The sequence below is a fragment of the Burkholderia seminalis genome, from assembly GCF_001718535.1.
GTDB lineage: Bacteria > Pseudomonadota > Gammaproteobacteria > Burkholderiales > Burkholderiaceae > Burkholderia > Burkholderia seminalis.
Map to the genome: position 1 here is coordinate 739,764 of NZ_CP013398.1, position 57,671 is coordinate 797,434.

Consider the following 57,671-nt stretch of genomic DNA (forward strand, 5'->3'; position numbering starts at 1 on the left):
GCGAGCCGGATGCCGGACAGCACGAGCTCCGGCGCGTCGTGCTGGGCGTCGCGCCAGCGCAGCGTGCCACCGCGCAGCACGATCGCTTCCTGCTTCAGCAGCCACGTGCCGAACGTGTCGCTGCCGCCGTGGGTGGTTGCCACGCCGACGCCCGCGACGCTCAGCGAACCGTCGGCCGCGCGCGCGACGACGAGGTCGGGCTGGTCGACGATCAGGCTCGACAGCGCGGGCGACAGCCGCAGCAGCGACATCCACGACAGCGCGGCCGTCGCGTGCGGCACCGACAGCGCGACCTTGCCGTCGCGGCCGCGGATCGTCAGGTTCGTGAGTTCGACGCCCGGCTGCATGCCGGACCAGTTCGGGGAAAGCCTGCCGATCGAAAGCTGCGCGTGGAGCTTGTCGGACACCGCGCGCTCGATGCGCGGGCGGAATTCGTCGATGCGGGGCAGCAGGACGTAGCGCAGCCCGAGGAAGGCGCCGGACGCGACGAAGTAGGTGCCGATCCCGACTGCCAGCGTCACCCTGAACACGCGACGCAGGACCGGATGATCGTGCTTCGGAGGTCCCGCTTCGGGCGCAGCTACGGCGGATTCCTGACGGTCGGACATGCGGCGGACGGGCGGCGATATGGTAGTTTTGCAGACTGACGTTGAAATGTATCACACGGGTTCGTGCCGGCGGCCGTTGCGGCAGCGCGGCACGGGCTTTCCGGCGCGCGGTGCCGCGGCGGACGCGCGAGCGTCCCGCGAGGCCGCGCCGAGTTCACGAGGCCGGCCGGCAGCGGGGCGCGCACACGCCGGCCCGCGCCGGCCGGCCGTTCCGCCAGGCCCGCTTCTCGATGACCGACGCTTCCGCCCTGATCAGCACGTCCTATTCCCGCTACCTTGCCCGCGCGGCCGCCGCACGGCCCGCGCTCGCCGAGCAGGTTGCCGCGTGGGCGGTCGCGCCGCTCGGCCGCGTGCAACTCGATGCACGCCTCACCGAATTGCTCGCGACGCCGGCCGGCACGGCCGCGCCGACCGAGGAGCAACTGAAGCGCGCGCTGCGGCAACTGCGCGCCGAGGCGTTCGGCGCGGTCGCGGAGCGCGACCTGCGAGGGCTGGCCGACGTCGCCGAGGTGACGGGCGCGATGACCGATCTCGCCGAAGTGGCCGTGCAGCGCTCGCTCGCGCTGCTGTCGGCCGAACTCGAGGTGCTGTACGGCGAGCCGCGCGGCGCCGACGGCCAGCGCGTCGTGCTCGGCGTGGTCGGGATGGGCAAGCTGGGCGGCCGCGAGCTGAACGTGTCGTCGGACATCGACCTGATCTTCGTCTACGAGGACGACGGCGAGACGACGGGCGGCACGCGTTCGCCGCTGTCCACGCAGGAATACTTCACGCGGCTCGGCCGGCGCCTGATCGGCGTGCTGTCCGAGGTCACGGCCGACGGCTACGTGTTTCGCGTCGACATGCGGCTGCGCCCGAACGGCGATTCGGGGCCGCTCGTGTGCAGCCTCGGGATGCTCGAGGAATATTTCTACGTGCAGGGGCGCGAGTGGGAGCGCTACGCATGGATCAAGGGGCGGCTCGTGTCGGAAGGCGCCAGCGACGCGGCGCAGCGGCTCGCCGCGCAGCTCGAGTCGCTCGTCAAGCCGTTCGTGTACCGCCGTTATCTGGATTTCGGCGTGATCGGCGCGATCCGTTCGCTGCACCAGCAGATCCGGCAGGAAGCCGCGCGCCGCGCGTCGATGCGGCCCGACAAGGCCGACGACGTCAAGCTCGGGCGCGGCGGGATCCGCGAGATCGAGTTCAGCGCGCAGGTGTTCCAGCTGATCCGCGGCGGCCAGGATGCGGAATTCCGCGTGCGGCCGACGCTCGCGGTGCTGCGTCATGCGCAGGCGCGCGGGCTGATCGGCGAGGACGTGCGCGCCCGCCTGACCGATGCTTACAATTTCCTGCGCACGCTCGAGCACCGGCTGCAGTACCGCAACGACGCGCAGACGCATGCGATGCCGGTCGAGTCCGACGAACGCGCGGCGCTGGCCGCCTCGCTCGGCTTTGCCGACTACGCGGCGCTGATGACGGTGCTGGACGAGCACCGGAACTTCGTCGAGGCGCAGTTCGACCAGATCTTCGCGGACAAGGTGAAGGGCGGCGGCCCTTGCGCGGCGGGTGACGACACGGCCGCCGCATGGATCTGGAGCGGCGCGCTGGGCGACGACGGCGAGGACGACGCGCTGGTCGCGCGCCTCGACGGCCTCGGCTTCGCCGATCCGGCCGCCGTGCTCGCGCGGCTGCGTGCGATCTGGCAATCGACGCGCTACATGGGCCTGCCCGAAAAGAGCCGGCAGCGCTTCGACCGCGTCGCGCAGCGGGCGCTCGACGCCGCGCCGACGATCGATGCCGCGCGGCGCGACGACACGATCGTGCGCCTGTTCGACCTGCTCGAGACGGTCAGCCGGCGCGGCGTTTATCTTGCGCTGCTGACCGAATATCCGGCCGCGCTCGATCGCGTGCTGTCGGTGCTCGGCGCGACGCGCTGGGGCGGCGGCTACCTGATCCGCCACCCGCAATTGCTGGATGAACTGCTCGACGACGAGGTGATCGCGAGCCCGTTCGACTGGCCCGCGTTCAAGGACGCGCTGCGCGCGCGCCTCGCGGCGGCCGACGGCCCCGAGCAGCAGATGGACCTGCTGCGCCATGCGCAGCACGCCGAGGTGTTCCGGATCCTGCTGATCGACCTGGCCGGGCAACTGTCGGTCGAGCATGTGAGCGACCGGCTGTCCGAGCTGGCCGACGCGGTGCTCGACGTGACGATCGAAGTCGTCTGGTCGCAGCTCGCGAAACGCCATCGCGACGTGCCGAAGTTCGCGGTGATCGCGTACGGCAAGCTGGGCGGCAAGGAACTCGGCTACGCGTCCGATCTCGACCTGATCTTCCTGTACGACGACCCCGACGAGCGCTCGGCGGACGTCTACACGACCTTCACGCGGCGCCTGATCACGTGGCTCACGACCGCGACCGGTGCCGGCGCGCTGTTCGACATCGACCTGCGCCTGCGGCCGAACGGCGAGGCCGGGCTGCTCGTCACCGATCTCGATGCGTTCCGCCGCTACCAGCTGCGCGAGGGCGACGCCGCGAACACGGCATGGGTGTGGGAGCACCAGGCGCTGACGCGTGCCCGCTACAGCGCGGGCGATGCGCGGATCGGCGAGGACTTCGAGGCGATCCGCCAGCAGGTGCTGACCACGCCGCGCGACGGCGGCGTGCTCGCGAAGGAGATCGTCGACATGCGCGAGAAGGTATTTGCCGGCCATCCGAACCAGACCGAGCTGTTCGATCTGAAGCACGATCGCGGCGGGATGGTCGACATCGAGTTCATCGTCCAGTACTGGGTGCTGCTACACGCGTCGAGCGACGCCGAGCTGATCCGCAATACCGGCAACATCGCGCTGCTGCGCGAGGTCGCGCGCTTCGGGCTGATGGGCGAGGACGAGGCCGAGCGCGTCGGCGCCGCGTACCGCAAGTACCGGAAGCTGCAGCACAAGCTGCGGCTCGACGGGATGGAGAAGGCGCGCGTCGATCCGGCCGTGGTGGCGGACGAGCGGGCGGCCGTGACGGCGCTGTGGGCGCGCGTGTTCGGTGCGGTTGAAACGGGCGTTTGAACGAAGGCAGGGCGGGCGCGGTTTCGACGCGCGTAGTACCGTCCGCCGCGTATCGCGAGCGCGCCGGGCTGGAGCGGCGCAGGCCGACGGCCGTGTCAGGCCGCCAGCATTTCCTTCGCGTGCTTGCGCGTCGTGGCCGTGATCTCGAGCCCGCCGAGCATCCGCGCGACTTCCTCGATCCGGCTGGCGCGGTCGAGCGCGACGACCGTCGACACGGTGCCGCCGCGATCGTCGGCGCCCTTCGCGACCTGGAAGTGATGGTCGCCGCGCGCGGCGACCTGCGGCAGGTGCGTCACGCACAGCACCTGGCGGTCGCGCCCGAGCTGGTGCAGCAGACGGCCGACCACTTCGGCGACGCCGCCGCCGATCCCCGTGTCGACTTCGTCGAAGATCAGCGTCGGCGTCGGGCTCGCCGCGCTGGCGATGACCGCGAGCGCGAGGCTGATGCGCGCGAGCTCGCCGCCCGACGCGACCTTCGCGAGCGGCCGCAGCGGCACGCCGGGGTGCCCGGCGACGCGGAATTCGACCTGTTCGAGCCCGTGCGGGCCGCCGTCGGCGAGCGGCACGAGCGCGACTTCGAAGCTGCCGCCCGCCATCGACAACTCCTGCATGCCGGCCGTGACGGCCGTGCCGAGCGCCTTCGCGGCCTGCGCGCGCGCCTTGGACAGGTGCCGCGCGTCGGCGAGATAGGCTTCGCGCGCCTTCGCCTGGGCGGCCTCGAGCGCGCCGAGATCGGCTGCCGCGTCGAGCGCGGCGAGCTGCGCGCGGCGCGCCGCATGTTCCTCGTGCAGCGTGTCGGGCGGCAGCCGGAACTTGCGGGCGGTCGAGTGCAGCGCATCGAGACGCGTCTCGACCTGCGCGAGCCGCTCGGGATCGAGATCGACGCGCTGCGCGTAGTGCGACAGCGAATAGACGGCTTCCTGCAGCTGGATCTCGGCCGGTTCGAGCGACGCGAGCGCGTCGCCGAGCGCGGTGTCGTAGTCGGCCAGGCTGCGCAGTTTCGACACGATCGCGCCGAGCTGCGCGAGCATCGCGTCGTCGGATTCGGACAGCGCGTTGAGCGCGCCGCGCACACCCTCGATCAGGTTCGCCGAATGCGACAGCCGCTTGTGCTCGTTGCTGACTTCGTCCCATTCGCCGGGCTGCGGCGCGAGCTTGTCGAGTTCGGCGAGCTGCCACGCGAGCTTTTCGCGTTCGAGCTGCAGTTCGCGCTCGTGCGCCTTCGCGGCGTCGATCGCCTGTGTCGCGTCCCGCCACACGCGCCATGCGCGCGCGACGTTCGCCGCATCGGCGACGAGCCCCGCGTGCGTGTCGAACAGCTCGCGCTGCGCGTCGGGCCGCATCAGCAGCTGATGCGCATGCTGGCCGTGGATGTCGACGAGCATTTCGCCGAGTTCGCGCAGCTGCGCGAGCGTCGCGCTGGTGCCGTTGATGAACGCGCGCGACCGGCCGTTCGCGTCGATCACGCGGCGCAGCATCACGGTGTCCTCGGTGTCGAACGCGTGTTCGTCGAGCCAGCGCGCGACGCGGTCGTGCGGCGTGAATTCGGCCGTGATGTCGGCGCGGCCGCAGCCGGTGCGCACGACGCTCGCGTCGGCGCGTTCGCCGAGCGCGAGGGCAAGGGCGTCGATCAGGATCGATTTCCCGGCGCCGGTCTCGCCGGAAAAGACGGAAAAGCCGCTGTCGAATTCGAGATCGAGCGCGGCGACGATGACGAAGTCGCGGATCGAGAGGTGACGGAGCATGGTGTCGGGCGGAGCGGCGTCAGGACGCCTTGTCGTCTTCGTTCGAGGCGTGTTCGTTCCAGTGCAGCTTCTTGCGCAGCGTCGCGTAGTAGCTGTAGCCGATCGGGTGCAGGAACGGCACCGTGTGCTTCGAGCGGCGCACCTCGATCGTGTCGTTCAGCTCGAGCGACGTGAACGACTGCATGTCGAAGTTCACGTTGACGTCGCGCCCGCCGACGATCTGGATCGCGATTTTCGAGTCGTCGGGCAGCACGATCGGCCGGTTCGACAGCGCGTGCGGCGCGATCGGCACGAGCACGACGCCGGCCAGCTGCGGATGCAGAATCGGGCCGGCCGACGACAGCGCGTAGGCGGTCGAGCCGGTCGGCGTCGCGACGATCAGGCCGTCGGAACGCTGGTTGTACATGTACCGGCCGTCGACCGACGCGCGCAGCTCGACCATCCCGGAGAAGCCGCTGCGGTTCACGACGACGTCGTTGAACGCGATCGCGTGGTAGATCGGTTCGCCGTCGCGCATGATCCGCGCCTCGAGCAGCGCGCGCTCCTCGCGCTCGAACTTGCCGGACAGCAGCACCGGGACGAGCGCGTGCATGTCGGCGGCCGCGATGTCCGTGATGAAGCCGAGCCGCCCGTGGTTGATCCCGATCAGCGGTGTCCGGTACGGCGCCAGCTGGCGGCCGATGCCGAGCATCGTGCCGTCGCCGCCGAGCACGACCGCCACGTCCGCACGCGCCCCGATTTCGGCCGGGGTGAGCGCCGGGTAGCCGGTGATGCCGATCTCGCGCGCGGTGTCACCTTCGAACACGACCTCGAAGCCGAGCTTCGCGATGCTGGCGGCCAGCGTGGCGAGCGGTTCGGCGATGCCGGGCGTGTTGCTCCGGCCGACGAGCGCGACAGTATTGAACTGATTACCGGTTTTCATGCCGGCATTACACCATAGCTCGTTGACGAAAAGAACCGGCTGTGCGCCGACGGGGCCGGATCGGGCCGGCCCGCGCAATGGTGGCCGACGCCACTCGCCGCGGTCGCGCGGTTGCGCTAAAATTTTCCACCATGCTAGATCCTCGCGCACGAACCCTCCTGAAAACCCTGATCGAACGGTATATCGCCGACGGTCAGCCAGTCGGATCGCGCACGTTGTCCCGTTACTCCGGGCTCGAGCTGAGCCCGGCTACGATCCGCAACGTGATGTCCGACCTGGAGGAGCTCGGCCTCGTGTCGAGCCCGCACACGTCGGCCGGCCGCGTGCCGACGCCGCGCGGCTATCGGCTGTTCGTCGACACGATGCTGACGGTCGAGGCGCCGATCGACGCCGAGGCCGTCGCGCGGCAGGTGCAGCACACGCTGCAGGCCGGCGAGCCGCAGCAGCGGGTGGTCGCCGCCGCCGCGAGCGTGCTGTCGAACCTGTCGCAGTTCGCGGGTGTCGTGCTGACGCCGCGCCGCAGCCACGTGTTCAAGCAGATCGAGTTCATGCGCCTGTCCGACAAGCGCATCCTGCTGATCATCGTCACGCCCGAGGGCGACGTGCAGAACCGCATGCTCGCGACGCCGCGCGACTATTCGCCGTCGCAGCTGACCGAGGCGTCCAACTACATCAACGCGCATTTCGCCGGCCTGTCGTTCGACGAGGTGCGCCGCCGCCTGCGCGACGAGATCGACCAGCTGCGCGGCGACATGACCACGCTGATGCACGCGGCCGTGACGGCCAGTACCGAGGTGCCCGACACCGAGGACACCGTGCTGATTTCCGGCGAGCGCAACCTGCTCGAAGTGGCGGATCTGTCGTCCGACATGGCGCGGCTGCGCAAGCTGTTCGACGTGTTCGACCAAAAGACGGGCCTCCTGCAACTGCTCGACGTGTCGAGCCACGCCCAGGGCGTGCAGATCTTCATCGGCGGCGAATCGACGCTCGTGCCGATCGAGGAAATGAGCGTCGTCACCGCGCCTTACGAGGTGAACGGGAAGATCGTCGGCACGCTCGGCGTGATCGGCCCGACCCGGATGGCGTACAACCGCGTGATACCGATCGTCGACATCACCGCGCGCCTGCTGTCGCTCACGCTGAGCCAGCAATAGCCTGCAATCGGCAGCCTGATCCCGCCCCGTCATCATGTCGTCATGCCGCCCGCGCCGACAGTCGGCCGAACGGCAAGGGGCGGCCCGCTATAATTGAGAGCCGTCCGGTCCCGTGCCCCGAGCACGTTCTTGCCCATGCGTTTCGATCTTGAGCCGCCTTCGAGCATCGCTGCTGCCCATCGCATCGGGGTGCTGCTGATCAATCTCGGCACGCCCGACGCACCCACGCCGCGCGCCGTGCGGCGCTACCTGGCCGAATTCCTGTCGGATCCGCGCGTCGTCGAGATTCCGCAGGCCGTCTGGCAGGTGCTGCTGCGCACGCTGATCCTGCCGCTGCGCGGCCGCGCCTCCGCGAAGAAGTACGCGGCCGTCTGGATGCCCGAAGGCTCGCCGCTGCGCGTGTACACGGAGCGCCAGACCGACAGCGTGCGGCACCTGCTCGCGTCGAACGGTTATCACGTGATGGTCGACTACGCGATGCGCTACGGCAGCCCGAACATTTCGCACGCGCTTGCGCAGTTCAAGCGCGCGGGCGTCGAGCGCGTGCTGCTGATGCCGATGTATCCGCAATATTCGGCGTCGACCACGGCCACCGCGTTCGATGCCGCCTTCGACGCGCTCGCGCGCATGCGCAACCAGCCGGAAGTCCGCACGGTGCGGCACTACGCCGACCATCCGGCCTATATCCACGCGCTGGCCGAGCAGGTGCGCCAGTACTGGGCACAGCACGGCCGGCCCGACTTCGCGGCCGGCGACAAGCTCGTGCTGAGTTTCCACGGCGTGCCGAAGCGCACGCTCGACCTCGGCGACCCGTATCACGACCAGTGCCAGCAGACGGGCGCGTTGCTGATGGCCGCGCTCGGGCTGTCGACGACCGAGTGCCGCGTCACGTTCCAGTCGCGTTTCGGCAAGGCCGAATGGCTGCAGCCGTACACGGCGCCGACGCTGCGCGAGTTCGGCGAGGCCGGCGTGCGGCGGGCCGACGTGTTCTGTCCCGGTTTCACGGCCGATTGCTTGGAGACGATCGAGGAGATCGGCATGGAAGTGCGCGACGAGTTCCTCGCCGGCGGCGGCAAGACGTTCCACCGCATTCCGTGCCTGAACGGCGCGCACGCGTGGATCGGTGCGCTCGGCGAGATCGTCGCCGAGAATCTGCAGGGCTGGCCGGTCAAGGCCGCGCAGCCCGAGACGGTGAACTGAGATGAAACGACTCTCACGCCCGCCTGGTTCGCCGCCGCCCGACGGGGCGGCGAGCCTCCCTGGGGCGGCCCGGCGGAGGCCGACATGAATTACAGGATTTCCACGGATCCGGGCGCGAAGCTGCGCATCGACAAATGGCTATGGGCGGCCCGCTTCTTCAAGACGCGCTCGCTTGCGACCGATGCGGTCGACAAGGGGCACGTGAAGATCGGCGGCGCGGCGGTCAAGCCGGCGAAGGACGTGCGGGTCGGCGACGAGGTCGAGATTGCGATCGACGGCATCGTCTGGCACATTGCCGTGCTGGGCGTGTGCGACGTGCGCGGGCCGGCGAGCGTCGCGCAGACGCTTTACCAGGAAACGGAAGCGGGGCGGGCCGCGCGGCTCGCCGAACTGGAGCGGCGCCGCACGTATCGCGAGCCGGCGGCCGAACTGCACGGCCGGCCGACGAAGCGCGACCGGCGCATCATCGACAGATTTTCTGGTGGGAGCTGAACATCTGGTCGAAGGTCGCCCGCGCGCTGCCGTATTCGGTCGTGCGGTCGGTGACGGCTCCCGACAGGCAGATGGTGGTGGTGCCGGCAATGAGTACCAGCGCGACCACCGATATCGCAAAGGTCAGTTTCACGGTACTCCCCTCGAACACAAGGGTGAAAACGGCGCCAGGTGGTGTAAGGCGTCGGTCAGCTAGGGTAAACACGCTTTTCCGACGCTTGAGTGGAGTGTAGTGCAGCCGGCCTGTGCGGAGCTAGTCCTTGCCCGGTAAGCGTTGTTACAGGCCGTTTCGCCCGATCTGGCGGACTATGCGGCGCATGCACCGGCGAAACGCGCGGTTGTTTCGCGGCATTGGAGAATGCCGGCGAATAACCCTCTTGAAATCGCAGTTTCCGCCCTTATCTGCACCAGCAATGTGCGGTACCGCCGGTTATACGATCCGGCGATTGCCGATTTGGCTTCAACCTCTAATCGACTTTCAGCGACATGGAAAACACGCAAGAGAACCCGGCACCCCAATCGGCCGAAGACAACGGCAGCGAGAAGCAGGCGGCGCAAGGCGCCGCGCCCGCCGCCGAAGCCGCCGACGCGGCGCTCGCGGAGGCTCAAGCCAAGGTCGCCGAGTTGCAGGAAAGCTTCCTGCGGGCGAAGGCCGAGACCGAGAACGTCCGCCGCCGCGCGCAGGACGACGTGTCGAAGGCGCACAAGTTCGCGATCGAGAGCTTCGCGGAACACCTGCTGCCCGTGCTGGACAGCCTGGAAGCGGCCGTCAGCGACACCTCCGGCGACATCGCGAAGGTGCGGGAAGGCGTCGAGCTGACGCTGCGCCAGCTGACGAGCGCGCTCGAGAAGGGCCGCGTCGTCGCCATCAACCCGGTCGGCGAGAAGTTCGATCCGCACCAGCACCAGGCGATTTCGATGGTGCCGGCCGAGCAGGAGCCGAACACCGTCGTCACCGTGCTGCAAAAGGGCTATACGATCGCCGACCGCGTGCTGCGCCCGGCGCTCGTCACCGTCGCCCAGCCGAAGTAAGGCCGCCGCCATGGTGCCCGCCGGCGTCGATCCGGCCGCGTTCGACGCGTTCGACATGCAGGTGCTCGACGCCGGTTCGTTCGACGCGGCGCTCGACGGCGCGGGCGACGCGCTGGCGGTGGTGTTCTTCTGGGGCGTCGACTGCTTCAACTGCGAGATCGCGAAGAAGGCGATGCTCGCCCAGCCCGACGCGATCCGCGCGCTGGATCTGAAGTGGTTCCATTGCAACGTATACGAACACCATCAGCTGGGGCGCCGCTTCGGGCTGCACGGCGTGCCGACGTGGTTCTTTTTCCACCGCGGCAAGCGGCTGGGCCGCGCGACGGGCTGGCATGGCCTCGCGCAGTTCCAGGCGGCCGTGTCGGCGGCGCGCGCGAAGGTCGCGGCGGCGGGCGATGGCCCGCACGATCCGGCTACCGGCGGCGATTGAAAAAATTTAATATCCGCATCGCTCGTCGGGTCTTGAAAACGAACCGGACGGACGCATTTCGGGAACAGAGTTGAATTCTGGCGCGCGAAACCGCCCCAAAACGCGGGTTTTCGCGCAGCAAACAGGCATTTCTGGAGATTAGGAAAAATGGGAAAGATCATCGGTATTGACCTCGGCACCACGAACTCGTGCGTCGCCATCATGGAAGGCAACCAGGTCAAGGTCATCGAGAACTCGGAAGGCACGCGCACCACGCCGTCGATCATCGCGTACATGGACGACAACGAAGTCCTCGTCGGCGCGCCGGCCAAGCGTCAGTCGGTGACCAACCCGAAGAACACGCTGTTCGCGGTGAAGCGCCTGATCGGCCGCCGCTTCGAAGAGAAGGAAGTCCAGAAGGACATCGGCCTGATGCCGTACTCGATCATCAAGGCCGACAACGGCGATGCATGGGTCGAAGCACACGGCGAAAAGCTCGCGCCGCCGCAGGTTTCGGCGGAAGTGCTGCGCAAGATGAAGAAGACGGCCGAAGACTACCTCGGCGAGCCGGTCACGGAAGCCGTGATCACGGTGCCGGCGTACTTCAACGACAGCCAGCGCCAGGCGACCAAGGACGCTGGCCGCATCGCGGGCCTCGAGGTCAAGCGGATCATCAACGAGCCGACCGCGGCCGCGCTCGCGTTCGGCCTCGACAAGGCCGAGAAGGGCGACCGCAAGATCGCCGTGTATGACCTCGGCGGCGGCACGTTCGACGTGTCGATCATCGAGATCGCGGACGTCGACGGCGAAATGCAGTTCGAAGTGCTGTCGACCAACGGCGACACGTTCCTCGGCGGCGAAGACTTCGACCAGCGCATCATCGATTACATCATCGGCGAGTTCAAGAAGGAGCAGGGCGTCGACCTGTCGAAGGACGTGCTCGCGCTGCAGCGCCTGAAGGAAGCCGCCGAAAAGGCGAAGATCGAGCTGTCGTCGAGCCAGCAGACCGAAATCAACCTGCCGTACATCACGGCGGACGCGTCGGGCCCGAAGCACTTGAACCTGAAGATCACCCGCGCGAAGCTGGAAGCGCTGGTGGAAGACCTCGTCGAGCGCACGATCGAACCGTGCCGCATCGCGATCAAGGACGCAGGCGTCAAGGTGTCGGACATCGATGACGTGATCCTGGTCGGTGGCCAGACGCGCATGCCGAAGGTCATGGAGAAGGTGAAGGAGTTCTTCGGCAAGGATCCGCGCCGTGACGTGAACCCGGACGAAGCCGTCGCAGTCGGCGCGGCGATCCAGGGCCAGGTCCTGTCGGGCGACCGCAAGGACGTGCTGCTGCTCGACGTGACCCCGCTGTCGCTCGGTATCGAGACGCTCGGCGGCGTGATGACGAAGATGATCAGCAAGAACACGACGATCCCGACGAAGCACGCACAGGTGTACTCGACGGCCGACGACAACCAGGGCGCCGTGACGATCAAGGTGTTCCAGGGCGAACGCGAAATGGCAGCGGGCAACAAGCTGCTCGGCGAGTTCAACCTTGAAGGCATTCCGCCCGCACCGCGCGGCGTGCCGCAGATCGAAGTGACCTTCGACATCGACGCGAACGGCATCCTGCACGTCGGCGCGAAGGACAAGGCGACCGGCAAGGAAAACAAGATCACGATCAAGGCGAACTCGGGCCTGTCCGAAGCCGAAATCGACCAGATGATCAAGGACGCGGAAGCGAACGCGGCGGAAGACCACAAGCTGCGCGAGCTGGCTGATTCGCGCAACCAGGGCGACGCGCTGGTCCACAGCACCAAGAAGGCGCTGACCGAGTACGGCGACAAGCTGGACGCGGGCGAGAAGGAAGCGATCGAAGCGTCGCTGAAGTCCCTCGAGGAAGTGCTGAAGGACACGTCGGCCGACAAGGCGGCGATCGACGCGAAGGTCGAGGAGCTTGGCAAGGTGTCGCAGAAGCTCGGCGAGAAGATGTACGCCGACATGCAGGCCCAGCAGGCAGGTGCGGCTGGCGCGGCCGGTGCGGCGGAAGGCGCGGCCCACGCGGGCGGCGCCCAGCAGGCCGCCGACGATGTCGTCGACGCCGAGTTCAAGGAAGTGAAGAAGGACTAAGCCGGGTTGCAATGGCACCGCACGCCGCGCGCGAAACCGCGCGCGGCGCGACTGACCAGCGGCTGAAAAGCGGTCTGTCTTTCCTTCCGGATGGCCGGATCGACTCCACGCCTGGCGGGCCTCGCGGCCCTCCGGGCACATTTGTTTTTTGGCGGGTGCTGCGCGAGCCGTCCGCGGACGGCGCAGCGCCAGACGAGTCGAGAGACTTTACTGCAGGCGAAAGGAGCCGCCGTGTGCGCGATGCGTGGCGGCACAGTGAATCGATATGGCGAAACGGGATTACTACGAGGTTCTGGGCGTCGCGAAGAATGCGAGCGACGACGAAATCAAGAAGGCATATCGCAAGCTTGCGATGAAGTATCACCCTGACCGCAATCCGGACAGCAAGGATGCGGAAGAGCATTTCAAGGAGGTGAAGGAAGCCTATGAAATGCTGTCGGATGGCCAGAAGCGGGCCGCGTACGACCAGTACGGCCACGCGGGCGTCGATCCGAACATGGGCGGTGCGGGCGCACAGGGCTTCGGCGGCTTCGCGGATGCATTCGGCGACATCTTCGGCGACATCTTCGGCCAGGCCGCGGGCGGCGCCGCACGCGGCGGCCGCGGCGGCCCGCAGGTGTACCGCGGCGCCGACCTGCGCTACAGCATGGAAATCACGCTCGAGCAGGCCGCGCACGGCTACGACACGCAGATCCGCGTGCCGAGCTGGGTGTCGTGCGAGGTGTGCCACGGGTCGGGCGCGAAGCCCGGCACGAAGCCGGAAACCTGCCCGACCTGTCATGGCCAGGGCACGGTGCGCATGTCGCAGGGCTTCTTCAGCATCCAGCAGACCTGCCCGAAGTGCCATGGCACGGGCACCTACATCCCCGAGCCGTGCGTGCACTGCCACGGGTCGGGCAAGGTGAAGGAAACCAAGACGCTCGAAGTGAAGATCCCGGCCGGGATCGACGACGGGATGCGGATCCGCTCGGCCGGCAACGGCGAGCCGGGCATCAACGGCGGGCCGCCGGGCGACCTGTACGTCGAGATCCACATCAAGCCGCATGCGGTGTTCGAGCGCGACGGCGACGATCTCCATTGCCAGATGCCGATCCCGTTCACGACCGCCGCGCTCGGCGGCGAGATCGAGGTGCCGACGCTGGCCGGCCGTGCGTCGTTCCCGGTGCCGGAAGGCACGCAGTCGGGCAAGACGTTCCGCCTGCGCGGCAAGGGCATCAAGGGGCTGCGTTCGAGCATCGCGGGCGATTTGTACGTGCACGTGCAGGTCGAGACGCCCGTGAAGCTGACCGACACCCAGCGCGATCTGCTCAAGCAGTTCGAGAAGTCGCTGGCCGAGGGCGGTGCGCGTCACAGCCCGCAGAGCAAGAGCTGGTTCGACCGTGTGAAGAGCTTCTTCGAGTAACGGCATGACTGAAGGCAACGAGAGCGCGTCGTTCGCGCTCTTGGACGATTGCGACTCGACCGCGTCCGCGCGGTCGAGTCGTTTGTATTCGGGATTCGTGCGCGAACGCGTGTGCACGGATCCGGCGCGGCTCGACGACATCGATGCGGCGGTCGCGCAGGACCTGCGCGACGGGCTGCACGCGGTCGTCGTCGGCGATTATGAATTCGGACGCAACCTGCAACGGGCGCAGCCGGGCCAGGCCCCGCTGCGCTTTTTGCTGTATGCGCGCTGCGAGCGCCTGTCGCGCGACGAGGTCGACGCATGGCTCGCGCGGCAGGACGGCGGCGGCGCGCCGTCGATCGCGGGCGTTGCGCATGTCGCGAAGAGCGTGTCGCGCGACGCGTTCGATGCAGCGATCGCCGCGGTGCACGACGCGCTGCGCGCGGGCGACTCCTACCAGGTCAACTACACGTACCGGCTCGATTTCGACGTGTTCGGCACGCCGCTCGCACTGTACCGGCGGCTGCGCGCGCGTCAGCCCGTGCGGTACGGCGCGCTGATCGCGCTGCCCGGCGGCGCGTGGGTCGTGTCGTGCTCGCCCGAGCTGTTCGTCGAGAAGCACGGCGACGTGCTGCGCGCGCGGCCGATGAAGGGCACCGCGCCGCGTTCGGCCGATCCGCGCGACGATGCGGCGGCCGCCGCGTTCCTCGCGAGCGATCCGAAGAACCGTGCGGAAAACGTGATGATCGTCGACCTGCTGCGCAACGACGTGTCGCGGATCGCGCGCACCGGCACCGTCAAGGTGCCGGCGCTGTTCTCCGTCGAACCGTATGCGTCGGTGTGGCAGATGACGTCGACGGTCGAGGCCGGCTGGCGCGACGGCACGACGTTCGCGCAGATGCTGCGCGCGCTGTTTCCGTGCGGGTCGATCACGGGCGCGCCGAAGTACAAGACGATGCAGTTGATCGATGCGATCGAGTCGACGCCGCGCGGGCTTTATACGGGCGCGATCGGTTGGCTCGACGCACCGGGTGACCGCGCGGCCGGCTGCGGCGATTTCTGCCTGTCGGTCGCGATCCGGACGCTGACGCTCGACGGAGCCGAGACCGGTGTCGACCCATCCGGTGCGGCAACGCGGCATCATGGCACGATGGGGGTCGGCGCGGGCATCGTGCTCGACAGCGTCGCGGCCGACGAATATGCGGAGTGCGAATTGAAAGCGCGATTCCTGACGGATGCCGATCCCGGTTTCCAGTTGTTCGAAACGACCGCGGCCACGCGTGCGGACGGCATCCGGCATCTCGATCGACACCTCGCGCGGCTGCAGCGCAGCGCGGATGCGTTCGGCTTCCGCTTCGACGCCGACGCGTTGCGTCGCGAGATCGACGCGCGCTGCGCGGCGCTCGACGGCGACGGCGCGTACCGGATGAAGCTCGCGCTGGCGAAGGACGGCATGATCGAGATCGTCGCGGCGCCGCTGAAGCCGCTGCCGGCGGGGCCGGTCGGCGTACTGCTGGCGTCCGCGCACGGTTTCGCGCCGACCCGCGCGAGCGACGCGCTGCTGCTGCACAAGACCACGCGCCGTGCCGAATACGACCGCGCGTGGCAGGCGGCCGAGTCGCTCGGCGGTTTCGACATGCTGTTCGTCAACGAACGCGGCGAGGTGACGGAGGGCGGCCGCTCGAACCTGTTCGTGAAGCTCGACGGCCAGTGGGTGACGCCGCCGCTGGCGTGCGGCGTGCTGCCGGGCGTGATGCGCGGCGTGCTGCTCGACGACCGGGCGTTCGGCGCGGTGGAGCGCGTCGTGACCCGCGACGATCTTGCGCGTGCGCAAGGGTTGCTGCTGACCAATGCATTGCGCGGTGCGCTCGACGCGGTGTTGACGTGACGATGTGACGGAGCGGGCCTCGCGCTCGCGCCGGCCACCGGACTTTCAGCGCACCAACGAAAAGCGCGGCACCCCGCAAAGGGCGCCGCGCTTTTTCACATCCGGCCGATGACGCGTCAGAACGAGTGCTCGGGGCCGGGGAACGACCGATCCTTCACCGCGCTCACATAGGCTTCGACAGCCGCCTGAATGCTCGGCTGGCCCTGCATGAAATCCTTCACGAAACGCGGCCGCTTGCCGGGGAATACACCGAGCATGTCGTGCAGCACGAGCACCTGCCCCGAGCAGTCGACGCCCGCGCCGATGCCGATCGTCGGAATCTTCAGCATGTGCGTGACTTCGGACGCGACGAGCGTTGGCACGGCTTCGAGCACGACGAGCTGCGCGCCCGCGTCCTCGACCGCGCGCGCATCGCGCAGCAGTTGCGCGGCGCCGGCTTCGGTCTTGCCCTGCACCTTGAAGCCGCCGAACGCATGCACCGATTGCGGCGTGAGGCCGACGTGCGCGCACACCGGCACCGAGCGCTCGACGAGGAAGCGGATCGTATCGGCGAGCCATTCGCCGCCTTCGAGCTTGACCATCTGCGCGCCGGCGCGCATCAGCTTGACCGAGTTCGCGAACGCCTCGGCCGGCGTGCCGTACGTGCCGAACGGCAGATCGGCGACGACGAGCGCGCGCGGTTGCGCGCGAGCAACGCAGGCCGTGTGGTACGCGATGTCGTCGAGCGACACGGGCAGCGTGGTCGTATGGCCCTGCAGCACGTTGCCGAGCGAATCGCCGATCAGCAGCACGTCGGTGCCGGCGCGATCGAGCAGCGCGGAAAAGCTCGCGTCGTAGCAGGTGAGCATCGCGATCTTCTCGCCGGCGTCGCGCATTGCCTGCAGCTTGGGCACCGTCACGGCAGGCCGGCTCGATTCCTGGAGATAGGTCATGGGAAATCCGGGTCGATAAGTGAGGAACGACAGGCGGGACGCGTCAGCGCGTCGTCTCGCCCTTGACGAAGAACTCCTTGCGGCCGCGCATCGTCTCGATGCGCTCGATCAGCAGGGCGAGATCTTCGGGGGAATCCAGCGGGTTCAGGTGTTCCGCGGCGACCGTCAGCACCGGCGTGCGGTCGTAGTGGTAGAAGAATTCGTTGTACGCGTCGACGAGCGAGCGCAGGTACGCATCGCTGATCTGCAGCTCCATCGGCAGCCCGCGCTTCTGGATGCGCGAGAACAGCACTTCGGGGCTTGCCTGCAGATAGACGACGAGGTCGGGCGACGGCGCCTGCGGCACGTCGACGTGCGTCGCGACCGCACGATACAGCTGCCATTCGTCTTCCGGCAGGTTCAGCCGCGCGAAGATGTCGTTCTTCTGCGGCATGAAATCGGCGATGACGGGGCGGCCCGTGTCGAGCGCGCCGATCAGCTCGCGCGCCTGTTGCGCGCGCTGCAGCGCGAACGACAGCTGCACGGGCAGCGCGTAGCGCGCGGTGTCGCGGTAAAAACGTTCGAGAAACGGGTTGTCCTGCGGGCGTTCGAGCAGCGTCTGCATCGACCAGCGCTCGGCGAGCAGGCGCGCGAGCGTCGTCTTGCCGACGCCGATCGGGCCTTCGATCACGAGATAACGGTGCGGGGCGCGCAGGTCGGGTGCGGTGACGGTCAGCGGAGTGGAGTTCATCGGCAGCGGGTCTTGTCGGCGTCTTCGCCGGCAGCGAGCGCCTTCTGCATCGGGCACTGGCAGGTTTGCACCTTCTCGACGCGCTGGTCTGCCACGGCTGCGAGGAAGGCATCGGCACGGCCGCGCGCGGGAATGTCGAGCGCCGGTTCGATCTCGACGAGCGGCACGAGCGCGAACGCACGGTCGGTGAGGCGCGGGTGCGGGACGATCAGGTCGGGTTCGTCGATCGAATCGGCGCCGAACAGCAGGATGTCGAGGTCGAGCGTGCGCGGCGCGTTGCGATACGGGCGCTCGCGCCCGAAGTGATGTTCGATCTTCTGGCAAAGCGCGAGCAGTTCGCGCGCCGACAGCGTCGTATCGAGCTTGACGACGCAGTTGTAGTAGTCGTCGCCGCCCGCTTCGAAGGGCGCCGTGCGATACAGGCTCGATTTGCCGAGGATCGAGATGGTGCGCTGCTGCGCGAGGCACACCACCGCGTCCTTCAGGGTCTGGCGCGCATCGCCGAGATTCGCCCCCAGTCCGATATATGCAACCGTCATGGCATCACTTCCTACGTCGTTCGCCGGCGAGCGCGTCAGTCGTCGGACCCGCCCGAGGTATCCGGCACCTGCTCGGCCGCACCTTCATCCGGCTTGCGGTTTCGCACACCGCCGCGGCGGCGCCGCTTGCGGGGCGATTTTTCCTTCGAGCCGCCCTGCGTGAGCAAGGCCTCGCGAGCGGCCGCGTCGCCTTCGATGAAATCCGTCCACCACTGTCCGACTTCCGCATCGAGCTCGCCGGATTCGCAGCGTAACAGGAGGAAATCATACCCCGCTCTAAACCTTTGGTGTTCCAGCAGCCGCATCGCGCTGCGGCCCGAGCGCTTCTCGAGGCGCAGCTGCAGGCCCCAGATTTCGCGCATGTCGGCCGAATAGCGCTTGTGGATCGCCAGTTTCTCGGTCTGCATGTCGAGCACGTCGTCCATCGCGCGATGGAGCGCCGGCACCGGAATTTCGCCGTCGGCCGTGTATTGCTCGAAGCGCTGGCGCATGTCGTGCCACAGCAGCGTCGCGAACAGGAAGCCCGGCGACACCGGCTTGCCGGCGCGCACGCGGGCGTCGGTGTTGTTCAGCGCGAGCGTGATGAATTTCTCGCCCTGCGGCTGTTCGAGCACGACGTCGAGGAGCGGCAGCAGCCCGTGGTGCAGGCCTTCCTTGCGCAGCCGCGTCAGGCACGCGAGCGCGTGGCCCGACAGCAGCAGCTTCAGCATCTCGTCGAACAGGCGCGCGGCCGGCACGTTGTTGATCAGGTCGGCGAGCGCGTGGATCGGCTCGCGCGTATGCGGCTCGATCTCGAAGCCGAGCTTCGCCGCGAAGCGTACGACGCGCAGCATCCGCACCGGATCCTCGCGGAAGCGCGTGGCCGGATCGCCGATCATCCGCAACAGGCGGGCGCGCATGTCGGCCATCCCGTCGTGGTAGTCGAGCACCGTCTGCGTCGACGGGTCGTAGTACATCGCGTTGATCGTGAAGTCGCGGCGCGCGGCGTCTTCGTGCTGCTCGCCCCACACGTTGTCGCGCAGCACGCGGCCGCTGGCGTCGACCGCATGCGTGCGGCGATCGAGTTCGTCGCGCTTCAGGCGCTTCGGCGGCTCGGCGGTGGCGGCCTCGGGCGGCGCGTCGACCAGCGCGCGGAACGTCGACACCTCGATCAGTTCCTGGCCGAACTGCACGTGGACGATCTGGAAGCGGCGGCCGATCAGGCGCGCGCGGCGGAACAGGCGCTGGACTTCGGTCGGCGTCGCGTCGGTCGCGACGTCGAAGTCCTTCGGCGCGATGCCGAGCAGCAGGTCGCGTACCGCGCCGCCGACGATGAACGCACGAAAGCCCGCCTGCTGCAGCGTGTCGGTCACGCGCACGGCGTTCCTCGAGATCAGCGCTGGATTGATGCCGTGCACGCTGGCCGGCACGACGGTCGGCTCATGGTTGCTGCGCGGCTTTTTCGTGCCGGCGCCGCGGGCGCCCTTCGGCGCGCGCGGGGCAGCAGGGGCCGCTTCGTCGGCCGGGGCCGCTGCGGGAGACGTTTGCCCGGTTTCGTCCTGACCGAGCAGCTTGCGGATGAATTTTTTGATCACGACGTTCAGAAAAGATCGAGGATACGCCAGCCGCGGGTGCTTGCATGCGCACGCAGCGTGTCGTCAGGGTTGGTCGCGATCGGGTCGGTGACTTTCTCGAGCAGCGGGATGTCGTTGTGCGAGTCGCTGTAGAAATAGCTGTGCGCGAAGTCGTCCCAGTGCTTGCCGAGCGATGCGAGCCATGCTTCGGTCCGCACGATCTTGCCTTCGCGGTAGCTCGGCGTGCCGGTCGGCCGGCCCGTGTAAGGCGAGTCGGGATGCCCGTCGGTCGTCTCGACCTCGCACGCGATCAGCGTATCGACGCCGAACGCGGTCGCGATCGGGCGCGTGATGAACTCGTTGGTCGCGGTCACCACGCAGCACAGGTCGCCCGCGTCGAGGTGCTTGCGCACCAGTTCGAGCGCGGCGGGCGTCATCGCGGGCCGGATCACCTCGTGCATGTACTGCTCGTGCCATTGCGCGAGCTGCGCGCGCGAATACTTCGCGAGCGGCGTGAGCATCGCCGTGAGGTACGCGTGGATGTCGAGCTTGCCGGCCTTGTAGTCGGCGAAGAACTGATCGTTCTGCCGCGAGAAGCTTTCCGCGTCGACGATGCCGAGCTTCACCATGAAGCGGCCCCATTCGTGGTCGCTATCGGTGGGGATCAGCGTGTGATCGAGGTCAAAGAGTGCCAGATTAGTCATGGAAGCGCATTTTACTCGAAGCGGTTCGGGCCCGTGCCCGGTGGTGTGATGTCGTCGCCGGGACGCGCGAGCATCCGGCGCAGCAGCGGCAGCGTGACCGCGCGTTTTTGCTCGAGCGAGAAGCGGTCGAGCGCGTCGAGCAGCGCCATCAGGCTCGGCATGTCGCGGCGGAAATGGGTCAGCAGGTAGGCGGCGATGTCGTCGGTGAGCGCGATCCCGCGCTCTTTCGCGGCGAGCTTGAGCACCGCGATCTTGCCGGCGTCGGACGGCGGCGACAGGTGGAACACGAGCCCCCAGCCGAGGCGCGTGCGGAGATCCTCGCGCACGTCGAGCGCGAGCGGCGCCGCGGGGCCCGCCGCGACGAACGCGCTCGACGGGTGCGCGCGCACTTCGTTGAACAGATTGAACAGCGCGACCTGCTGCGCGTCGCTCATCCGGTCGCAGTCGTCGATCGCGTAGATGCCGATGCGCGGGTCGAACGTGAACGCGCCGAGCGGGCTCTGCGGCGTCAGGTAGCGCGCATAGCCGTACGACGCATCGCTCACGAGCGCCTGCAGCAGGTGGGTGCGGCCGCTGCCGGGCTCGCCCCAGATATAGAACGACCGGTCCGGCACGGGGCCCGCCGCGAGCGCGAGGTCGAGCTTCTGCAGGCGCGAGATGAGCTCGTCGTTCTCCTCGTTCATGATGAAGTTGTCGAACGTGGCGGGCGGCGGCGTGCCGAGATCGAGCGTCAGTTGACGGGACACAACAGTCACAATGCAGGTCGGTTGAAAATACGCGCGCCGTACGCCGGGCGCGCCCGGGGGCTTGCGGATCCGTGGGCTTCACGCGCGGCCGCACGCACGGCGCCGCGCGGGTTTCGGCGCGGACGGCTCGGCGATGAAAACGGGGACGTGTTGACCAAGATGCAATCCCTGACGATTCGGTGCTGGGAATTCCGGCCAACGGGCCGGCTTCGGGTAAAATCGCATTTTACCGACCTTCTCGCATTCCCCCATGAATCCTCCGAAATCCGCTCCCGACGCTCAGGGTCTGTCCTATCGTGACGCAGGTGTCGACATCGACGCAGGCGACGCGCTCATCGACAAGATCAAGCCTTTTGCGAAGAAAACCCTGCGCGACGGCGTGCTCGGCGGCATCGGCGGGTTCGGCGCGCTGTTCGAAGTGCCGAAGAAGTACCAGGAGCCCGTGCTCGTGTCGGGCACCGACGGCGTGGGCACCAAGCTCAAGCTGGCGTTTCATCTGAACAAACACGACACGGTCGGCCAGGATCTGGTCGCGATGAGCGTGAACGACATCCTCGTGCAGGGCGCCGAGCCGCTGTTCTTCCTCGACTACTTCGCGTGCGGCAAGCTCGACGTCGACACGGCCGCCACGGTCGTCAAGGGCATCGCGCAGGGCTGCGAACTGTCGGGCTGCGCGCTGATCGGCGGTGAAACGGCCGAAATGCCGGGCATGTACCCGGACGGCGAATACGACCTGGCCGGCTTCGCGGTCGGCGCGGTCGAGAAGAGCAAGATCATCGACGGCAGCACGATCGCCGAAGGCGACGTGGTGCTGGGCCTCGCGTCGAGCGGCATCCATTCGAACGGTTTCTCGCTCGTGCGCAAGATCATCGAGCGCGCGAACCCCGACCTGTCGGCCGATTTCCACGGCCGCTCGCTCGCCGACGCGCTGATGGCCCCCACGCGCATCTACGTGAAGCCGCTGCTCGCGCTGATGCAGAAGCTGCCGGTGAAGGGCATGGCGCACATCACGGGCGGCGGCCTCGTCGAGAACATCCCACGCGTGCTGCGCGAAGGCCTCACCGCCGAGCTCGACCAGAACGCCTGGCCGCTGCCGCCGCTGTTCAAGTGGCTGCAGGAGCACGGCGGTGTCGCCGATGCGGAAATGCACCGCGTGTTCAACTGCGGCATCGGCATGGCCGTGATCGTCTCGGCGGCCGATGCCGACGCGGCGATCGCCGACCTGACCGCCGCCGGCGAACAGGTGTGGAAGATCGGCACCGTGCGTGCGACCCGCGAAGGCGAGGCGCAGACGGTCGTGGTCTGACGCGCCGCCAGCAGCAGATGCCGCAAGGAAAGCCGCCCGGAGTCGATCCGGGCGGCTTTTTTTTCGGGCGCCGCGCGGCATGCGGACGCGCGCCGATGAAGGAGGGACGACGATGACCGAAGACGAACATGCGATCCGCGCGCTTGTGGAAAACTGGTTCGTGTCGAGCCGGCGCGGCGATCTGGCCACCGTGCTCGACCTGATCGCCGACGACGCGATCTTCATGGTGGCCGGCAAGCCGCCGTTCGACAAGGCGGCGTTCGCGGCTGCGTCGCGCGACGCGAACGCGGGCGCCGAGCACGCGCCGACGATCGACGGCCGTTACCGGATCGACGAACTGCGCGTGATCGGCGACTGGGCGTACATGCGCAATTTCATCGAGATTGACGCGACGCCGCCGGGCGGCGACACGATTCGCCGCTCGGGCCCTACGCTGACGATCTTCCGCAAGACCGACGGCCGCTGGCAGCTCGTGCGCGACGCGAATCTCGTGACGCTCGTGCGTTGAGCGCGGCGGCGCCGCCGACGCTCAAGCGGACGGCCGCGGCGCGTTCGCCGGACGCGCGCCGGCCAGCAAGGGCGGCACCAGCAGGTAGAGCAGCGCGGCGGCGGCCCACACCAGCCCCGGCCACGTTGCGCGCGTCGCCGCATAGGTCGCGGTGACGACCAGCGGCCCCGCGACGCCGATCAGGCTCGCCACGCTCGCGAGCGTACCCTGCAGTTCGCCCTGGCGTGCATCGTCGACCTGCCGCGCGAGCATCGCCTGCAACGCCGGCAGCGTCATGCCGCCCGCCGCGAACAGCGGCAGCAGCGCGAACGGCACCCACGCGGCGGTCGCGAACGCAATCGCCACGAGCCCGAGCGCGTCGCCCGCGAGGCCCAGTGCGAGCGCGCGGCGCTCGCCGAGCCGCGCGATCAGCGGCCCGATCGCGAACGCCTGCGCAAGCGCGTGGCACGCGCCGTAGCCGGCGAGCGACAGCCCCGCGACCGGCGTCGACCAGCCGAAATGTTCCTGGCCGTACAGGATCCACAACGTCGCGGGCGCTTGCGACACGAGCGCCACGATCACGTAGATGCCGACCAGCGGCGCAAGCGCGGGCGCGCCGCTCAGCCGGCGCAGGCTCGCGAACGAGTTGAGCGCGCCGGCCGCCTGGCCTTCGCGGGCCGAACGCGGCCGCGATTCCGGCAGCGCGCGCCAGACCAGCGCGAGGTTGAGCGCATTGAGTAGCGCGGCCGCGACGAACGGCGCGCGCAGATGCAGCGCGCCGAGCAGCCCGCCGATCAACGGGCCTGCGATGAAGCCGATGCCCATCATCGCGCCGAGCTGGCCGAAGCGCCGGGCGCGGTCGGGTTCGGCCGTCACGTCGGTCACGTAGGCGGTCGCGACCGCGACGTTCGCGCCGGTGATGCCCGCGATCAGCCGCCCGACGTAAAGCCAGGCGAGCGTCGGCGCGAGCGCCATCAGCAGATAGTCGAGCGCGGCACCCGCGAGCGACGCGAGCAGCACCGGGCGGCGGCCAAAACGGTCGCTCAGCGCGCCGAGCAGCGGCGCGCACAGGAACTGCGCGAACGCGTACAGCGCGAGCAGGATCCCGTAGTGGGTGTCGATGCCGCCCGCGCCGGCGAGCGCGCGCAGCAGCCCGGGCAGGATCGGCATCACGATTCCGACGCCGATCGCGTCGAGCAGGACCGTGGCCAGGATGGCAATCAGGGATGGATTCAAGAGGGTCACTCTATCGGTGATAGAGTGGTGATTATTCCATGGTTTCCCTATCGGTGATAGAGATGAAGGACACAGGGGCGCGACTGACGCGCGACACGGTATTGCGCGCGGCGCTCGACTTGCTGGACGAAGTGGGGATCGATGGACTGTCGACGCGGCGGCTCGCCGAGCGGCTTGGCGTGCAGTCGCCGACGCTGTACTGGCATTTCAGGAACAAGGCCGAACTGCTCGACGCGATGGCGGAGGCGATCATGCTCGAGCGCCACGACGCGTCGCTGCCGCGGCCGGGCGTCGTGTGGGATGTGTGGCTCGCGGAGAATGCGCGCAGTTTCCGCCGCGCGCTGCTGGCTTACCGCGACGGTGCGCGCCTGCATGCCGGGACGCGGCCGCGCGCGCTGCATTTCAGCTCGATCGAACGCAAGGTCGCGCTGCTCGGCGAAGCGGGTTTCGCGCCAGAGGAGGCGGTCGACGTGATGTATGCGCTGGGCCGCTTCGTGGTCGGATGGGTGCTGGAGGAGCAGGCGAAACCGGACGGCGACGCCGAGGCGCCGCTGCCGGATGCGGCCGAGTATCCGCTGCTCGCGAAGGGATGGGCCGCGCTGCGCCAACGCAGCGGCGACGAGGCGTTCGAGCGCGGCATCGCGTGGCTCGTCGACGGCGCCCGTGCGCGGCTCGCGGCGCGCCGGGCCGGCTGACACGTTCAGTTGCCCGGCGTGCCGCCGTCGAGGACGCGTTCGAGCGCGTCGAGCGCGCGGGCCGTCGAATCCGGCGCGATGCAGTCGACGACGATCCGCTCCGGCATCGCGCGCAGCCACGTGATCTGGCGCTTGCAGAGCTGGCGCGTCGCGAAAATGCCCTTGTCGCGCATCGTCCGGTAGTCGGTATCGCCGTCGAGGAATTCCCACGCCTGCCGGTAGCCGACGCAGCGCATCGACGGCAGGTCGGGATGGAGATCGTCGCGGCGGCGCAACCGTTCGACTTCGTCGATGAAGCCCGCCTCGAGCATCGCGTCGAAGCGCTGCGCGATCCGTGCGTGCAGCACCGCGCGATCCGACGGTTCGAGCGCGACCGGCACGAAGCGGTACGCGGCCGCCGCATCGTCCGTGCGGCGCGGCGCGGCGAGCAGCGCCGACATCGGCTGCCCGCTCAGCATGAAGATTTCGAGCGCACGCTGGATCCGCTGCGAATCGTTCGGCGCGAGCCGCGCGGCCGTGTCGGGATCGACCTGCGCAAGCCGCGCATGCAGCGCGGGCCAGCCGTCGCGTGCGGCGTCGGCGTCGAGCCGGGTGCGCACGTCCGGATCGGCGCCGGGCAGGTCGTTGAGCCCCTGCGTCAGCGCCTTGTAGTACAGCATCGTGCCGCCCGCGAGCAGCGGCGTGCGGCCGCGCGCGACGATCTCGCCGATCAGGCGCAGCGTGTCCGCGCGGAATTCCGCGGCCGAATACGCGTCGGCCGGGTCGATGATGTCGATCAGGTGGTGCGGCACGCTCGCGCGTTCTTCGCGCGACGGTTTCGCGGTGCCGATGTCCATGTCGCGGTAGACGAGCGCCGAATCGACGCTGACGATCTCGATCGGGCGACGCGCGGCGAGCGCCAGCGCCGCGGCCGTCTTGCCCGAGGCGGTAGGGCCGAGCAGGCAGGCGATCGTCGTTGGAGCGTGGTGCAGCGAAGCGCTCATTGGCCGCGCATGAAGAGACGGTCGAGATCGTTCAGCGTGAGCTGATACCAGGTCGGCCGGCCGTGATTGCACTGGTCCGCGCGCTCGGTCGCCTCCATCTGGCGCAGCAGCGCGTTCATCTCGTCGAGCGTCAGCCGCCGGTTCGCGCGCACCGCGTGATGGCATGCGAGCGTGCCGAGCAGCTCGTGCTGCCGCTCGGTGAGCACGCGCGAGCCGCCGAACGCGTGCAGGTCGGCGAGCACCGCGCGGGCGAGCGACTGCAGGTCGGCGTCCTTCAGCAGCGCCGGCACCGCGCGGATCGCGAGCGTCGTCGGCGACAGCACCGCGAGATCGAAGCCGAGCGATTCGAGCGTGTCGCGTTCTTCCTCGACCGTGCCGATCTCGACCGGCGTGGCCGTCATCGAGATCGGCAGCAGCAGCGACTGCACGGCGACCGTGCGGTCGGCGAGCGCGTTCTTGAACTGTTCGTACAGGATCCGCTCGTGCGCCGCGTGCATGTCGACGATCACGAGGCCGTATGCGTTCTGCGCGAGCACGTAGATGCCGTGGATCTGGCCGAGCGCGAAGCCGAGCGGCTGCTCGTCGTGCGGGGTGGCGGCGATCGGCGAGGCGGTGAAGCCGGGCAAGGGCGCGACGGGTGCGCCGGCCGAATCGCGTGCGAGGGGCGTCGTGCCGTCCGGCGTGCCGGCGCCGGTGTCCTTGCGGCCGAACAGCGCGTCGTAGAGCGCCAGCGGCTGCGCGACGGGCAGCGTGCCCTGCGTCATGCGCGCCTGGCGCATCCAGGTGTTGCCTGACGACGAGGACGACGGCGACGAGAAGCCACCGCCGCCGCCGCCCGTCGCGTGGCCCTGGTTCTGCCCGAGCGGCGTGTCCAGGAACGAAGACGGCCCGCGCGGCGCGGGCTCGAGATGCGCGGCATGGCCGCCCGCCGTGGTTTCCGGCGACGCGCCCGCATGGCGCGCGAGCGCCCGCTGGACCGCATGGAACACGTACTGGTGGATCGAGCGCGAATCGCGGAAGCGCACCTCGATCTTCGACGGATGCACGTTTACGTCGACGGCTTCGGGCGGCAGGTCGAGGAACAGCACGTACGACGGGTAGCGGTCGCCGTGCAGCACGTCCTCGTAGGCCGCGCGCACCGCATGCGTCAGCAGCTTGTCGCGCACGAAGCGGCCGTTGACGAAGAAATACTGCTGGTCGGCGCGCCCGCGGCTGGCGGTCGGCAGCCCGGCGCAACCGTAGACGGCGAGCGGGCCGGCCTGCTCGTCGAGCGGCAGGTGCGCGGTCGCGAAACCGTCGCCGAGGATCTTCGCGACGCGCTGCGCGGGCTCGGTCGCATTCCAGTGCTCGACGGCCTTGCCGTTGTGCAGCACCGAGATCGCGACGTCCGGCCGCGCGAGTGCCGCGCGGCGGATCATTTCCAGGCAGTGGCCGAATTCGGTCTGCTCGCTCTTAAGGAACTTGCGCCGCGCCGGCGTGTTGAAGTACAGCTCGCGCACCTCGATCGTCGTGCCGGTCGAGCCGGCGGCAGGCGACAGCACGCCCGTCTGCGCGTCGATCTTCATCGCGTGCGCGGCATCGGCCGTCCGGCTCGTGATCGACATCTCGGCCACCGATGCGATCGACGCGAGCGCTTCGCCGCGAAAACCCAGCGTCGCGACGGCTTCGAGCTCCTCGAGCGAGCGGATCTTGCTGGTCGCGTGGCGCATCAGCGCGAGCGCCAGCTCGTCGGGCGGGATCCCGCAGCCGTCGTCGGTGATCGAGATGCGCTTCACGCCGCCTTCTTCCAGCACGATGCGCAGCGACGTCGCGCCGGCGTCCATCGCGTTCTCGAGCAGCTCCTTGACGACCGACGCCGGGCGTTCGACGACCTCGCCGGCGGCGATCTGGCTGATCAGCTGGTCGGGCAGGGGCTGGATCGCGCGCAGCGGGCGCGGAGCGGGGGCGGGCGCGGCGCCCGCGGCCGTTTCGGTGATATCGGACATGGCCGAATTATAGCGAGGCTGCGCCCGCGTGCCGGGGCGGCGATCCGTTACGTTTTTTCACGGAGCCTTAAGGTAGTTTCGGTATCATGGCTCCACTGCGCGCGCCGCCCTGGCTGGCGGGCGCCTCTGCCATGTCTGGTCTCTTCCGGCCGCTCCGGCCCTCTCGCCTTCGAGGAATCGCATTTGGATACGCTGCTTCATTTCGTCAATCTTGTCCTGCATATCGACGCTTTCCTCGGCGATTTCATCCGGCAGTACGGCGCGTGGGTCTATCTCGTGCTGTTCCTGATCGTGTTCTGCGAGACGGGGCTCGTCGTGTTCCCGTTCCTGCCTGGCGATTCGCTGCTGTTCATCGGCGGTGCGTTCGCGGCGACGGGCGAAATGAACGTCGGCCTGTTGATCGTGCTGCTGCTCGTCGCGGCGATTTCCGGCAACACCGTAAACTACCTGATCGGCCGCTGGGTCGGCCCGAAGGTGTTCAATACGCACATCCCGGTGCTCGAACGCTTCCTCGACCGCGCCGCGCTGCAGAAGACCCACTCGTTCTACGACAAGCACGGCGGCAAGACGATCGTGCTCGCGCGTTTCATCCCGGTCGTGCGCACGTTCGCGCCGTTCGTTGCGGGCGCGTCGTCGATGAGCGCCGCGCGCTTCCAGCTCTTCAACGTGATCGGTGCGCTGGTGTGGGTGCTGCTGCTCGTGCTGCTCGGTTATTTCTTCGGCAACATCCCGTTTATCCGCCAGTACCTGAACGTGATCGTGCTGGTCGGGATCGGCGCGGCGATCGTGCCGGTCGCGCTCGGCGCCGTGTGGAAGCTGGTGCGCGGGAAGCAGTCGGACAATGCGCAGAAGACGGGCGGGCGCTGAGCGCGCGTTTGCCGTTTCTTCGGGGCAATAAAAAAGCGTGGCCGGTGCCACGCTTTTTTTCGTCCGTCGATGCCGTTACGCGTTGCGATGCGCGACCGGCGTTTCGGGCGTCGGGTATTGCGCGTCGCGGAACGTCTCGAGGATCACGCGGTTGGTGTCGCAGTACACCTGCCAGTAGTGCTCGGGTGCCGTGGACGGGCGTACGAACAGCAACGGGCCTTCCGGCGTGAACTGCAGCACGCCGACGTCCGGCGCCGGGTTGGTCAGCACGTTCGGGATCTGCTGGATCGACGATTTCAGGCGGTTGATCGCGTCGACGGCGTCGACGCTGTTCGCGATCTTCGCGGTCAGGTCGACGCGGCGGTGCGACGTCGCGCTGTAGTTCGCGATGTTGTCCGAGAAGATCTTGTTGTTGCCGACGATCGTGACGATGTTGTCGGGCGTGATGATCGTCGTGCCGAACAGGCCGAGTTCCTTCACGGTGCCCGTGACGCCGCCCGCGCTGATCACGTCGCCGATCTTGAACGGACGCAGCACCTGCATGAACACGCCGGCGGCGAAATGCGCGAGCAGGCCGCCCCAGGCCGTGCCGATCGCGAGGCCGAGGCCGGCGAGCAGCGCGGCGAACGAGGTGGTCTGCACGCCGAAGATCTGCAGGATCGCGAGGATCAGCAGGATCGTCAGCAACACGCCGACGACGGAGGTCAGGTAGTCGGTGAGCGTCGGGTCGACCTTGCCGCTGCGGCGGACGACCTTGCCGAGCAGGCGGGTACCGATGCGGATCGCCCAGCGGCCGACGAACCACAGGACGATCGCGGCGAGGAGGTTGAGGCCGAAGTCGAGGCCGCGGGTCATCAGGAATTGCTGGGCGGTGGCGAGATCGATCATGCGTTCTCCGAAGTCAAGGGTAGAAAGGGCGGCGCATGCACCGGAATGGGTGGCGCTTTTATAACCTGAGCGGGGAGCGGCGGGCAACCTGTCTTACGTTGCTTGACGAAATGAAAGACGGGCAGGACGCGTGTGCGTGCTGCCCGTGGTGGGTGTCGGCCTCGTGCCAAAGGCGTCTGAAATGGCTCGAACAGGTTGTACCTGATGATTCGGCGACCGAGTATCGAGTGCCGTCAACGCATCGTTCGATCGCGAAAATATTGCCGCCCTTGCCAACCGGCATAACGTATCGCATTGCGCGTCCAGCGTATCGCCTTGACGAGCGGGCGAGCGCGGTTGCCACGTATTTTCTCGAGCGGTCGAGCCGCATTCGGCGCGAGTTGCCGGACGATTGCCTCGGGCGTCGTGAACAGCGAGCGCTGCCAGTCCCAATAGATCGCGTAACGCAGCAACACGCCCGCTGTCAGCATGTCGAGCGACAGTCGGCGTTCGCGCCACGGCTGGTCCAGCGCATCATGCGTCAGTCCCCAGCCTGCGTAAAAGGGCAAGCCGTAGGTATGGACTTCTTTCCCGCGCATCAACGCGTCGAAGCCGGCGAGTGAGGACAGCGTATGCAGTTCATCCGCCACGTCGATCAGCGAAATGAGATCAGCGTGCGCATCGACGACGTCTGCGAGGTGCGCTGCGTCGACGAGCCCGGCGCGATTGCCGGACAGCACGTCCGGATGCGGCTTGTAAATGACGAATGCGTCAGGTCGGCGAGCACGCACTTCCTGCAACAAGGCTTCCGACGTGGCTATCGTGCCCGTTCCCAGCCGGATCGACGCATCGTCCGCAACCTGGCCCGCGACGAGGACAATGCGCTTGTCATGCGGAATGCGCCATGTCGGCGCTTGGCGGCCGAGATTGTATTTCGTGAGCCCGAACTGCACGATCGTCTGCCGTAGCGCTGCCGCGCGCCGCAATTCCGGTTCGCTGAACGTCGCCTGGTTGAGAATGACGGTCAGGTCGCTCGGGCGACTCGCGTCGAAATACAGGCCGCGGCGGTCGATCACCTGGCTGCACGGCGGAGACATGTCGGAACCGAGTCCCGTCGAATGGATGAAACCGTCTTCAATCCGGATGTGTGCTGCCCCGTCCGGCAGGCCTTCGGCGGAACGTCCGCCCCATATCGCTGCATGTTCGTCGCTGTGCGTGTCGCGTGGATCCGCAACCCAACGTAATGTCCCGCCCCCTGCCGACAGGTACGGCGTCGCATACGGCCGCTTCCACCACTGGAAGCGCACGCCGGCAACCCGTCCGAGGTCGCTGTAGCGGGCGGCGACGGTATGCTGCAGCTCAATGCAGTCGAGGGCGTTTTCGAGCGTGCCCCGGGTGCCGCGTGCCGGGTCGAGGTAATGCGCGAGTTGCAGGAACACGGCATCGAACAACGCAAACACGGACGGGCGCGCACGCCGCTCCGCCATCGTGGTGCGATCCTGGGTCAGTCCCCAGCCGGCGTAATAGGGTGTACCGAACACATGGACCGGGATGCTGGACAGAAGCGCCGCCATCCCTTCGGACGCGCCGACGACATAGACGGCGTCCACCCGTCGAAGGATGTCCCTCAACGAATGTGCGGCGTCGAGGACTCCGGCATTCCCGGGCAGTTGTGTTTTGTTCGACAACCAATCGCCGGCGCCTGCGTCGGCGGAGCGAAGGATCCACACGTCGGCGCCGGGGTGCGCAATACGTGCTGCATCTGCCATCGCAGCAAAGTTTCCGCGGCGGTGCCCTGCCGGTGTGCAGATATCGGCATGCGACGTTTCTCGTTCGTCGATCAGCACGATGCGCCTGTCGCGACCGGATGCGTGCCATGCGTCCGGCAATTCGGCCACCCGGTGCCGAACGTGCAACGCATCGCTATCGAGGACTCGGTGGATCAGATCGCGACATCGTGCGTTCGCGTCGGCGACGGGCGAAGCCTGGAGCACGCGGTCGAGTGCGGCGACAAGCCCGCCGCGCGCGACCAGATCCGGCGGAATGCGGAACCAGGAAAGAGGCGGCGCATGTCGAACGAAGACGGGGCCGGGACAGACCGGGCAGACGGTACGTCCGAGCGATGCCGACGTGCGGGCAAGCGTGATGCCGAGCCACGAATCGATCCACACGAACGGCGACTTTCCGGTTGGCCACTTGCTTCTGCGCTTGCCGGGCACAATGTCGGTTGCGGCGGGTGGCTTGATTTCGGGCGTCATCTGAGATTCGGTCGGTGCCGGAATCATTTAGCGGAGCGACTCGAGAAAGCCGTCGATTCGTTCAAAGTGCTCGGCCCACGTCGGCGCTCGAAAGCATTCGAGCCGCGCGATCTGGTTCGCTCGCTCGGCGCTGTCCGGCCGGGCGTACGCGCGAATCCGGGAGAGCCATCCCGGCCCGTCGAGCGGGTCGAGATAGTCGGGAATGTCCGACGCGATCTCGTGAAAGACCGGCAGGTCGCTGGCGAGCACCGGCACGCCCAGCATCAACGCCTCGACGAGCGGCATGCCGTAGCCTTCGGCGAACGACGGGAACACGAGCGCTCGCGCATGCTGCAACCACGCATGCAGCCGATCGTCGCTGCAATCCGATTCCTCGATGACCGCACCGCGAATTGTGGCGCACCGCTCCAGCATGTCGACGACGTTCTCGCATTCCCAGCCGCGCCGGCCGATGACGACGAGCTTGGGGGCGGCGTCGCCCATCTGCTCGACCAGGCGTCGCCATACGTGCAGGATGAACCAGTGGTTCTTGCGCGGCTCGATCGTGCTGAGCATCACGAAATAAGGCGCCTCGATCGGCGGCGGGCTCGGCGGATGAGGCTCTACCGCGGGGGCGAGCGGCGCGACGACGACCGGTGGAAGCGGCAGCGACGCTTGTCGCGCTTCGTTCGCCAGTTCGTCGTAAGTCGCCTGTGAATTGCTGATCAGGCCACTCGCATGCCGTAGCGCAGTATGGATGCGGGTGCGATGCGACGCGTCCACACCCGGGCGGCAGTACTCCGGGTGCGTCAACGGAATGAGGTCGTGAACCATGAAGACCGAGCGCGCGTTACGTTGCGCCATCGCCCGATAGTACCGGGTGAACTCCATCCCGTTGTGACTGGTATGCAACAAAATTGCGCGATCGAATCGTGGCGGATAAAGCTGGTTCAGCAACGCGGAAGCAACAATTCTGCGCAGCGCCCATCGATCGTGACTCGACGACAGCAGCAGCGAGAAGGCCTTCTGCGAGTCTTTTTCCGTTAAAACCGTGGAAAAGCCACGTTCGCTCAGGACTGCACGTGCGCGGTCGCCATACCGGCGGATGTAGGCCAGTCCGACTCGGTCTACCCCGGTGGGGATCAGGCCATCATAAAAGCGAGTGGCAAGACGAGTGACGTCTAGAAGTATTTTGGTCACGCGGGTGCAATGTGGTTGTGCTTGCGGAAATGAAAAATGTTTCTGTTTGCCGAAGCTTGACGGCTCATGCAACAATTCCGCCGGGTAATTCTATGGCATCTCGGATGACGGGACAAATCGCGCACGCGTCTATTGACCCGTGCAAATGCCGAGCATGCCAAACCCAATTGAAGCTTGATGTCAGATTTACCGATCCGCTCGCGCCGTCGCGCGCGGCTGCAATGGACTTTTGAGACCGCGCCTGTTTGCACCAAATCGGCCCGCGCCTTGGCGGGCGAAGGATTTGGCTGCTTGTAAGCCAGGGCCGCTGGGCGGCGAAAAACCGAAGGAGCCCCACGGGTGTCTGTCGGCGATTCGGGTGCTCCACGCCGGTGAATTCCCCGGTACATCTTACATTGTGCGGTAAAATCCGGCGGCCTTTGAATGACTGGATTGTTAAATGCAGAGTTTAAATCGCAGTGTTTGGTTGGCTGCTGCCATCGGCGGTGCCATTGGGCTGGCTGCTTGCGGGGCCATTCCCACGTCCGGGCCGAGTCGTTCCGAGATTAATGCTAGTGGTAGCGGCACAAATCAGGTCAGTTCGCAAGGAATCCAGGTCGTCAATGTGACCGATCAGATTGCGCGGCAACTCTACGCCGGCCGCAAGAACACTGATTTCGCTGCAACGTTAGGCGATAACTCGGCGTTTCAGCAACAGCTGGGCGTGGGCGACGTGGTGGAGGTGTCGATCTGGGAAGCGCCGCCTGCCACGCTGTTCGGCGGCGGCACGAGTGACGCCCCGACATCCAGCAGTCTACCGACTGGCGCACGGCTGACCAAGCTGCCGACGCAAGTGATCGACGGGAGTGGCAACATCCACGTGCCGTTCGTCGGTGCCGTCAAGGCGTCGGGCCGTACGCCGAGTCAGTTGCAGGCGCTTGTAGCAGCGCGCCTCAAGAATATCGCGCACGACCCGCAGGTGCTGGTGCAATTGGCGCGTAACGAAACGTCGTACGTCACGGTGGTGGGCGACGTATCGAGCAGCACGCGCATGCAGTTGAGCGCACGCGGCGAGCGCGTTCTCGACGCGGTTGCCGCGGCCGGTGGCGTTAAACAGCCGATCAACAAAATCATGATTCAGGTGACGCGTGGCGAGACGGTTGCGCTCGAGCCCCTGGAGACGGTGATACGTGATCCGCGCCAGAATGTCCCGCTCAGGGCGGGCGATGTCGTTACGGCATTGTTCCAGCCCTACAGCTTCACCGCGTTCGGTGCGACCGGCAAGAACGAGGAAATCAATTTCGAGGCGCAGGGCATCACGCTGGCGCAGGCGTTGGCGCGGGCAGGCGGCTTGCAAGACTCGCGTTCGGATGCGCAGGGCGTGTTCATCTTCCGGCTGGAGGATCAGCAGGCGCTCAATTGGCCCAACCAGCCGGTGCGAACGACGGCAAATGGCAAAGTCCCGGTCATCTATCACATCAACCTCAAAGACCCGGATTCGTTCTTCGTGGCGCAGAGCTTCATGATGGACAACAGGGACGTTCTCTACGTCTCCAATGCGCCGGTGGCAGAACTGCAGAAAGTGCTGAACCTCGTGTTCTCCGTAGCCTATCCGATCGTGTCTGGCGTCCAGACGTTTAAGTGATTATGAAATTTTTGAAGCGAATTAACCGTTTGTTTTTGATAACGGTCGTCATTCCTACTGCTGCTTCGATTGTTTATTTTGGTCTTGTTGCCAGCGATCAATATACGTCGGTTAGCAGTTTTCTGATTCGCAGTCCGCAACAGTCCAGTGCGTCAGGGTTGGGCGGATTGCTGAAAGGCGTCGGTGGATTTTCTCAATCAGACGGCGATGCCTATACGGTTCAGAAATACATTCTTTCTCGTGATGCGATGATGGTGCTGGATAAAGAACAGCACATCAAGTCGGCGTTTCAGAGTGGATCGATTGACTTTATTAATCGTTTTTCTATCTTCGGGCTCAACAGCAGCCTGGAAGAGTTTTATCTTTACTACGGCAAGAATATCGTCGATGCCAAGGTCGAGACCGATTCCTCGATCGTGACGTTGAATACCAACGCATACGACCCCCATCTTGCATGGAGCATGAACAAGCGCCTGCTGGAACTGGGTGAGCGGATCGTCAATCAGATGAATACGCGCGCCCGGGCAGACTTGATCAATACGGCCCAGCACGATGTTGACGTGGCAAAGGAACGTGACCGGGTCGCCACGCTGGCATTGGCGCATTATCGGAACAGTGCGGGCGTGATCGACCCCGAGCGCCAGTCCACGATCCCGCTGCAGCAGGTTGGAAAGCTTCAGGACGATTTGATTGCCACACGTGTGCAGATTGCCCAAATGGAACGATTGTCGCCGAACAATCCGGGACTGCCGACCCTGCGCGATCGCGCGAAGCTGCTGCAGCAGGCGATCGATCAGGTGAGCCAGCGCGTGGCGGGTTCGCAAGGGGCTTCGCTGGCCAGCAAGGCCGCCGAATTCCAGCGTCTGACACTGGAGAAGGAGGTGGCCGACAAAATCCTTGCAGGCGCCATCACCTTGCTGGATCAGGCGCGCGTCGAGGCCGAGCGCAAGCAGCTTTACCTTGAGCGTATTGCTGAACCCAGTCTGCCCGACTATGCGATGAGCCCGCGCCGGGGGCGAGCCATTCTCGCCACTTTCCTGCTTGGCCTTGTCTTGTGGGGCGTGTTGACCATCGTCATCGGTGGAGTGAAAGAACACTATGACCGCTGACTATCGTCCGCCGACATTTTGGGAGCAGTCGCGCATTCAGATCCGCGTGATCTGGGCGCTGGTCATGCGCGAGATGATCACGCGTTTCGGTCGCGAAGGGCTCGGCGTATTGTGGATGATGGCCGAGCCGGCGATGTTTGTTGTCGGTGTGATGATTATTTTCAGTCATACGGAATCGAAGGCCAAGTATTCGGTTGCCGAATATTTGGCGGTCAGCTATCCGACCCTGCTGTTCTGGCGAAATACAGCCAGCCGGGTAATCAAGGCCATCGAATATAATCGCTCGTTGCTGCATCACAAGCCGATCCGCCCGATCGACATACTGTACTCGCGCATCATTCTTGAATTTGCAGGCGCTACCGCTTCGTTTCTCCTGCTGTACACGGTATTGGTGGTGATCGGCATTTGCCAGCTTCCCGCTGATCCGCTCAGCATGATTCTCGGATATTTTTTGGTCGTCTGGTTTTCGTTCAACTTCGTCATGACGATGGCGGCGTTGTCCGAGCTGAGCGAGGCGGTGGAGCGCGTCTCGCACGTCATCCTGTACCTGATGATCCCCTTTTCGGGTGTTTTCATTCCGACATACGTCCTGCCGCCGCGGCTCGCGGAATTGCTGACGTACTTTCCGTTGGTCGACGCGGTGGAGTATTTCCATTACGGATATTACGGGGACCGAATGCCTACGCTGTACTACCTTGGCTATACGGTAACCGTATTGTTGTTTTTTACTCTCTTTGCTCTGTCGATTGCGCACATCGCCATCCGGCGCGTGCAATTGAACTGAGTTGAGGCCGGCATGATTGAACTGCGTAATGTCACCAAACGGTATTCGATCCATCACGGGCGATCGCATCGCGAAGTGCTCAAAGGCGTCAACCTTCGTGTTCAGGCGGGCGAGCGGTGGGGCATCCTCGGCCGCAACGGAGCGGGAAAATCTACTCTGATTCGCATTATCAGCGGGTCGGACAAACCGCATTCCGGCGAGGTCATCAAGACGATGTCGGTATCGTGGCCGCTGGCATTCGGCGGGACGTTCCAGGGTAGCCTGACCGGCAAGGACAATGTGCGGCTGATTGCCCGCATATACGACGTCGATTATCGCAAGACCCTTGATCTGGTCGAGGATTTTGCCGAACTCGGTGCGTATCTTGACGAGCCGGTCAAATCGTACTCTTCCGGGATGGCCTCGAGGTTGGCTTTTGCCATTTCGATGTCGATCGAATTCGATTGCTTCCTGATCGACGAGGGCATGTCGGTCGGCGATCACCGTTTTCATCAGAAATGCAATGTCGAGCTGTTCGAAAAACGGGGTGATCGCGCCATGATCATCGTTGCGCACCAGACGGATCTGATTCGCAATGTCTGCACTCATGCCGCGGTTCTGGAAAACGGCGTGCTCAAGACTTGCGAGACTGTTGAGGACGCGATTCGACTTTATGAGTCGCTTTGAAATAAAGCGAGAGTGAACTCTATGTATAAGGAAGCGGCGTATGCATGACACTGCATATAAGATTGGTGGTCTGGTCATGGATACCTATTTGCCATCGATCCCTTCGAAGATACTCGAGATCGGCGCGCAGAACATCAACGGCACATTGCGAGATCATTCTCCGCGCAATGCCGAGTATGTCGGGCTGGATTTTGTGGCGGGAGACGGGGTCGATGTCGTCATCACCGGCATCAGCGATTGGGGCGTACCGGACGATCACTTTGATCTGGTCATCGCGTCATCGGTCTTCGAACATGACAATGCCTTCTGGCGGACCTTTATCGAGATGTGTCGGAAGGCGAAGCCGGGTGGGCATGTTTATGTCAGTGCGCCTTCCAATGGGTCGGTGCACCGCTATCCGAAGGATTATTGGCGCTTCTACCCGGATTCCGGGCTTGCACTGGAAGAGTTGGCGCGCACCGAAGGCTTTGAGTTGACCCTCGTGGAAAGCTTCGTCGCAGAGCGGGAAGCTGATTCGTGGAACGATTTCTGTGCCGTGTTCCGGCGCGGGCCGTGCGATGCCGAGCTCAATCTGGACTTCGTCCACAACAAGGTGCGTTGTACCAATGCGCTCAACTGGCGGTCGTCGCTGATTGTCGATTCGATGGAAGCGACAGAGGACATGCGTCTTCTGCGTCAGGCACGTGACGACGCGGAGCGGGCTGTCGCGCACCAGCGCTCTTTCGAGGCGCGTCTCGCGGAACTGGCTGATCAGAAGGCGGCGAGCGAAAAGCACTTGCACATCCAGATTGGCGGTCTGACGCAGTTTCTTCAGGAGCGCGACCAGCAACTCGAGACGCAGGGCGGTCAATTGCGGGCACTGACCGAGGAACTTGAGAAGGAGCGTGCCGACGCCATGGCGTCGCAGCGCTCTTTCGAGGCTCGGTTGGCGGAACTTGCGGCCGAGAAGGCATCGAGCGAAGCCGGTTTGCAGACGCGAATCGATGAATTGACGACGCTTGTTCGGACGCGCGACCAGCATCTTGCGGATCAGGACAATCAGTTGCGGGTGCTGACGGAGAGACTCGAGAAGGAGCAGGCCGGCTCTGCTGTATTGCAGCGTGCTTTGGAGGCCCAGCATGCCGAGTTCGACGCTCAGAAAACGGCGAGCGAAGTGCGCTTGCAGGAACGGATCGGCGAATTGGTACAACTGATTCGCGAGCATGACGAGCATCTGGACGAACAGAGCGGGCAGCTGCAGGCGCTGACTTCCGAGCTTGCGACGGAGCGGGCAGAGGCGACTGCGAGACAGGGGGCTTTCGAGGCCGCGCTTGCGGAGCTTGCTGTTCAAAAGGCAGCGAGTGACGAGCGCCTGCAGGAGAGATTCCGTGAGATTGGCGGGCTGACGCGGCTTATCCAGGAGCGTGATCAACACATCCACGAACGTGATCACCATATCGCGGAATTGCGCACGCAGTTGCAGGCAATGACGTCGGACCGCGCGAGGGAGCACGCCGACTCCACGGAGATGCAGCTTGCTCTGGAAGCGCGGCTCGCGGAACTTGCCGCGCAGAAGGCGACAAGCGAAGAGCGCCTGCACGAGCGTTTTCGCGAGATCGGCGGGCTGACGCGGCTCATTGTGGAGCGCGATCAGTACATTCAACAGCGCGATCAGCAAATTTCCGGCTTGAAGATGCAGATCGAATGGTTATGCCGGGTTATTTCGGTGTTGACGAAAGGTTTTTCGACTTCCAGCAAGGCGCGAGCGCTCGCCTGGCTGCCGGCGTATTTCAGCCACAAGAGACAGAAGGTCTCGCTGAAAGAGCAAGGCTTGTTCGATCCGGATGATTATGTCGCTACCTATCCCGACGTTCTGGAAGGCAGGGCAGACCCTCTGCGGCACTACATCAATCACGGCATCAACGAGGGACGCATTATTAAAAGAGGGGTGCGACTGTGATCGACACTATCAATGAGAGAGAAGTAGCCGCTATTCGCGGGTGGAAGCATTTCGATGCCGAGTGGTATTTGCGGGAGTATCCGGATGTCGGCTGGATTGGTCTCGAGCCGGCATATCACTATTTGTGGATAGGCGCCCGGATCGGCCGACGGCCGTCGGCCAACTTTACTTATTTCACGGAAAATTATTCCGGAACCAGAGATCTCCTGAAAAGAATCGATGAAGGCGATTTTTCGGATCGGCCGGATATCGGGCATGTGCGCGCGCAGCCGGCGGAGTTCGTCGGCCCGGGCGGCATCGACGTGGCTGCGGTTCAAGGCATGTCCGTGGCCGTACACGCGCATATGTACTATGCGGATCTGGCCGGAGAGTTCGCGCAGTACCTGAGCCGGATCCCGTGTTCGTTCGATCTCTATGCTTCCACGGCAAACGAGGCGGCCCGCGAGTCCGTCGAGAAGGTATTTGCGACCATCCCGAATGCCGCCCGCGTTGATGTTCGTGTCGTGCCCAATATCGGCCGTGACATCGCTCCGTTCGTTGTCGAGTTCGGCAAGGATCTGGCGAAATATGACGTCATTTCGCACATCCAGACGAAAAAGTCGTTGTACAACAACGGGAAGACGGACGGCTGGCGGGAGTATCTGCTAGGTTCGCTGTTCGAGCAGCCGGAAAGAATCGCACTGTTCTTGCGCGCGCTCAAGAGCGGTCGCTACGGGATGATTTATCCGCAGTGCTTCTACAACTTGCCCTACATGGCCAATACCTGGTTGGCCAATTCGGGCGTGGCGCGAGCGTGGGCGCCGCGTTTCGGAGTGGAGAAGCTCCCAGACGGGTATTTCGATTTTCCGGCCGGATCGATGTTCTGGGCGTGTACGGAAGCCGTGCGGCCTTTGCTGGAAGCGGGGCTGGAGTGGAGCAATTTCCCGCCGGAACAAGGGCAGACCGACGGAACGCTGGCTCACGGCATCGAACGGATGCTGGGTGTTATTCCGACGTCCCGGAATTTCCAGCTCGGTGTCATTCGTGACACGCGGACGCCGAGCTGGTCGCGTTGGCGGCTCAATCAGTACATTGACCGGCCGCTCGCGCATCTGCACTCGATGATCGAAAGCGATGATGTGAAGGTCGTTGCGTTCGACATTTTCGACACCCTGCTGACCCGACCATTTCTCGATGCCGACTACGTCAAGTGTTTGCTGGACGCCGAATATGCGCGGCAAGGGATCGCCGGTTTCCGCGAGCTTCGCGTGCAGGCCGAAGGTCGGGCGCGGGAAGCCAAGGGACGCGATGTCGACATCCACGATATCTACCGGCACCTTGCTGTCGACGACCGCGGGGAGCGGAAATCGCTGACGCCTGACCGGGAAATCGATCTCGAGATCAAGTCGGTCCGGCCGCGGCATGAAATGGTGGCGCTCCTGAAATTCGCCGCTCAAAAGGGCAAGAAGGTCATCCTGGCCAGCGACATGTTCCTGACGCGGGCAGTCATCGAAGAGATGCTGCGGCGTTGCGGCGTTGACGGCTGGGACCATCTTTATCTGTCGTCCGAAGTCGGCGTGCGCAAGGATAGCGGCAAGCTGTACGAGCATATTCTGGCAGAAGAGAAAATTTTGCCGTACCAGATGGTGATGATCGGCGATAACGAGCGATCGGATTTCCAGATCCCTGCGGACATGGGCATCCGGGCAACGCACGTCGTCAAGCCGATCAACATGATGCGTGCGATGCCGCTACTCACCGACCTGATCCCGGATGCGGAAACGGCACCGGCGGCCGATCAGTTCCTGTTCGGCACGCTTGCGTCGGAAAATTACGGACCTGTCAGTTATCCCGATTTCTCGGCCGACGACATGTTCGGCTCGAGCGCACGGTCGATCGGCTACAGCCTGCTCGGTCCGATCGTGGTCGCGTTTTCGGAATGGTTGCGTGGCCAGGTGCGGGACAACAACCTCGATCGTCTGTATTTCCTGGCGCGCGAGGGCAAGTTCCTTAAAGAGGTCTTCGATTGCTGGCAGGGCGGCCTGGAGCAAGCGGTTCGCAGCGAATATCTGCTGATCTCTCGCCGGGCTGTCACCGTGCCCTGCATTCGCACGGTCGAGGACATCTTCGACATCGCGGCTGCCAACAACTTCTATGGCGCGTCCATGGCGATGTTCCTGGACGAACGGTTCGGCACCGTACTGGACGATCGGCAATGGGCCGAATGCGAACGGGCGAAGGTATGGGCGCGGCACGAGCCGCTGACGATCATGGATCACGATATTGATCATATTCGCCCCTTCCTGCACTTCATCACGCCGCATATCCTCAAGCAGGCCGGGCTGGAGCGTGCGAACGCGGTCGCTTATCTGCGCGACAAGGGGCTCGATACCGATAGCCGGGGCGCCGTGGTCGATGTCGGTTATGGCGCGACCATCCAGCGGCATTTGATCAAGCTGCTCGATCAGAAGGTGCACGGCCTGTATCTGATGACCGATACCAAGGGACAGTCGCTGGAGGCCGGTGCCGGCGTTCGGGCGGCAGGATGCTTCGCGGAGGGTGTCGAACGTGCGCCTACCGCGCCGCTCATGTTCCTGAACAGCTTCCTGCTGGAAAAGATGCTCAGTGCAGATGACGAGCAGGTGATTCGTTACGCCTCTACCGATTCCGTCGAGTTTCGTGAATCGGGTGACTACATCGATCAAGGGCGGAAATGCCGGCACGAGTTGCAGCAGGGGGCCATGGATTTCGTCAAGGAAGCGGTTCGTTTCCGCGACGACATGTCTGGGTCGCTGCAAATCAGCAAGGCGCGTTGTGAGGAACTGTTTTCGCGGTTCGTTGCGAGATTGTCCAGCAACGAAAAGCGAATTTTCTCGTCTCTCGCGCTCGACGATTTCTACTGCGGCAGAGGCATCGTGGCCGAGTGAGCATGGTGCGTGATTGCGGCGGGGGCGGGGTCCGATGTCGGCGAATGCCTCGCAATCACGCACGGGACATCAATTTTCTGAAATGAGTAAAGGTAGCGAGTATGTTGCTTATCACGGGGGGCGCAGGGTTCATCGGCGGAAACTTTGTCCTCGATTGGCTTGCCGGTTCGGATGAACCCGTCGTCAATCTCGACAAGTTGACTTATGCGGGGAACCTGGACACCCTGAAATCGCTGGAAGGCGATGCGCGGCATCATTTCGCCCGGGGTGATATCGGTGATTGTCACCTTGTTTCAAGGTTGCTCGCCGAGCATCGGCCGCGTGCGGTGATCAATTTTGCTGCCGAGTCGCATGTCGACCGGTCGATTCACGGCCCGGGAGATTTCATTCAGACAAACGTTGTCGGGACCTTCAATCTGCTCGAAGCAGTGCGTGCCTACTGGTCCGACCTCGCGGCAGACGAACGCCAGGCGTTTCGCTTCCTGCATGTCTCTACCGACGAAGTGTTCGGCACGCTCGGTGCGGATGATCCACCATTCACCGAAACCAACACGTACGAGCCGAACAGCCCGTATTCGGCGAGCAAGGCCGCATCGGATCATCTGGTACGCGCCTGGCACCATACGTACGGGTTGCCGGTGGTGACCACCAATTGTTCGAACAACTACGGTCCCTATCATTTTCCCGAGAAGCTGATTCCGCTGATCATCCTGAATGCGCTGGCCGGCAAGCGGCTTCCGATCTACGGCGATGGCCAGCAGATTCGCGACTGGCTCTACGTCAAGGATCACTGCTCGGCGATCCGCGCGGTTCTGGCGAATGGTGTGCCTGGCGAGACCTACAACGTCGGCGGCTGGAACGAGAAGCCGAACATCGAAGTGGTGCGGACGATCTGCGCGATCCTCGACGAACTGCAGCCGCGCGATGACGGCGAGTCGTATGCGGAGCAGATCAGCTTTGTCCAGGACCGGCCGGGCCATGACCGGCGTTACGCAATCGATGCCCGAAAGCTCGAGCGCGAGCTCGGCTGGAAGCCCGCCGAAACCTTCGACACGGGTATCCGGAAGACGGTCGAGTGGTACCTGACGAATCAGCAGTGGGTGCAAAACGTCACGAGTGGCCAGTATCGTACGTGGATCGACCGCCACTACGCACAATAGTCGCCTCGCCTGACAAGTCGCGGCATTAGGGGAGAGGAACGGGCGCGAGTATGCGCATCGCGGCGTTTGCGGAAGTGCGTAGCGTCGGTCTGGCGTTGTGCACTTGCGATATCGCGGCGGTTGCGGCACATGAGTTTCAGCATCCCGCAAAGCGACCCATGGAGGCCCGTCTCGATTGCCACATGGCACGGTGACGTATTCGAGCAACTGCACGACTGAAACGGAAGAAGAACGAGCATGAAGCGCAAAGGCATTATTCTTGCCGGAGGGTCGGGTACCCGCCTTTATCCGGCGACACAGGCAGTCAGCAAGCAACTGCTGCCGATCTACGACAAACCAATGATCTATTACCCGTTGAGCACGCTGATGCTAGCGGGGATCCAGGATATCCTGATCATTTCGACGCCCCAGGACACGCCGCGATTCGAGCAGTTGCTGGGTGACGGATCGCAGTGGGGGATCCGTCTGCAATACAAGGTGCAGGCCAGTCCGGACGGGCTCGCACAGGCGTTCCTGTTGGGCGAGTCCTTCATCGATGGCGATCCTTCGGCGCTGATTCTGGGCGACAATATCTTCTATGGGCACGATCTCGGCGGACTGTTGAAGAGCGCGGTCAGCAAGAGCGTCGGCGCCCAGGTCTTCGCCTACCATGTACAGGATCCGGAGCGATACGGTGTTGTCGAGTTTGATTCGGCGGGCAAGGCAATCAGTATCGAGGAAAAGCCCGAAGTGCCGAAGTCGCATTATGCGGTGACCGGACTCTATTTCTACGATGAGCAGGTGGTGGAGTTTGCGAAATCGCTGAAGCCGTCCTTGCGTGGAGAACTGGAGATCACGGATCTCAACGCGCTGTATTTGAAGGATGGTTTGCTCAACGTGCAGACGATGGGGCGCGGTTTTGCGTGGCTTGATACCGGTACGCACGATTCGATGCTCGAGGCCTCGCAGTTCATCGCGACGATGGAGCACCGGCAGGGGCTGAAGATTGCGTGTGTCGAAGAGATTGCCTATCGGTTTGGCTACATCGACGACGAGCAGTTGGAGCGTCTCGCGCAACCCCTCAGCAAAAACGGCTATGGCCGCTACCTGCAGGGCATTCTGAAGGAAGGAACGGGCCGGTGAACGCAATTGCGACCACCACTCCGGGTGTGAAGCTGTTCAAGCCGAAGGTATCGGGCGACGCGCTGTTATCCGAAACGGATGCAGCGGCGCCTGCTTTCGAGGATGCCGAATACTTTTGAGCCGCCTCCTGCGCAAGCCCATGTTTGACTTCAATGCCCTGCGCCTGACGTGGGGGATGCCGTTCCTGGTCGATTCAACCAGTGCCGAAATGCACGCGTCGGAGGATCGGCCGGGAACCCGAGTGTATCTGGTCGACGTCCGGTTGCTGCCGGGTTGGTACATGATCGAGCTACGCACGAGCAGTCATGCGGCGCAGCTGCGAGCGCGGGTAAGGCTGCCCGGCGGGCCGTCGGCTGAAACGCTTGCAATGGCGCTCGGCTCACGGCAAGTGAGCAAGCGGCTTGTGCATCTCCCGGCGCGGGGAAAGATCGAGATCGAGATTGATTTCGACGATCCGTCTGCCGATCGCATCGAGACGTTCCGCCTTGCCCGGGTCACGTCGCGGTTTGCGCATTCGCGCATCATGACCAAGCTCGAAGCGCTGCATCCGAGATACAAGCCGTGCGGCGATGACTACGATCTTGCGGACAGCCGTCGCGGGCGCGGCGACATGGCGCAAGCGTGGCGCGACTACTGTTGCCTGTTCGAGGAATCGGAGCTGCTGGTTGGGTACCCGGACTGGATTCGACATTTCGATACGCCAAGCCTCGACACGTACAAGATCATGCAGGATAGTCTCCATCGCTTCGCCACCAGCCCGGTGTTCGCGATCGGCATGGAGGTGTCCGATGTGCCGTCGCCGCACTGGGAAACGGCGATCCGTTCGGTTGCAGCGCAGATCTACCCGAATTGGCAACTTCTGATCGTCGATCGACGCCCCGGCGCCGACCGTACCGATTTGATCCCGCGGGACCTTCGTGATGATGCGCGCATCCGTGTGATTCCGGATCACGCTTTGGCAAACGTACATTCGACGCTTGACCGCACGCTTGCCGAAAGTGGCAACTGGGTCGTGTTCTTCGGACAGGATGACGTACTGCCGCGACATGGTCTCTACGTCGTGGCGGATGCGATCGACCGGCGCCCCGATGTCGATCTGCTCTATTCGGACGAAGACTGCATCGACATCGACGGTGTTCGGCACAGTCCACGGTTCAAGAGCGACTGGGACGAGGATCTGATGCTCTCGTCTGATCTGTTTTCCGGCCTTGGCGTTTACCGAACCGAAGTGTTTACTTTGTCCGGCGGGCGGGATCATCGCCACGGGGTGGCGTCGCGTTACGACATGACACTGCGGTGTCTCCCGCATACCACTCAGGATCGGATCCTGCACATTCCGCGTGTGCTTTACCACAAGCGTGCCGAACCCGGATCGACTCAGGACCCGGTTGCCCGACGTGACGCGCGCGATACACGCAGGCTTGCGGTCGTACGTCACCTGTCGCGGGCCGGTATTCAAGCGACTGTTTCGTCGACGGCATACGGCCATCACGTACGGTACCCCGTGCCCGAACGGGCGCCGCTCGTCACGCTCGTGATTCCTACCCGCAACGGGTTTTCGTTGCTTAGCCGTTGCGTCGATTCGATTATCACCAAGACGCACTATCGAGCATTCGAAATCATCATTGTCGATAACGGATCGGACGACCCGGATACGCTCGACTACATGGCGCGGCTTGCAGTCGATCACGGGGTACGCATCCTCCGGGACGATCGTCCGTTCAATTATTCGGCCCTCAACAATCGTGCGGTCGAAATGGCGAGCGGGGAGTTCGTCGCGCTCGTCAATAACGATGTGGAAGTCATCGATGGCGACTGGCTCGATGAAGTGATGGGGCACGCGTTACGGCCGGAAGTCGGTGTCGTCGGTGTCAAGCTGCTCTATACAAACGGAAGCGTTCAGCATGCGGGCGTCATCGTCGGGCTCAGCGGCTGCGCGGATCACCTGCATCGCGGGTTGGGACGCGACGAGCCGGGATATCAGGCACGTGCGGTCACGACGCAGTCCTTGTCCGCGGTCACCGGTGCATGTCTTGTCGTTCGGCGGTCGTTGTATCAGCAACTGGGTGGCTTGAACGAGGTCGACCTCGCCGTTGCATTCAACGATGTCGATTTTTGCCTGCGCGTTCGTCAAGCCGGCTATACGGTGCTCTGGACACCGCACGCCGTGCTGTATCACCACGAATCCGCAACGCGGGGGCAGGACGATACCGCCGAGAAGATGGCCCGTGCCGCTCGGGAGATCGATTACATGCGGCGTCATTGGCATGACCTGATCGCGAACGATCCGGCTTATAGCCCGAATCTCTCGCTCGATCGATTCGATTGCCAGTTGGCGTGGCCGCCGCGTGTTGCATCGCTCCGGCGTCTCGCGCTTCGTACGCCCGGGGTAGCGGCAGATTGAGTGCCGATCCTTGACCGTAGTCTTGTCAAGGCTTGCCCCGTGCGGACTTGATGTGCTTCACCGTACTCGCTCGGACGGTGCATGACGGGGGCGCGAGACTGTATGTACGCTGTCTCCGCTTGCGCGCCGCGCGCGACATCTCGGGCGGCGGGACCGATTTGTCGCCGGTAGCTTCTCCATTTTCGATCAATATGAAAGATTTTCTCCTGTCGATTGTGCGTCGAACCGTTCGATTCAAGGTCAATCCTGTCCGGGATCTGGCTTTGTCCGGGCCGACGTCTTCCGACTGGATGTCGACAGGCGAGCATCCCCTCTTCGATCTGGCGCCGGAGAGCGGGGCCGATGTCGTCCCGACGGGCTGGGTGCATATCGAATCCAGGATGATCCGGCGGGGCGCGCATCTGGTGGCCCGGCTCCACGTGGATACCGGATTGGGTTTTACCGATGCAGAGTCCTTTGTCATTCCCGCGACTCGGCTGGGAATTGTCAAACATGTCGTCAGAATCTCGCCCGGGGCGCGCCGTTTGCGGCTGTCGCCCATGTGTGGCGAAGGTATCGTCCGGTTGGAGTTTCTGCGAATCACTCGAATAACTCGTGCAGAGAAGGTTATCAGAATGGCCGGGCAGGTAATCGGTGATCTGATAAAATTCAAAAATACCAATCAAGCAAGAAAATACAATCTCACTTGGACTCGTTTGTTGACGGATCTGGAGGGCGCATACGCGGATTGTGCAAAATTGCGATTCCATTCTGCTCCGATGGATTACGAATCGTATGTAAGAAAATTTGATACCTTGCGTCAATCCGATATTTCAGAGATCAGGCAGCACATCGATTCTTTCATCAAGAAGCCGTTGATTTCGGTTCTGATGCCGGCGTGTGAGGCATCGATCGATTACTTGAAATCTGCCGTGCAGTCCGTTTTCGGGCAGATCTATGAAAATTGGGAATTATGCATTGCTGCCGACGAGGTGAATGATCCGGAAGTGGTTTCGTATTTGGAGTCGGTTTCTGGAAAAGATGATCGGGTAAAGATTGTTTCTCGGGAGATGGGTGGATGCGTATCAATCGCTGAAAATAGTGCCCTCGAGATGGCGACGGGGGAGTTCGCCACGATTCTCGGCCGAAATGATGTTCTCTCGCTTCACGCACTTTATTTCGTTGCCTTGAAGGTCAATGAAATTGATGGACTGAATGTAATATATTCAGACAAGGATGAAATCGATCGAAACGGGATTCGAGGCGATGGCTGTTTCAAGAGTTCCTGGAACCCTGACCTGTTTTTCTCCTGCGATCTGATTTCGCATCTGGCTGCGTATAGAACATCCGTCTTGCGCGAGATAGGCGGGTTTCGGGTCGAATTCGAGGGCGCTCAGGACTACGATCTCGCACTTCGTTGCGTGAAAGCGAGCACGGCGTCCCAGATTTGTCATATCCCGCGCGTGCTCTATCATTCCCGGCGTGGGAATGGGCCCGGATGCGATCCGGACAATGGCATTGGCCAGGCCGGGCAGAGGGCGCTTTCGGATTACTTCAAGGATCAACCCGGAGTGAGCGTTTCCTGCGGGCATCTAGCTGGAACTTATCGGGTGCAGTATCCGGTGCCCACGCCCGCACCAAGGGTCACCGTCATCATACCGACTCGAGATGGCGGCCCGTTATTGAAGAAATGCATCCATAGCCTGTTTCACGGAACCTCCTATGAGAACCTGGAGGTCATCGTGGTCGATAATCAAAGCGAAAGCCGGGAGACGGTTGATTATTTGCAGTCCCTGTCGGCGAAAATCGGTGTGATGGTTTTGAAGTATGATTTCCCTTTCAACTACTCTTCAATAAACAACTTCGCTGTCAAGCATGCATCAGGCGATGTGCTGTGTTTTTTGAATGACGACGTGGAAGCAAGCGAGCCGGACTGGTTGAAAGAGATGGTTTCGCACGCGTGGCGCCCGGAGATCGGTGCCGTAGGGGCGAAGCTGCTCTACGCGGACGGATTCATCCAACATGCGGGCGTGGTGATGGGGATTGGCGGTTTCGCCGGCCATGCGCACAAGTTGTATCCCGCGGCGCACCCGGGCTATGCCGGGCGTGCGATGTTGACGCAGAATTTCTCGGCAGTCACGGGAGCGTGCCTGGTCATGCGGCGTGAAGTGTTTCAAGCTGTTGGTGGATTTGACGAAGAAAATCTTCCGGTGGCATTCAACGATGTCGATTTGTGCCTTCGTGTGCGGGAAGCGGGCTATCGAATATTGTGGACCCCTTACGCAGTCTTGTATCACTATGAATCCTATAGCAGGGGCGATGATCAGATGTCTCCCGAGAAGCGCGCCAGATTTAATGGGGAGAAGAGCTTCATGCTTTCCAGATGGCGAACCGATCAATTTAATGATCCGTACTACAATGAAAATTTGACCCTTGATCGGGAGGATTTTGCTATTTCGGATTTTTCAAGGGTATGTAATCCCTGGCAAGCTCGAGCGAAATGAGTTGTTTTTGCTATTTTAAAATTCTTCCGGAATACAGGTGGGATTCCGTGAAGGAATAGGATTTTTGGCTGTTATGTGATCCCCCCCCCTGGTGTATCCCGGAGAGGGTAAGGTAACGCAAAAGGAGTATTCATGGATGTAAAAAAGCGTCTGCTTCCGGGCATTCCGTTGATCGAGTCCCCACTGTTCGACGCCGAGATTGAGCAGGCGGAGTTGACGTCCGGCGAGCGCGAGATTGCGCGGGCGTTGAATCGCAACGGCTATGCGGTGATCGATTTTCCCGATGCTGAACTCGATGCGCGGATTACGCGTATTCGCGAGCGCCTGGCCGGGCAGTTTGTCGAAACGGGACTGAGTAGCGATGGCGTGGTCCATGGTGCTGGCCGTATCCAGGACGCGTGGATAAAGGACCCGGACGTCAAGGCGATTGCCACCAATCGTCAGATGCTGGATTTGCTCGAACGCTTGTATGGTCGGGCCGCATTTCCATTCCAGACGCTCAATTTCCGGGTTGGTACGCAGCAACCGTTGCATACCGATGCGGTGCATTTCTCGTCGATCCCGCAGCGCTTCATGTGCGGGGTGTGGGTCGCTCTCGAAGACATCTCGCCGGAGTCAGGGCCGCTTCAACTGGTCCCCGGATCGCACAACTGGCCGATGATCGACAATGCAACGGCCGGTCGGCGCGGGTTTGGGGTGTCCGGCGAATCGGCGCAATTGCCCTATCAGGAAATCTGGGATTGCATGGTGGCGGCAAAGGGCGCCACCATCAAGACATTCGAAGCGCGTAAAGGGCAGGCGCTGATCTGGTGTGCCAATCTGCTGCACGGCGGGAGTCCGCAAATCGATCCCGCCATGTCACGCTGGTCGCAAGTGACGCACTATTTTTTCGATGATTGCGTCTACTATACGCCCGCGTTTTCCGACGAATACCTGGGCCGTTTGCAGCTTCGCAATCTGGTCAACATCGTCGACGGTACACCCAAACCCAATTCCTATCTTGGCGAGATGGTCACGCAGTCGCCGGCCGGCGGCATGCCGCGCAAATCGCGAACCTTGACGGGACGACTGCGCAAGTGGATGCAGGGGTGATGCGTGCCGAATGCGGAAGGCGGGGCGTTCCTGCGACGCGCCGGGCCCCAGGCCGGCGACGAGGCGGACGGCATGGAGAAGCAATCGGTGCGGATGCCGGCCTCCTGTCGAGCCGGTCCACCCGCAAATATGCGACGCTCGTGCGAAAGCGGATTCGGAGAGGGGTATATGTCGTTTTTTTGACGATCACGCATATTTCTCATTTGCATTGCAATGAGGTATCCTCCCTACCTTGCGGCGGTCATCGCCGCCTCATTCAGCCATTGAGGCTGACACGAGAGATTACGGGGATTGCGCGCATTACATGTGCCTTTCCAAATCATTGCGCTCGTGCTTAGCGTCTCTTCGATCCTCGATTCAATAACTTAGATGCCGCGCTCGTTTCTCGTGCTGCAAGGCACTGCCTCGCTTTTTTTCTATCAACTCGCGCGTGCCCTCCAGGACAAGGGGTTTGCCGTCCATCGAGTAAATTTTTGCGGTGGCGATTTGTTGTATGGTGGGACAGGGGCTGTTTTGAATTATAGCGGCGAGGTTGGGAATTTGCCGCAGTGGTACGACGATGTCGTGAGGCGAGAAGGAATCACCGACGTCGTCATGTTCGGCGACTGCCGCGACATACATCGCGAGATGCTGGCGGTCTCGGCTGAGCATGATCTGCGGGTTCACGTATTCGAAGAAGGTTACGTCCGGCCGCACTGGATCACGCTGGAGAGCCACGGTGTCAACGGGCGCTCGTTGCTGCCGCGCGATCCCGCCTGGTATCTGCAGCAACGCAGCGTGACACCGCCTGCCGAGCAGTGGCAGGCCACGGGCTATAACCTGTACGAGCGCGCGTTCCACGACATTGCGTATCGTTTTGCAAACGCGATGTGCTGGCCCCGTTTTCCGAAGTATCGCAGTCACCGGCCTAAAAATGGATTTCTCGAGTATTCAGGGCTCGCTGTCCGGATGCTTCTGCAGCGCAGGCACCGGCGTGAAGCAGAGCGCGTAACGCGGGAATTGCTCGACGGCGTGCGGCCTTACTACCTGTTTCCTCTTCAATTGAATTCGGATGCGCAAATCGTCGTGCATTCTTCTTTCGATGGAATTCGGGCGGCAATCAGCCATGTTTTGGAATCCTTCGCGCGATATGCGCCGCGAGATGCGCTGCTGGTCATCAAAAATCACCCGCTGGACACAGGGCTGATCGAGTATCGCAATTTTTCGCTTAAAATTGCGCGTGCCGCAGGCATGGAAGATCGGATTCGTTTCATCGACGCCGGCCATCTTCCGACATTGCTTGAACGCGCACGCGGGGTCGTGGTCATCAACAGCACGGTCGGGTTGTCCGCGCTGCATCACAAGCGGCCGTTGGTCGCGCTTGGATCGGCTATCTACAATCTGAGCGGCCTGACCTGGCAGGGTGATCTCGATGACTTTTGGCTTGGCGGGATGCCTCCTGATATGGACCTTTATCACGCGTTCCTCGACTATGTGATGCATCACACGCAGATCAACGGCGATTTCTACACCCGGTCCGGTATCGCAATGGCCATTGCGGGCGCGGTCGCCCGGCTAGAGCGTGCGGATGACTAGGGCGCCGATCCGGAGCGTCGTAGTCACGGGAGCAAGCGCGGGCATCGGGCGTGCGCTTGCGCTTGCGTATGCGCAATCCGGCGCCGTGCTCGGCATCATCGGACGGAACGAAGCGCAACTCGAATCGACCGCGGCGGCCTGCCGCGCGCGAGGCGCGACAGTGATTGTCGGTATCGTCGACGTGCGGGACGCCGAACCGGTTCGCGAGTGGCTGCATCGTTTCGACGATCAGTATCCGATCGAGCTGCTCATCGCCAATGCTGGCGTCGCGAGCACGCTGTCCTCCGCATCTGACTGGGAGGACCTCGACCGTATCACCACCGTCGTCGATACGAATTTCTACGGTGCGATGCACACGGTCCTCCCGGTTGTCGAACGCATGCGTGCCCGCAAGCGCGGCCGCATCGCCGCGGTCAGTTCCCTGGCTGCGCTTCGCGGCATGGCGATTTCGCCCGCGTACTGCGCAAGCAAATCGGCGATCAAGGCCTATGCCGATTCTGTTCGTCCGCTGCTGAAGCGAGACGGAATCGGTGTCTCGGTCATTCTTCCCGGTTTTGTCAAGACGTCGATGAGCGACGTTTTCCCCGGTGACAAGCCGTTCATGTGGACTGCCGGGCAGGCCGCGGCATATATCCGCAGAAAGCTCGATGCCGGGCGCGCGGAAATCGCATTCCCGGGCCTGCTTGCGTTCGGCATGCGCATCCTGACCGTGTTGCCCATCACGCTGGCCGATGCAATTCTCGACAAGCTTTCGTATCTGCCCGGCAAGGAAGACGTAAATTGACGGGCGCTATCTGGCTCGCGCTCGCCGTTGCGGCAGGCATATCGTTTCTGCCGGACCTGATCGCAATTCCGCGTGCGTCGTTGCGGCGTCGCACAGATGCGCTGCTGTTGCACGTGGTTTCTGTTGTGTTCTTCGCGGCGCTGATGCTGCTAGCCACCGCGCGCCCGATCTTTTCTGCATCCGTCGCGGTCGCGCTGGTCGGGCTCGTCGCGGTTGTGAGCAATGCCAAATATGAATCCCTGCGCGAACCGTTCGTTTTTACCGATCTCAGCCTGTTCAGTCAGTTGTTCTCGCACCCGCGGCTCTATCTGCCGTTCCTGAGCGCGGGCAAGGTCGTGGCGATCGGCGCGGGGATCGTGCTCGTCGTCACTGGCTATCTCGCCGAGGCGCCCGTCACGCCGAGTCCGGTGCTCGCGCTGGCGGCTGTTGCAGTTTTTACATTCTTACTGGCGCGATACATTGCAGCTCACCTGCCATTGGCGCTCGACGCCGAGGAAGATCAGCGCCGTCACGGTTTTTTCGCAGTCTTCATCGCATACTTGCTGAACGGCATGCGTCCCGCGGCATTCGAAGCCTTCCGGCGCGTGGTCGAAGCGGGCCCCTTCGTCTCGGGTACGTCGGTGCAGCGCCCCGACGTCATCGTGATCCAGAGCGAATCGCTCTTTGACGTGCGACGCATCTCACCCGCGATTGCGCCTGCCGTCCTTTCCCGTTTCGATCGCGCGAAACGCGAAGCGGTCTGCTATGGCGAGCTTTCGGTGCCGGCATGGGGCGCAAACACGATGCGCACGGAATTCTCGATGCTGACCGGCCTGTCGTTCGAGCGCCTCGGTTACGCGCGCTTTTATCCATATGCGTTCGTGCGTCGCGCAGGCGCGTCGATCGCAAGCTGGTTCGGCCGCGGCGGTTACGAGACGCTGGCGCTTCATCCGTACTACGCCGATTTCTTTGGCCGCAATCGTGTCTTTCCGTTGTTGGGATTCGACACATTTCTCGATATCGAATACTTTGCCGACGCGCCGCGTGCCGGCCCGTATATCTCCGACGCCGCCGTGCTGGACGCAGTGATTGCCTTGCTGGAAGGCGAGCGCAAGAAACCGCGCTTCATCTTCGCAATGACAATGGAAAACCACGGCCCCCTGCACCTGGAGCAGGTTTTACCCGGAGAATCGTCTTCGAGGCATACTCTTGGCGAAGACGCCTCCTGGCGCGACCTGACCGCATATCTACGGCACATTGAAAATGCCGACGCGATGATCGGGCGCTTGCTCGATCATTTGCGTACCAGCGATCGTGAAACAGTCGTTTGTTTCTACGGCGACCACGTTCCCGCGCTGCCTCATGTATTCGAAAAACTAGGCGTTACACCGCAAAACAGCGACTACTTCATATGGCGGAACTACGGCACGGATACTCCCGAACGCCGTGACCTGGCTGCCGAAGAACTCGGGTCGGTACTTTTGCATGTGGTACAAGATGACGGAAATCGCGTGGAAGAGCCGCACGCATCCGAGAAAGCGACATAAAAGATGAACAGTAAGATTGCAATAATTGGGGTGGCTTGTCGGTTTCCCGGGAGCGCTAACAATCTCGGCGACTTCTGGCAACTGCTGCGCGACGAACGCGACGCAGTGACCGAAATCCCCGCCGACCGCTTCGGCACCGATTTCTACCAGCACCCGTCCAAGCGCGAACCGGGCAAGAGCTACACGTTCGCGGCCGGCTTGCTCGACAACGTCGCCGGCTTCGACGCCGCATTCTTCGGCATTTCCCCGCGCGAAGCGGCCCAGATGGACCCGCAGCAACGCCTGCTGCTCGAACTCGCATGGGAAGCGTTCGAGGACGCGGGCGTGCGCCCGGCCGACATGCGCGGCAGCAACTGCGGCGTGTTCGTCGGCGCCGCCAGCATGGATTACGGCAACCGCAACATGGACGATCTGAACGTGATCGATCCGTATTCGGCGACCGGCAACACCCTGAGCATCGCGTCGAACCGCGTGTCCTACCTGTTCGACCTGCGCGGTCCGAGCATGTCCGTCGACACGGCCTGCTCGTCGTCGCTCGTCGCGCTCCACCAGGCCGTCAAGGCGCTGCAGTCCGGCGAAGCCGAGATGGCGCTCGCGGGCGGCGTCAACCTGCTGCTGCATCCGTTCGGCTTCGTCAGCTTCTCCAAGGCGTCAATGCTGTCGCCGCGCGGCCGTTGCCGCGCATTCGATGCGACCGGCGACGGCTACGTGCGCTCCGAAGGCGGCGCATTCGTACTGCTCAAGCCGCTCGATCGCGCGCTCGCCGACGGCGACACGATCCACGCGGTGATCGCCGGCTCCGGCGTGAACTCGGTCGGCCACTCGCCGGGCGGCATCAGTGTGCCCGGCGCGGCCGCGCAAGCGTCGCTGCTGCGCAGCGTGTACGCGCGCGCCGGTATCGATCCGCAGTCGCTCGCGTACCTCGAGGCGCACGGCACCGGCACGGCGGTCGGCGATCCGATCGAGGCGCGTGCGCTGATCGACGTCGTGTCGGGCGAGCGCCCGGTCGATCGTCCGCTGCTCATCGGTTCGGTGAAGACCAACATCGGCCACCTCGAAACGGCCTCCGGCATGGCCGGCCTGCTGAAGGCCGTGCTGTGCCTGAAGCATCGCGCGGTGCCGCGCTCGCTGCATTTCGTCACGCCCAATCCCAGCATCGATTTCGACGGCGGGCGCCTGCGCGTCGTCGATCGCTACATGCCGCTCGATGCGGGCGACGCGCCGCTGACGGTCGGCGTCAACTCGTTCGGCTTCGGCGGCACGAACGCACACGTCGTGCTGACCGAGGCGCCGGCTGCCCGTGACGTGTCGACGGCAGTACCGGAACCGGCCGATGCGCTGTCTCCGCTCGTGCTGACCGCGCGCAGCGCGACTGCGCTCGGCGCGCTCGCGGGCCGCTATCTGGCGACGCTCGACAACGGCGGCGACTGGCAGGCGCTAGCCGCCGCGGCCGCACGCCGCCGTCAATGGCTCGAACATCGCGCGATCGTCGCGCCGGCCGACGTGGCCGAAGGCCGCGCGGCGCTGGCGGCACTGGCCCAGCCGGCGCGGGAAGGCGTGCCGGCCTGCGTGGTCACCGGTCAGGCGCCCGCGGACACGCCGCGCACCGCGCTCGTGTTCTCGGGCAACGGTTGCCAGTGGGTCGGGATGGGCAACGAACTCTACGCGGAAAACGCCGTCTTCCGCGCGGCGCTCGACGAAGTCGACGCGCTGTGGTGCGCCGACGGCAGCCCGTCGCTCGTCGACGTGATGCGCGGCGGCCCGGGCGCGGAATGGCTGGCCGGCGCGGGCGCCGAATGGCTCGCCGCGACCGAGAACGCGCAGCCGCTGCTGTTCGCGATCCAGGTCGGCATGATCCGCGTGATCGATGCGCGCGGGATGCGTTACGACGCGGCGATCGGCCATAGCGTCGGCGAGATTGCCGCGGCGTGGGTGACGGGTGCGCTGTCGCTCGCCGATGCGGTGCGCGTGATCAAGATCCGCAGCCGCGCGCAGTCGATGACGCGCGGCAGCGGCCGGATGGCCGCGGTCGGCATCGGCGACGCGGCCGCACGCGAACTGATCGCGCGTCACGGGCTCGCGCGGCGCGTCGAAATCGCCGGCATCAACAGCCCCGATGCGGTCACGCTGGCGGGCGAACTGCAGGGCCTGCAGGCACTTGAGGCCGCGCTGCGCGGCAGCGGCAAGTTCTTCCAGATGCTCGATCTCGACTATGCGTTCCACAGCAGCCACATGGATCGCATCGAGCCGATCGTGCTGGCCGAACTGGCCAGCCTGCGGCCGCAACCGGGCAACGGTACGTTCGTATCGACCGTGACCGGCGGGGCGTTCTCCGGTACCGAGCTCGACGCGCGCTACTGGTGGCGCAACATCCGCGAGCCCGTGCGCTTCGGTGACGGTGTCGCGTATCTGATCGAGCAGGGCGTCCGGCTGTTCGTGGAAGTGTCGCCGCATTCGATCCTGCGCACGTACGTGAAGCAGGCGTTCACGGCGGCGGCCGTGGCCGGCACGGTGCTGCCGACGCTCAAGCGCGATCACGGCAGCGCGGCGACGCTGCGGCAGGCGGTTCTTGCGGCGATCGCGCACGGCGCGAGCGTCGATCCGGATCGCTTTGCACCGGGCACGTTGCGCGCGGCGTTGCCGTCCTATCCGTGGCAGCGCGACCGGTTCTGGCTGACGCCGACCGTCGAAGGCTACGGCCTCGTCAATCGCCGCCGCGAGCATCCGTTGCTCGGCTATCGCCTGCACGAACACGCGTTCGGCTGGGAAAACCAGCTCGATCCGGCGAAGCTGCCGATGCTGGCCGATCACGTCGTCGACGGCGGCGTGGCGTTCCCGGGCGCGGGTTACGTCGAAATGGCGCTTGCCGCTGCGCGCACCTTCTTCGATACGCCGGATGCGGCACTCGAAAACGTCGAGATCCGCACGCCGGTCGTGTTCCAGCCGCAGCAGTCGAAGCTGTTCCGGCTCGTGATCGAGCCGCGCACCGCGACCTTCACGATCGAGACGCGCGACCGGATGTCGGACGGCGCATGGACGCTGAACGTGACGGGGCGGATGCTGGAGAGCGGCTGCGCGCTCGGCGCCGCGCGGGTCGTCCCGTCCGGTACGCTCGAGCGCCTGCTTGCGCTGCCGGCCGCCGACGGCGACACGCTGTACGCGAACACCGCAGCGATCGGCCTCACGTACGGGCCGGCGTTCCGCTGGGTCCGGAGCGTGCGGGTCGCCGCGGGCGACGACGCGGCGCTGGCCGACGTCTCGGCACCCGCCGCATGCGGCGATGCGCGGGCGTTGTCCGCCTATCTGCTGCATCCGGCGCTGATGGACAGCGGGTTTCATCCGCTGTTCGCGCTGCTCGCCGCGCACGCGCGCGATGGCGAGCGTCCGGCTTACGTGCCGGTGCAGATCGGCCGGGTCGACTACCTGCGCGGCGATACGGT

Annotated in this window: 45 protein-coding genes (2 of these 45 cut by a window edge); 29 read left to right on the forward strand and 16 right to left on the reverse strand. The window is 64.4% G+C overall.

Features of this window, described 5'->3' with window-relative positions; genetic code table 11:
* Window positions 1-608: the 5' portion of a YhdP family phospholipid transporter gene (locus WJ12_RS03315; protein ID WP_059557325.1), read on the reverse strand. Its footprint begins 3,598 nt before the window's first position; the window shows 608 of its 4,206 coding nt (coding positions 1-608); its start codon is at window positions 606-608; the stop codon falls past the left edge of the window.
* 230 nt (window positions 609-838) lie between these two features.
* Here WJ12_RS03315 and glnE point away from each other — a divergent pair, with 230 nt between their 5' ends.
* Complete coding sequence (gene glnE, locus WJ12_RS03320) at window positions 839-3,643, forward strand: bifunctional [glutamate--ammonia ligase]-adenylyl-L-tyrosine phosphorylase/[glutamate--ammonia-ligase] adenylyltransferase (RefSeq protein ID WP_059557323.1); 2,805 nt, start codon at window positions 839-841, stop codon at window positions 3,641-3,643.
* A gap of 95 nt (window positions 3,644-3,738) precedes the next feature.
* Here glnE and recN read toward each other — a convergent pair whose 3' ends face one another.
* Window positions 3,739-5,388, reverse strand: a complete 1,650-nt coding sequence (gene recN / locus WJ12_RS03325; protein WP_034187162.1) for a DNA repair protein RecN — start codon at window positions 5,386-5,388, stop codon at window positions 3,739-3,741.
* A 19-nt stretch (window positions 5,389-5,407) separates the two neighbouring features.
* A complete protein-coding gene (locus tag WJ12_RS03330) occupies window positions 5,408-6,310 on the reverse strand; it encodes an NAD kinase (RefSeq protein ID WP_034187163.1) in 903 nt (300 codons plus the stop codon).
* 131 nt (window positions 6,311-6,441) lie between these two features.
* Here WJ12_RS03330 and hrcA point away from each other — a divergent pair, with 131 nt between their 5' ends.
* The 3 genes from hrcA to WJ12_RS03345 all read left to right on the forward strand — a co-directional run bounded on the left by hrcA (window position 6,442) and on the right by WJ12_RS03345 (window position 9,156).
* The gene (hrcA, locus tag WJ12_RS03335; RefSeq protein WP_034187164.1) at window positions 6,442-7,464 is read left to right on the forward strand and encodes a heat-inducible transcriptional repressor HrcA; all 1,023 of its coding nucleotides are present in this window, start codon (window positions 6,442-6,444) and stop codon (window positions 7,462-7,464) included.
* Window positions 7,465-7,599: 135 nt separating this feature from the next.
* Window positions 7,600-8,664: a ferrochelatase gene (gene hemH / locus WJ12_RS03340; RefSeq protein WP_034187165.1), complete on the forward strand. Its 1,065-nt coding sequence runs from the start codon at window positions 7,600-7,602 to the stop codon at window positions 8,662-8,664.
* 84 nt (window positions 8,665-8,748) lie between these two features.
* A complete protein-coding gene (locus tag WJ12_RS03345; RefSeq protein ID WP_034187166.1) occupies window positions 8,749-9,156 on the forward strand; it encodes an RNA-binding S4 domain-containing protein in 408 nt (135 codons plus the stop codon).
* Here WJ12_RS03345 and WJ12_RS36295 read toward each other — a convergent pair.
* Window positions 9,128-9,289, reverse strand: coding sequence for a hypothetical protein (locus tag WJ12_RS36295; RefSeq protein ID WP_006476841.1), 162 nt, complete (start codon window positions 9,287-9,289; stop codon window positions 9,128-9,130). The two genes, WJ12_RS03345 and WJ12_RS36295, sit on opposite strands and share 29 nt — an antisense overlap.
* A gap of 353 nt (window positions 9,290-9,642) precedes the next feature.
* On the opposite strand from WJ12_RS36295, the gene grpE reads away from it, so the two are divergent.
* The 5 genes from grpE (at window position 9,643) to pabB (ending at window position 15,990) form a co-directional block, all read left to right on the forward strand.
* On the forward strand, window positions 9,643-10,188 hold the full coding sequence (grpE, locus tag WJ12_RS03350; RefSeq protein ID WP_034187167.1) for a nucleotide exchange factor GrpE: 546 nt from the start codon (window positions 9,643-9,645) through the stop codon (window positions 10,186-10,188).
* 10 nt (window positions 10,189-10,198) lie between these two features.
* Window positions 10,199-10,618, forward strand: coding sequence for a thioredoxin family protein (locus WJ12_RS03355; RefSeq protein ID WP_059557319.1), 420 nt, complete (start codon window positions 10,199-10,201; stop codon window positions 10,616-10,618).
* 147 nt (window positions 10,619-10,765) lie between these two features.
* Entirely contained in the window at window positions 10,766-12,718 is a 1,953-nt protein-coding gene (dnaK, locus tag WJ12_RS03360; protein ID WP_021162213.1) for a molecular chaperone DnaK, read from the forward strand.
* Between the two features lie 265 nt (window positions 12,719-12,983).
* Complete coding sequence (dnaJ, locus tag WJ12_RS03365; RefSeq protein WP_034187169.1) at window positions 12,984-14,120, forward strand: molecular chaperone DnaJ; 1,137 nt, start codon at window positions 12,984-12,986, stop codon at window positions 14,118-14,120.
* A 4-nt stretch (window positions 14,121-14,124) separates the two neighbouring features.
* On the forward strand, window positions 14,125-15,990 hold the full coding sequence (gene pabB / locus WJ12_RS03370; RefSeq protein WP_059557317.1) for an aminodeoxychorismate synthase component I: 1,866 nt from the start codon (window positions 14,125-14,127) through the stop codon (window positions 15,988-15,990).
* Between the two features lie 116 nt (window positions 15,991-16,106).
* Here pabB and panB read toward each other — a convergent pair whose 3' ends face one another.
* The 6 genes from panB to hda are packed head-to-tail and all read right to left on the reverse strand — an operon-like array spanning window position 16,107 to window position 21,194.
* A complete protein-coding gene (panB, locus tag WJ12_RS03375; protein WP_034187171.1) occupies window positions 16,107-16,922 on the reverse strand; it encodes a 3-methyl-2-oxobutanoate hydroxymethyltransferase in 816 nt (271 codons plus the stop codon).
* A gap of 43 nt (window positions 16,923-16,965) precedes the next feature.
* The gene (locus tag WJ12_RS03380; protein WP_034187172.1) at window positions 16,966-17,652 is read right to left on the reverse strand and encodes a deoxynucleoside kinase; all 687 of its coding nucleotides are present in this window, start codon (window positions 17,650-17,652) and stop codon (window positions 16,966-16,968) included.
* On the reverse strand, window positions 17,649-18,191 hold the full coding sequence (gene folK / locus WJ12_RS03385) for a 2-amino-4-hydroxy-6-hydroxymethyldihydropteridine diphosphokinase (protein WP_034187173.1): 543 nt from the start codon (window positions 18,189-18,191) through the stop codon (window positions 17,649-17,651). The genes WJ12_RS03380 and folK overlap by 4 nt, the downstream gene beginning before the upstream one ends.
* Window positions 18,192-18,226: 35 nt before the next feature.
* Window positions 18,227-19,765, reverse strand: a complete 1,539-nt coding sequence (pcnB, locus tag WJ12_RS03390) for a polynucleotide adenylyltransferase PcnB (protein ID WP_034187174.1) — start codon at window positions 19,763-19,765, stop codon at window positions 18,227-18,229.
* Window positions 19,766-19,770: 5 nt separating this feature from the next.
* Window positions 19,771-20,448, reverse strand: a complete 678-nt coding sequence (locus WJ12_RS03395) for a histidinol-phosphatase (protein WP_049028593.1) — start codon at window positions 20,446-20,448, stop codon at window positions 19,771-19,773.
* A gap of 11 nt (window positions 20,449-20,459) precedes the next feature.
* Window positions 20,460-21,194, reverse strand: a complete 735-nt coding sequence (gene hda, locus WJ12_RS03400; RefSeq protein ID WP_034187176.1) for a DnaA regulatory inactivator Hda — start codon at window positions 21,192-21,194, stop codon at window positions 20,460-20,462.
* Window positions 21,195-21,444: 250 nt separating this feature from the next.
* Between hda and purM the strand changes: the two genes are divergently transcribed.
* Window positions 21,445-22,500 carry a phosphoribosylformylglycinamidine cyclo-ligase gene (gene purM / locus WJ12_RS03405; RefSeq protein ID WP_034187177.1) on the forward strand — a complete coding sequence of 352 codons (1,056 nt, stop codon included), beginning with the start codon at window positions 21,445-21,447 and terminating at the stop codon, window positions 22,498-22,500.
* Between the two features lie 112 nt (window positions 22,501-22,612).
* Window positions 22,613-23,008: a YybH family protein gene (locus WJ12_RS03410; protein ID WP_049028592.1), complete on the forward strand. Its 396-nt coding sequence runs from the start codon at window positions 22,613-22,615 to the stop codon at window positions 23,006-23,008.
* A 21-nt stretch (window positions 23,009-23,029) separates the two neighbouring features.
* Here the strand turns inward: WJ12_RS03410 and tet(64) are convergent, their stop codons facing one another.
* Window positions 23,030-24,223, reverse strand: a complete 1,194-nt coding sequence (gene tet(64), locus WJ12_RS03415; protein WP_063896719.1) for a tetracycline efflux MFS transporter Tet(64) — start codon at window positions 24,221-24,223, stop codon at window positions 23,030-23,032.
* A gap of 62 nt (window positions 24,224-24,285) precedes the next feature.
* Between tet(64) and tetR the strand changes: the two genes are divergently transcribed.
* Window positions 24,286-24,918: a tetracycline resistance transcriptional repressor TetR gene (tetR, locus tag WJ12_RS03420; protein WP_059557316.1), complete on the forward strand. Its 633-nt coding sequence runs from the start codon at window positions 24,286-24,288 to the stop codon at window positions 24,916-24,918.
* Window positions 24,919-24,923: 5 nt separating this feature from the next.
* Here the strand turns inward: tetR and miaA are convergent, their stop codons facing one another.
* Together miaA and mutL are read right to left on the reverse strand one after the other, a co-directional pair.
* Complete coding sequence (gene miaA / locus WJ12_RS03425; protein WP_059557313.1) at window positions 24,924-25,901, reverse strand: tRNA (adenosine(37)-N6)-dimethylallyltransferase MiaA; 978 nt, start codon at window positions 25,899-25,901, stop codon at window positions 24,924-24,926.
* Window positions 25,898-27,886 carry a DNA mismatch repair endonuclease MutL gene (mutL, locus tag WJ12_RS03430; protein WP_059557312.1) on the reverse strand — a complete coding sequence of 663 codons (1,989 nt, stop codon included), beginning with the start codon at window positions 27,884-27,886 and terminating at the stop codon, window positions 25,898-25,900. The genes miaA and mutL overlap by 4 nt, the downstream gene beginning before the upstream one ends.
* Before the next feature lie 183 nt (window positions 27,887-28,069).
* Between mutL and WJ12_RS03435 the strand changes: the two genes are divergently transcribed.
* Window positions 28,070-28,753, forward strand: a complete 684-nt coding sequence (locus tag WJ12_RS03435) for a DedA family protein (RefSeq protein WP_034187182.1) — start codon at window positions 28,070-28,072, stop codon at window positions 28,751-28,753.
* Between the two features lie 75 nt (window positions 28,754-28,828).
* Here the strand turns inward: WJ12_RS03435 and WJ12_RS03440 are convergent, their stop codons facing one another.
* The 3 genes from WJ12_RS03440 to WJ12_RS03450 all read right to left on the reverse strand — a co-directional run bounded on the left by WJ12_RS03440 (window position 28,829) and on the right by WJ12_RS03450 (window position 33,057).
* Window positions 28,829-29,641, reverse strand: coding sequence for a mechanosensitive ion channel family protein (locus WJ12_RS03440; RefSeq protein WP_034187183.1), 813 nt, complete (start codon window positions 29,639-29,641; stop codon window positions 28,829-28,831).
* A gap of 233 nt (window positions 29,642-29,874) precedes the next feature.
* Window positions 29,875-31,878 (reverse strand): capsular polysaccharide biosynthesis protein, encoded by a 2,004-nt coding sequence (locus WJ12_RS03445; RefSeq protein WP_059557369.1) that lies wholly within the window; start codon window positions 31,876-31,878, stop codon window positions 29,875-29,877.
* A gap of 27 nt (window positions 31,879-31,905) precedes the next feature.
* Window positions 31,906-33,057, reverse strand: a complete 1,152-nt coding sequence (locus tag WJ12_RS03450) for a glycosyltransferase family 4 protein (RefSeq protein WP_049034365.1) — start codon at window positions 33,055-33,057, stop codon at window positions 31,906-31,908.
* A 439-nt stretch (window positions 33,058-33,496) separates the two neighbouring features.
* On the opposite strand from WJ12_RS03450, the gene WJ12_RS03455 reads away from it, so the two are divergent.
* The 16 genes from WJ12_RS03455 to WJ12_RS03525 form a co-directional block, all read left to right on the forward strand.
* Complete coding sequence (locus WJ12_RS03455; protein ID WP_034187185.1) at window positions 33,497-34,681, forward strand: polysaccharide biosynthesis/export family protein; 1,185 nt, start codon at window positions 33,497-33,499, stop codon at window positions 34,679-34,681.
* Between the two features lie 2 nt (window positions 34,682-34,683).
* Complete coding sequence (locus WJ12_RS03460) at window positions 34,684-35,790, forward strand: KpsE/RkpR family capsule polysaccharide export protein (RefSeq protein WP_034187186.1); 1,107 nt, start codon at window positions 34,684-34,686, stop codon at window positions 35,788-35,790.
* Window positions 35,780-36,574: an ABC transporter permease gene (locus tag WJ12_RS03465; RefSeq protein ID WP_034187187.1), complete on the forward strand. Its 795-nt coding sequence runs from the start codon at window positions 35,780-35,782 to the stop codon at window positions 36,572-36,574. Before WJ12_RS03460 ends, WJ12_RS03465 begins: the two co-directional genes overlap by 11 nt.
* Window positions 36,575-36,586: 12 nt before the next feature.
* Window positions 36,587-37,240: an ABC transporter ATP-binding protein gene (locus WJ12_RS03470; protein ID WP_034187188.1), complete on the forward strand. Its 654-nt coding sequence runs from the start codon at window positions 36,587-36,589 to the stop codon at window positions 37,238-37,240.
* Window positions 37,241-37,316: 76 nt separating this feature from the next.
* Window positions 37,317-39,179 carry a methyltransferase domain-containing protein gene (locus tag WJ12_RS03475; RefSeq protein WP_059557310.1) on the forward strand — a complete coding sequence of 621 codons (1,863 nt, stop codon included), beginning with the start codon at window positions 37,317-37,319 and terminating at the stop codon, window positions 39,177-39,179.
* Window positions 39,176-42,085: a rhamnan synthesis F family protein gene (locus WJ12_RS03480; RefSeq protein ID WP_034187189.1), complete on the forward strand. Its 2,910-nt coding sequence runs from the start codon at window positions 39,176-39,178 to the stop codon at window positions 42,083-42,085. The genes WJ12_RS03475 and WJ12_RS03480 overlap by 4 nt, the downstream gene beginning before the upstream one ends.
* Before the next feature lie 101 nt (window positions 42,086-42,186).
* Window positions 42,187-43,245: a dTDP-glucose 4,6-dehydratase gene (gene rfbB / locus WJ12_RS03485; protein ID WP_034187190.1), complete on the forward strand. Its 1,059-nt coding sequence runs from the start codon at window positions 42,187-42,189 to the stop codon at window positions 43,243-43,245.
* Between the two features lie 237 nt (window positions 43,246-43,482).
* A complete protein-coding gene (rfbA, locus tag WJ12_RS03490; RefSeq protein ID WP_034187192.1) occupies window positions 43,483-44,367 on the forward strand; it encodes a glucose-1-phosphate thymidylyltransferase RfbA in 885 nt (294 codons plus the stop codon).
* Window positions 44,364-44,486: a hypothetical protein gene (locus WJ12_RS37020; protein WP_257786211.1), complete on the forward strand. Its 123-nt coding sequence runs from the start codon at window positions 44,364-44,366 to the stop codon at window positions 44,484-44,486. Before rfbA ends, WJ12_RS37020 begins: the two co-directional genes overlap by 4 nt.
* The gene (locus WJ12_RS03495) at window positions 44,483-46,771 is read left to right on the forward strand and encodes a glycosyltransferase family 2 protein (RefSeq protein WP_059557308.1); all 2,289 of its coding nucleotides are present in this window, start codon (window positions 44,483-44,485) and stop codon (window positions 46,769-46,771) included. The genes WJ12_RS37020 and WJ12_RS03495 overlap by 4 nt, the downstream gene beginning before the upstream one ends.
* Window positions 46,772-46,962: 191 nt before the next feature.
* Window positions 46,963-49,254 (forward strand): glycosyltransferase family 2 protein, encoded by a 2,292-nt coding sequence (locus WJ12_RS03500; RefSeq protein WP_226103944.1) that lies wholly within the window; start codon window positions 46,963-46,965, stop codon window positions 49,252-49,254.
* 132 nt (window positions 49,255-49,386) lie between these two features.
* Window positions 49,387-50,346 carry a phytanoyl-CoA dioxygenase family protein gene (locus WJ12_RS03505; RefSeq protein ID WP_034187193.1) on the forward strand — a complete coding sequence of 320 codons (960 nt, stop codon included), beginning with the start codon at window positions 49,387-49,389 and terminating at the stop codon, window positions 50,344-50,346.
* Between the two features lie 369 nt (window positions 50,347-50,715).
* Window positions 50,716-51,921, forward strand: a complete 1,206-nt coding sequence (locus tag WJ12_RS03510) for a capsule biosynthesis protein (RefSeq protein ID WP_059557306.1) — start codon at window positions 50,716-50,718, stop codon at window positions 51,919-51,921.
* Window positions 51,914-52,705, forward strand: coding sequence for an SDR family NAD(P)-dependent oxidoreductase (locus tag WJ12_RS03515; RefSeq protein ID WP_034187195.1), 792 nt, complete (start codon window positions 51,914-51,916; stop codon window positions 52,703-52,705). The genes WJ12_RS03510 and WJ12_RS03515 overlap by 8 nt, the downstream gene beginning before the upstream one ends.
* On the forward strand, window positions 52,702-54,231 hold the full coding sequence (locus tag WJ12_RS03520) for an LTA synthase family protein (RefSeq protein WP_034187196.1): 1,530 nt from the start codon (window positions 52,702-52,704) through the stop codon (window positions 54,229-54,231). The genes WJ12_RS03515 and WJ12_RS03520 overlap by 4 nt, the downstream gene beginning before the upstream one ends.
* 3 nt (window positions 54,232-54,234) lie before the next feature.
* Window positions 54,235-57,671 carry the start of a type I polyketide synthase gene (locus WJ12_RS03525; RefSeq protein ID WP_059557304.1) on the forward strand. The gene runs 4,192 nt beyond the window's last position, so only the first 3,437 of its 7,629 coding nucleotides appear in the window; the start codon lies at window positions 54,235-54,237; the stop codon falls past the right edge of the window.

Excerpts from the sequence above, each read along its gene's own strand:
- glnE (WP_059557323.1), top strand. The coding sequence starts at position 839 with ATGACCGACGCTTCCGCCCTGATCAGCACGTCCTATTCCCGCTACCTT.
- recN (WP_034187162.1), bottom strand. The coding sequence starts at position 5,388 with ATGCTCCGTCACCTCTCGATCCGCGACTTCGTCATCGTCGCCGCGCTC.
- WJ12_RS03330 (WP_034187163.1), bottom strand. The coding sequence starts at position 6,310 with ATGAAAACCGGTAATCAGTTCAATACTGTCGCGCTCGTCGGCCGGAGC.
- hrcA (WP_034187164.1), top strand. The coding sequence starts at position 6,442 with ATGCTAGATCCTCGCGCACGAACCCTCCTGAAAACCCTGATCGAACGG.
- hemH (WP_034187165.1), top strand. The coding sequence starts at position 7,600 with ATGCGTTTCGATCTTGAGCCGCCTTCGAGCATCGCTGCTGCCCATCGC.
- WJ12_RS03345 (WP_034187166.1), top strand. The coding sequence starts at position 8,749 with ATGAATTACAGGATTTCCACGGATCCGGGCGCGAAGCTGCGCATCGAC.
- grpE (WP_034187167.1), top strand. The coding sequence starts at position 9,643 with ATGGAAAACACGCAAGAGAACCCGGCACCCCAATCGGCCGAAGACAAC.
- WJ12_RS03355 (WP_059557319.1), top strand. The coding sequence starts at position 10,199 with ATGGTGCCCGCCGGCGTCGATCCGGCCGCGTTCGACGCGTTCGACATG.
- dnaK (WP_021162213.1), top strand. The coding sequence starts at position 10,766 with ATGGGAAAGATCATCGGTATTGACCTCGGCACCACGAACTCGTGCGTC.
- dnaJ (WP_034187169.1), top strand. The coding sequence starts at position 12,984 with ATGGCGAAACGGGATTACTACGAGGTTCTGGGCGTCGCGAAGAATGCG.
- pabB (WP_059557317.1), top strand. The coding sequence starts at position 14,125 with ATGACTGAAGGCAACGAGAGCGCGTCGTTCGCGCTCTTGGACGATTGC.
- panB (WP_034187171.1), bottom strand. The coding sequence starts at position 16,922 with ATGACCTATCTCCAGGAATCGAGCCGGCCTGCCGTGACGGTGCCCAAG.
- WJ12_RS03380 (WP_034187172.1), bottom strand. The coding sequence starts at position 17,652 with ATGAACTCCACTCCGCTGACCGTCACCGCACCCGACCTGCGCGCCCCG.
- folK (WP_034187173.1), bottom strand. The coding sequence starts at position 18,191 with ATGACGGTTGCATATATCGGACTGGGGGCGAATCTCGGCGATGCGCGC.
- WJ12_RS03395 (WP_049028593.1), bottom strand. The coding sequence starts at position 20,448 with ATGACTAATCTGGCACTCTTTGACCTCGATCACACGCTGATCCCCACC.
- purM (WP_034187177.1), top strand. The coding sequence starts at position 21,445 with ATGAATCCTCCGAAATCCGCTCCCGACGCTCAGGGTCTGTCCTATCGT.
- WJ12_RS03410 (WP_049028592.1), top strand. The coding sequence starts at position 22,613 with ATGACCGAAGACGAACATGCGATCCGCGCGCTTGTGGAAAACTGGTTC.
- tetR (WP_059557316.1), top strand. The coding sequence starts at position 24,286 with ATGAAGGACACAGGGGCGCGACTGACGCGCGACACGGTATTGCGCGCG.
- miaA (WP_059557313.1), bottom strand. The coding sequence starts at position 25,901 with ATGAGCGCTTCGCTGCACCACGCTCCAACGACGATCGCCTGCCTGCTC.
- mutL (WP_059557312.1), bottom strand. The coding sequence starts at position 27,886 with ATGTCCGATATCACCGAAACGGCCGCGGGCGCCGCGCCCGCCCCCGCT.
- WJ12_RS03440 (WP_034187183.1), bottom strand. The coding sequence starts at position 29,641 with ATGATCGATCTCGCCACCGCCCAGCAATTCCTGATGACCCGCGGCCTC.
- WJ12_RS03445 (WP_059557369.1), bottom strand. The coding sequence starts at position 31,878 with ATGACGCCCGAAATCAAGCCACCCGCCGCAACCGACATTGTGCCCGGC.
- WJ12_RS03455 (WP_034187185.1), top strand. The coding sequence starts at position 33,497 with ATGCAGAGTTTAAATCGCAGTGTTTGGTTGGCTGCTGCCATCGGCGGT.
- WJ12_RS03460 (WP_034187186.1), top strand. The coding sequence starts at position 34,684 with ATGAAATTTTTGAAGCGAATTAACCGTTTGTTTTTGATAACGGTCGTC.
- WJ12_RS03465 (WP_034187187.1), top strand. The coding sequence starts at position 35,780 with ATGACCGCTGACTATCGTCCGCCGACATTTTGGGAGCAGTCGCGCATT.
- WJ12_RS03470 (WP_034187188.1), top strand. The coding sequence starts at position 36,587 with ATGATTGAACTGCGTAATGTCACCAAACGGTATTCGATCCATCACGGG.
- WJ12_RS03475 (WP_059557310.1), top strand. The coding sequence starts at position 37,317 with ATGGATACCTATTTGCCATCGATCCCTTCGAAGATACTCGAGATCGGC.
- rfbB (WP_034187190.1), top strand. The coding sequence starts at position 42,187 with ATGTTGCTTATCACGGGGGGCGCAGGGTTCATCGGCGGAAACTTTGTC.
- rfbA (WP_034187192.1), top strand. The coding sequence starts at position 43,483 with ATGAAGCGCAAAGGCATTATTCTTGCCGGAGGGTCGGGTACCCGCCTT.
- WJ12_RS03500 (WP_226103944.1), top strand. The coding sequence starts at position 46,963 with ATGAAAGATTTTCTCCTGTCGATTGTGCGTCGAACCGTTCGATTCAAG.
- WJ12_RS03505 (WP_034187193.1), top strand. The coding sequence starts at position 49,387 with ATGGATGTAAAAAAGCGTCTGCTTCCGGGCATTCCGTTGATCGAGTCC.
- WJ12_RS03510 (WP_059557306.1), top strand. The coding sequence starts at position 50,716 with ATGCCGCGCTCGTTTCTCGTGCTGCAAGGCACTGCCTCGCTTTTTTTC.
- WJ12_RS03515 (WP_034187195.1), top strand. The coding sequence starts at position 51,914 with ATGACTAGGGCGCCGATCCGGAGCGTCGTAGTCACGGGAGCAAGCGCG.